Raw genomic sequence first — 57671 nt, 5'->3', positions numbered from 1 at the left:
CCCAGTTGGCTTTGAATACGTTTTATCACCTGGGTGCACCTGTCGGCAATATTTCTTACGAGATTTATGAACAGATTCAACAAAGTGAATGGGTTGATAAGGCATATCCCGTTACCAAAGGAGACAATTATCAAGGATTTCAGATAGTAGGCACAGAGACGGGCTATCTAAGTACACGTTACCCGGATGCATCCTTGCTAGAAGGGACTCTTTATCAGAAACCCGGTGAAGTTTTGATTGGATCACATGTGGCAAAGACTCTTGGCTTACGAGTGGGGGATGAGTTTTACGGCGGGCACGGAGCAGTTTGGTCCAAAACAGAGGAACACGACAATCTCACCTATAAAGTGGTCGGGATTCTTCCTCCATTGTTTACGCCAGATGATAAGGCGATCTTTACAACAGTCGATACCGCTTGGTTGATTCACGGAGGGGAAGGACACGAAGCTGAACAACAAGGCACGCAAGGGAACGAAGAGCATGCAGGTGAAGGGGATATCACAGCCATCGTGGTGAAACCCAAAGGACTCGCTGAACTGCAAATGCTCAAGAGTCAAATGAATCAGCAAGAAAAGGTTCAGGCGGTTTATAGCAGTAAAACGATCGCTGATGTCATCAATATGCTTGATGTGGGTGGGAAACTGGTAAAGCTGATGGCGTTTGCGAGTGTATTGCTCGCTTCAATAGCAGTTCTCCTGTCCTTGTCAGCCAGTGCTGCTGAACGAAAAAAAGATATTGGCTTACTGCGCCTACTCGGTAAATCAAAAATGTATATCATGTCTGGGATGCTGATCGAGGGCAGTATTTTGACCAGTATCGGGATGATTGTAGGTATTGTGACCGGGCATGTGGGCAGTTGGATGGTGAGTGGCAAGATTTTTGATTACGCCGGAATTCAGATTCAGCCATGGACGTTCTTCTACTCGGAGGTTTATATCATGCTGGGAGCATTGATTCTGGGAGTTGTTGCTTCGATCTGGCCAGCACTTAGAGCCTACAAGGTGCAGCCATTAGAGCTATTCCACTCATAAGGCAGGTGAAGTGAGGATGAAAATGAAAATGGTTTGGATGGCCGTCATTTGCGGCTTGCTAACATCAGCGTGTGGAACGGCTCCGCAATCACAAATCAAGTCAACGGGTGGTGCTACCTTAGCGGAACTGGAAAAGGGGAAGGCATCTCAGGCGTCACAAGCCCATGAAATTCCGAAGGTGCAGGAGCAGCAGCCAGAACAGCAGCAGCCACAACAGTCGCAGCAACCGCCACAACAACAGCCTGCTCCCAATCCAACTAGCACACCACCACCAACAACAATAATAACAAACCAAAGCTCGCCACCAATACCGAACAAGCCGGTTCCAGCAAAGAGTCCCGCTGAATCGGTACCGAAAGCCATGTCCAACCCGAAGCCGGTATCCCAAACAGTGGCCGAATCAGTGCCCCAATCTGTAACCCAACCAGTGCCTGTTCAACAGCCAACCTCTCCAGCAAAGGTGTCCGAGAAGAGAAGCAACCAATTATCGTGGAATGAGTTTTTTGATAACGAGCTACAAAATACACCCTCGCAAAAATTCTGGGATCTGCAAGGACGACAGGTCGTGATTGACGGGTTTATGGGGGAGGTACTATCGTTTGATGGAGGTTGGTTTTTGTTAATACCGGCACCAGGAGCAGAATGTCCGTTTGACAACGGGGACGAGACGTATTGGAACAAGATCATGATTGTTTTTGTCAAAGAAAAAGAAGGGCTGCGTTTTACAGGAGGGCCCCTTCGTATCACGGGTCGTTTAGATGTGGGGATCAAAGTGGATGAATCCAATTACAAAACCATGTTCCGCCTGTATGATGCAACTTTTGAAGAAATCAAATAAACGGTCATGACCGTTTATTTGCTGACCGCGAGCAGTCACATCAACCTTCATGAAAAACGTCGAGACGTTTTTCACAGAAAAAAATAAAGCCAACCATTTCAGCTTTTATCAGCTAGAAGATGGTTGGCTTTGCTATTAAGTGAACAGCTTCTTACTACCTCTTATCCATGGTATGTGGCGAATGCGATGATTCCTTCGTTTTCATCAAGTACAAGCTCCACTGCGGCAGCATACGGATTGCGATGCAGTTGTGTTTCGAGCCAAAAACGGATGGCTTCGATGAGATTTGCCTCGATAAAAACCTGTTTTCGCTCCAAAACATATACCTCAGCGGAGAATCCATAGTCTTCATCCCACATGAGCTCTACAGATACAGCGTTCGGTTGGATCTGCTTTTTGGATGCGACTTGCAGACAGATCGCATTTACCAATTCTTGCTCGGAGATTTTTATCTTTTCCATGACTCAAGTTCCTGCTGCTTTCTTTTTTGTTCTTTGTAATAACGGTACCCTTTGCGAACAAGGGAGAATAAGAACACGATCGCCAATACATTGATCATAAAGCCAAGGATGGATCCGAGAATACCCAGGTTACCAAGCAAGGCACCAAACAACAACCCTGCAATTCCCCCATATAATAGGCCTTTCATTAAACCTTTGCTTGTGGATTTACCTACGGAAGTTGACTTCGATGGTGAATCAGGACTTTTATTTGTTGTCGCATTCACGTTCTGATTTGTTTGATTCTGTTTAGGTGTTACGTTAGAATCATACGTTTTCGTACCAGATTTGTAACCTTTCTTCGCTGCATCAGCGTGATCATAATTGAGACCGACTGGCGCAAACACGAAAGCAACTGCAATCAGTAGCATGATTAGTTTTTTCATGGTGTGTAGGTTCCTCTCTCTTCTATTAATTGATTTATACATATAATTCTAAAGTAATATCCTCAATTAATCAAACTGAACTAGTTGGATGATTTGGTTAAGAAGAGTAGGAAGACACCTTTGCCCGAACTTTTTTAGTGACGATGCCAAGATAGAGAAGGAAGAACAAGAAGAGAACGCCTTGAGCGATAATCGCACCAGAAATCGATAATCCAAGGTAGATGAACAAGTAGTAGCAACCGGATCCGATCAGCATCAGCAAGTTCTCCACAAAGTTCTGTACGGCGATTGTTTTGCCAGACCCAACTGTTTTTTTTCCTTCTTCCTGTAATACGGTATTCATCGGTACAATGAAAACTCCACCCATAAAGCCAACGGTTAACAGGAACAGAATAGCGATTGCAGTTACATGGAACCAGGGGAAGAGGAAAATAAGAACCATCATGCCGAACCCATAAAAAGTGGAGCGATAAAACTTCTGGAGCGGGATTAGCTTGGTCGATGTGATAGCCCCGATAATAATACCGATGGATGTAGTTGCAAGGATTAGAGAGACGGCAATATCATTTGCTTTAAAACCAAGTGAGATCGGAATCCAGGCAAGAACGGCAATTCGCATTACGGCAGAAGTCATCCAGAAGGAACCAGTTCCAATCAATGATAGGTTGGTCTCAGGCTTCCCAAACAAGAGTCTGGTATTAGCAAAAAAGTTCCGGGCTTCACGTCCGTAGCGGATGCTGTTGTTTCCTCTCATACGTGGGATAAAAGCGGTCATCCCGGCAGACAAGAGATACAAAACCAGGCAAATGAGTGATGATTGCAGTGTGCTTACCATGGAAGCAATCGCTCCGCCGCCACCAATCCCCGTCAAAATCGCGATGATTGTGTAGGCTTCAATGCGTGCGTTCGCATGAAATAACTCGGTTTCATTTTGCGTAAGCTCTGGCAAAATCCCGTATTTGGCGGGAGAGTACACGACTGCTCCCACCCCAACGGTAAAGTAACTGAGCATCAGCATCAAAATATTGGAATGATCTGTAATGAGTAGAAGGATGACACCAAGTACCTTGATGATATTTCCGATCACGAGAACAACCGATTTTGGCTGTTTGTCGGCGAATGCCCCGACAAAAGGAGCCAATACGATATAAGGAATAAAGAATGCCATTGATACAAGTGCAAGTGATACGGGAGAAAAGCCGTTTTCCGTGAGTAAGTTTGCGATGACAAACAAGATCATATTATCAGCAAAAGCAGATAGGAACTGAGTAAAATAGAGCGCCTGCAACGGTTGTATCCGAGGCTTCATAGGCTTTATTCCCCTTTTTCAGCAATTTGTTTGATCGTTACATAATCAGTTTTTCCGCTACCCAATAAAGGAAGAGCATCTAGTACTCGCAAGGAGGAAGGGACAAGTAAAGGTGAATATCCTTTCTCAACCAGGAATGTCCGGAACTGATCGATACGAGCAGCAGCGTCGGTAGTGAACAATATGATTCTTTCACCTTTTCGTTGATCACTTACGGAAACGGTTGCTACTTCAGAATGACCAAAGCATTGGGAAGCAAGTTCTTCCACGAGATTAAGTGATACCATTTCTCCACCAATTTTTGCAAAACGTTTGAGGCGGGACTTAATCGTTACATACCCTGCTTGATCCAATTCAACCAAATCACCTGTACGATACCATTCCTCTGCAGGTGTGAAGCCTTCTCCGTGGATCAAATATCCTTTCATCACATTGGGCCCTTGAACCAGCAGGTGTCCACCATTTGCGATGCCATCAACTGATTCCAGTTTGTATTGAACCCCCGGCAAAAGTCTGCCGACTGTGCCTCTTTTGTTGGATAGTGGAGTATTGAGCGAAAGAATCGGTGCTGTTTCAGTTGCACCATAGCCTTCGAAAATCCGTACACCGAATTTATCCTGCCACAATTGTCTTACGTCGTCTTTTAACTTCTCAGCACCAGCAAAAATATAGCGCAGGGCATAATAATCGTATGGGTGGGCATATCTTCCGTAGCCAGCCAAGAATGTTGAGGTACCGAAAAGAATACTTACATTTTGATCGTAGCAAAGCTCAGCAATGACTTTGTAATGAAGCGGACTTGGGTAAAGGTAGACTGGGACACCTGCTACTACAGGAAGAATCGTGCCTGCCGTAAGTCCAAAGCTGTGAAACATCGGGAGTGCATTCAAAATTTTGTCCTTCGCAGTGAAGTCGATAACACTTCGAACCTGCTGGATATTGGCAAAGAGGTTGTCATGAGAAAGTACTACGCCTTTTGGTTTGCTTTCACTACCCGATGTGAAGAGAATCAGTTCGTTGGTTGAAGCCTGAGCCTTCGTTTTAGATAGATAGGAAACAAATGCAGAAGCTTTATCCAAACCTGTAATAAGCCCTCTGATGTCCTCCAAATATAGGATAGACACTTTCTCCTGTAAGCCAGCAATCAGGTGATCCAGTTTTCCTTTCTCAATGAATTGGCGAGATGTAATCACAGTATTCACTTCGGCTGTTTCACAACAATCGAGCAGCGTGCGTACTCCAAGTGAAAAGTTAAGGATTGCTGGTGTTTTACCGATGCGAAACAGTGAAAACAACGTAGCTACATGGCCTATTGAGTTAGGGAGAAGCACACCCACTGTTTGATTGCCTGTTAACAGGGATCGGAATTTATTGCCGAGCATGTAGCTGGCGATAAGAAGTTTACGATAATTGACTGAGCCCGTGATATCTTTGGCGATCTCTGTGCCATGACCGTGTACGCTTGCTGCTTCGATCAATTCGTTGAACAAGTTGATGTTGGCTTTATGACGGGCTTGGAAAAGTGCGTTTTGCATGGTGCGCATAATGAAGTCGCTGGCATTCGCTTTTTGTTCTCTCATGGAGACGTTTGGCTGTCTTTGAAGCGTGAATGGTTCCGATACGGTAACAGTTACTTTTGGAAACCAGACAAGTCGCATTTTTCCTTTCAAGTAAGAGAAGGTGGAGCGTTCTAAACCGTTAATAATGATTGGATACACATTGACACCGGTTTTCATGGCGATGTAGCCGACACCGCTGTAGATTTTCATCAGGCCGCCTGTTCTCGTAATACGGCCTTCCGGGAAGATGACGAGAGATTCGCCGTTGTTGATGGCCCGAATCATGTGACGCATGGAGTATGGGTTCATTGGATCAACCGTGATGTGTTTACGAAACTTCAAGAAGAAGGAAAACTTTTTGGCGATCTCGGTATTTGCTACGAATGTGACTTGATGCGGGAGGAATAAGAACAATACAACTGCGTCGAGTAACGATACATGGTTGGGTGTTAAGAGAACAGGACGGGAAAAATCGATTGTATGAATGCCTTTGAATTGAATGCGATAAAGAAGTGATAGGAAGAACTTTACGATCGAAAGAAGGATAACCATATGAATCCTCACCTTTACAAAATAAAGTAATTGCTTATGTCTTAATTCTATCGATCGAGGGTTTTTACATAAGTACCAACTTTTATTGGTACCTAGTCGTTAGTACCAGATACTAACGATCTTAGTCATTAAGACTAGGTATAAAAAACAACCTCCGATGAAGAAGGTTGTTAAAACAGCTTTTTACGCTTTGCTTTGGCTGCGGCCTCTTTGCTCGTTTTGGTGCCCAATTTTTTGAGGATCCGATTGATGTGGTTTTTGATGGTTCGTTGCGTGATATGCAAGGTTTTTTCGATTTGTGACTGGGTCTGTCCCTGGTGTACCAGATGCAGAATTTCCTTTTCGGAAGGGGACAACAGCTTCTGGTCTTCTTCCTGCTTCAGGCGCAATAGTTCGTTTCGTAAAGCAGCCGCAGCGGTTGGGTGAATAGCCGATTGCTGATGGTATGCTGAACGGATCGCATCCGGGATTTCCCGAAAGTTGAGCTTGCTGATATAGTTCACGGCTCCCGCAGAAAATGAATCGACGATGACCTCGTCGGCTGTCAGTGAGGTTAGCATGATGATTTTATAGTCTGGTTTGATGGAGGTTAGCTCCAGAGCGATTTCAATGCCATCCAGATTGTTTTCTGTCAGGTTAATGTCCAGTAAAACAACATCTGCCTCGATTTGGCCAAATAGCTCCAATGCTCCCGCTTTTGTGTCCGCCGTTCCAGCTACAGTTAAATCTGCTTCCTTGTTTACGTAATCAACTAATCCATTACGCCATTCCTGATCATCTTCAATAACCAGTACCCGTATTTGGTCCATGGTGACTCTCCTTTAAGATTAAGAATTAACTGGTATGTACCCGTTTTAAGGGGAAGTAAAGGTAAATTGTTGTTCCTTCGTCCTTCACACTTTGAATCTCAAGGTCTCCTTGGTGTTTTTGCATGACATTGTAGCAATACGATAAACCCAGTCCGAAGTTCTGTCCGGTTTTCTTTGTGGAGAAGAACGGGTCTAGTACATATGGCAGATTTTCCTTTGCAATACCTGTTCCCGTATCTCCGACAATGACGACCAAATGTTTTCTCGACAAGTGGGTCTGGATGGTAAGGGTACCTCCTTGTTTCATTGCCTCGATACTGTTCATCGAGAGATTGGTCAGTACCTCACGAATATGGATCGGGTCACAAGTTACTTCTACTTGTTCATCTACGTCAAGGGCGACCTCTACCCGAGACTTCTCCAGATAAGGTCTAATATCTTGAAGAACACGATCAACGATGGAGCGAAGCGACAGCGTTTCTTCTTTTAACGCGATATCTTGAATTTGACCTTGTATCCTGTTTACCATGTTGAGAATATTCTGGGTCGATTGCATGACAATCTTCATATCCCGCTGCATTTCCTGCTGTTTTTCATCGGAAGCATAGGACTGAATTCGGTCGGCGTATAAATTGATTTTCCCTAATTCATTCTTGATCGTGTGATTGACGATGGCAGTACCTGATGTCATGGCTCTCAGCGCGCTGTCGAGGCGGCGTTTTTCCAGCCGGAGCTTCACGCCGAGCAAGCCATATTTGACGCTGATGTATAAGAAAAGAACGAATTGAATGCCGACGATAAGTGCATTGTAACGCCAAACATCATAATTGTTAAACGTGCGCATGACGTAGAGCAATGTAAAGACGAAAAGCAGCGGCACAATCACAAGGATATTATTGAATAGCCGGTTTCTTTTTACGATCGGATCTTTTTCGATTCGATACATATAAACGAGCAGAGCACAAGAGCTGACGAAATACGGAATCACCCAACTGACCATAATCCCGTAGTGAAATTGAAGTATCGGGTAAATGGGTGTGATGATCAGCATGATGAGTGGAGGAATGAGTGCTGTGTATTGAATGATCTTTTTTGTTTTGGCTGTCAAAAAATCACTGGAATGTACGGCAAACATGAGAAAGGCATAGGGTAATCCTGTCTGACACAGAAAAGAGGATCCCCGAGACGAACCCCAGATGATGTGAAACAAAAGCGGATTTTGTGCCGCAAGTTCACTAAAGAGCGGGTAGACATTCTCTTCCAGGACGGCCGCAAAAAAACCGAAGCCGCCAATAAAAGCCGTTGCACTGGCCCAACGGATAGAGGTTCTCCCCGGATCGGTAAAAAGGACAAGAACCGCAAAAGCCCATAAGGCGATCAGTATTGTGATCATACTCGTACTCCTACAATTGGTATGTGTATACAGGTACGCAAGAATTAGGTTGTTATTTCCATCTTATCAAATTATAAATACGCTTGCTTGTGAATCTATCCAAACACCAGCAGTGAAAAAAGAACAGCAGGCCATTGCCTGCCGTCCGTGTAGCTCTATGAAATTCGCTCCATCTGATAGTTACCACTTTGACTCATGAATTCGATGAACAGTTGGGCAAACTCAGGGTCCCACTGTGTTCCTTTTCCATCGTGTAGAATTTTCAGTGCCTTTTCAACGGGCATCCCTTTTCGATAAGGTCGATCAGAGGTCATGGCATCAAACGCATCTGCCACTGCAATTATGCGTCCAAACAGCGGGATCGAGACTCCTGCTAAACCGTCAGGATAGCCTTTGCCATCAAACCGTTCATGGTGAGAGCGAACACCGGGTAAGAGGGGGGCCATTGCATCTGGCGGTTCAATGCGTAGCAAGATTTTTTCCCCTAAAACAGGATGATATTTAATCAGGGCAAATTCTTCATCTGATAGTTTTCCGTCTTTTAACAGAACGTCATCAGGGACACCAATTTTACCAATGTCGTGAAGTAGAGCGGATTTCTTTAACAGGTTTAGCTCTTGTGTGGAAAGGCCAGCAGCCTGTCCGATACACACAGAAAAATTGGCTACCCGAAAGGAATGACCCGCAGTATAGGTATCTCGGGCATCAAGTGCAGCCGCTAATGTGGCGAAGTAACTTTCCATTAACTGATTATTCATGATCTCTCTTTCTTGTAAACCTTGCACCATGTGATTGAACCCGGTTATCAATCGAGAGAATTCATCGGAATAAATATCGGGTGCGTGTACGTCTAGTGATCCTTCCTGCACTTTGCCCATGTCATCATAAAGCTGGCGAATGGGCTGTTCGATGTTACGAGAGAGCAGCCATGCACCAAGGGAAGAAAAGCCTAGTCCAATCAGTAAAATAACACCAGCCCAACTCCAGTAATTGGCACTAATTTCTTGAGAAACTTCCAGCAACCGAATTTGAGTTGCCAGGCTAAACAGGAAAAGAGGAACCGTTCCAATCAAAAAAGCACTTAATAGAAACTTGTGTTGAATGGTCACGATCACTTTTCCGTCAAGTGAAATGTCAGATCCATGCAGGTTGCGAGCCATGCTTTGAATGTAGGCAAGTATGGGCTTGATGGCTTCTGTCGTTAAAAAGAACTCAATCAAGGCGTGCATGCTAGCAATTAAGAATGCTCCTACTGTTGCCAGACCTACATAGTAGTACGGAAGACTCAGCAAGCCTTGATTGATGTTCCAAATCGTCATTGATATTGCCGGAATCGATAGTCCAAGAAAGTGTGGGCCGAATATCCGTTGAATAGAGAGATTCGGTAATTTATGTGTCTGATAAAAGGCCATTCGAATATGATCCATGCTGGGACTAGTGCTACAAAGAGCTGTTTTAATTGGCTTCAGGTGTTTGGAGAACATGGCATATTCCAGGATAAACATGATAAGTAGTGAAATTACGATTGTGAGCAGGATATGGAATAGCTCAGAGTTCTTTATCTGCAATGTAGTAAAAATCAGTGCTCCACCTACACATAAGACTGCTATTGCCGAGCCAATGATATAGTTTCTTATCAGTATCAATAGTAAGGATCGATAAATAGGCAAGATAGACCCTTCTTTCAACAAATCTTGGTTAATAGGAAGATTGAATAGCAGAATTAACTAGTTTAACAGTAACACATTTTGTTGGAGAGTCATATGAAAATATTTCAATTAAGGGAATAGTCAGTAAAATTAATTAAGCAAAAGAAGTAAAGTATCCGCCACTTTGAAAAGTGCCCATAAAAAGTACTCCCCCTTCGAAATCAACAGAAAAAGAAATCGAAGGAGGAGTATTCTTGTAATTGTCGGAAAATCCCTTCTTTTTGGGGGTGTTGAACCAGGCTGAATGTTTATAAAGTGATATAGGTCAGAACAGAGAGAAAGAGAGATGTGATACTGACAGCAACCAATGGGCGAAGTGCTTTGCTGCGTAATTCCTTGATGTTTACCTGTAACCCTAAGCCGACCATCGCCATTGCTAAAATAAATGTGGTGGCTTTGTTGATAAAGGAAAGCTGCTGGTCTGATACAGGTACATGGCTCCCCAGCAAATAGGTGCCGACGAAGCTCATGCAGACGAATCCTGCCAGGAACCACGGATATTCGATTTTTGCCTGGTTGTTTGCGGATGGTTGCTTTTTATTGACCCAGTATAAGAAGAGGAAGCTTAAAGGAATCAGGAGAAATACTCGACCTAGTTTTGCTAGAAATGCGAGTGTGAGCGCATCCTCGCCGCCTGCTGCCCCGGCAAGTGCGACGTGGGCAACTTCATGCAGGCTGATTCCCACCCAGATTCCGAATTGCTCGGCGGTAATGGGAAGGAACGGAAGAATAAGGGTATATCCGATGGCAAAAATCGTTCCGATAAAGGCGATAATACCGACGCTAACTGCTGTGTCGCCTTCTTCTGATTTGATGATGGGAGAAATGACGGCTATTGCAGCAGCGCCGCATACACCCGTTCCGACGCCAAGCAGCAATGAAGTTGTGCGATCGGCTTTTAGTAATTTGGCCAGCAGAAGCATCAATAGAATGGAAAAAGCGACGGTGCCGATATCTCTCAGGATGAGGCCGGTTCCTTGATGGAGGATGGTATCTACGTTCAGCTTTAATCCGTATAAAATGATAGCTATGCGCAAAAGCCTTTTGGAGGAAAACTGGATGCCTGAGCGTAAGGCTTGGGGGTATCCGAAGAGTTGACGGTAAATGACAGCAAGCAGGATGGAAAATGCCAAGGGTCCAAGCTGACCGACGATCGGCAGTTGAGTCATTCCGAAGCCGATAAGAGCAATCAAGAATGTAAAGAGAACTCCCCCTGCGAATGCAGCCCCAGGAGCGAGTTTACTGGGAAGTTTCTTGTCTGAAATGGGGGGTTGGGGTAGTGACTTGCTGTATGGCAAAGATGCTTTCATGACGGTTTCACTCTCTTTCTTGAATGGGAGACACTTTCAGATTAATACGTTCTTTATCATAAGGAAAATAAATCATTATAATCGTTACGATAAGTAATCATGTATAATAGAAATATTACTTCAAGCTGGCAGGTGGTCACGTTCAATGGATCAACAATTATTGGTGTTTGTCACTGTCGTAGAAAAAAAGAACTTCTCTCGAGCGGCAGAAGAACTACTAATGACACAACCTGCAGTAAGCCAGTATGTTCAGGCATTAGAGCGTTCTTTTGGCACTCGACTGTTAGAGAGAAACAACAAATTTGTCCGACTGACCAAAGCAGGAGAAATCGTCTACCATCATGCAAAGGAAATCATCAGCTCTTACAACCGAATGAAGTATCTGGTAGATGACATGCTGCATGTGGCGAGTGGAACAATTGCCATTGGTGCGAGCTACACCTATGGAGAGTACATTCTTCCTCATGTCATTGCCAGCTTGCAAAAGAGATATCCGCTCATCCAACCGTCTATTAAGATTGGAAATACGCGTGAGATAGCTGAATCCGTGCTGAATCATGAAATTGATGTAGGGGTAATAGAAGGAAAATACCATCACGATAATCTGTACATCGAGCCAATTGCAGATGATGAAATGGTGGTAGTGGCAAGCTCCGAACATCCGTTAGCAACAAAAGATACAGTAACAGTTGCTGACTTGGCAGAAGAGAGATGGATTGTGCGGGAAATGGGCTCCGGTACCCGTGATACAACAGATCGAATGTTCGCTGTAAACAACCTGCAGCCTGCAAATCTTATGGAGTTCGGGAGTACACAACTCATTAAGGAGTCAGTGGAAGCGGGGTTAGGCATTTCACTGCTTTCCGAGGATGCGATCAGAAAAGAAGTAACACTGGGGACATTACAGATACTGCCGGCCACTATTGAACCCGTCATTCGGCAATTTACCATGATCACCCTGGCGTCCCATTTCCAAACGAAAGCAGTAGAAATGTTTGTAGATTTATTGCGGAGTTCATCTGAGGATATTGCATTCAAAAAAGGTTCAAGGTAATCTTTTAATAAGAGAATTGAATAGTCTTCGGGTGCCTGTGGAATCAGGCTGAGATTACAGCTAAGCTGCTGTTGACCGTTTGAACCTGTTGGGTAATGCCAGCGTAGGGAGTGTTGCTAGTGACCAATCGTGCACTTTTGCTTACGCAAGAGTGCTTTTTTATTTTTTCTCCCGGGCTTGCCAACGGAGTTCAAATCAAAAAACGAGTAGAGGGGAATGTCTATCCATGAAAAATCAAGAAATCTGCGCATTGTTAGAGAAGGTTCGTACGCAAAATCCTTTGGTACATAATATTACCAACGTTGTGGTAACCAATTTTACTGCCAATGGATTATTGGCGTTGGGAGCTTCACCTGTCATGGCTTATTCTAAGCATGAAGTTGCAGATATGGCGAAGCTTGCGGGGGCATTGGTTTTAAATATAGGGACACTGAACGATGCAGAAATCGAGTCGATGATCATTGCTGGCAAGTCGGCTAATCAGCATGGAGTGCCAGTCATTTTGGACCCGGTCGGAGCAGGAGCGACTGCCTATCGTACACAGACTGCACAACGAATTGTAAAAGAGGTACGGGTTTCAATCGTGAGAGGGAATGCGGCTGAAATTGCTAACGTAGTTGGGGAAGCATGGGCAATCAAGGGTGTCGATGCAGGGGAAGGTTCAGGAGACGTAGTTGCCCTTGCGCAAAAAGCGGCGAAAGCACTCCAAGCAATGGTGGTTATTACAGGAAAAGATGATGTGATTACAGATGGGGAAACAACATACCTCGTACACAATGGCCATCCTATCCTTACCAAAGTGACAGGAACAGGCTGCCTGCTCACCTCTGTAATCGGCGCATTCGCTGCTGTGTCCGAGGATAAGCTTCGTGGAGCAGTGGCAGCACTTGCCTGCTATGGAGTGGCTGCACAAATTGCATGGAGCAACCAGGGAGAGAACGGCCCGGGAAGCTTCCAAATTGAGTTTTTGAATCAACTTTCAAAGATAAATGCTGACAATATCATTGAAATGTCTTCCGTATCGAAAGTGGGTTAAATTTCAAAGGAGAAATGAGGTTGGAAAAGATGGTGAAACCATATAAGGCATTAACAATTGCCGGATCGGACAGTGGTGGAGGTGCTGGCATTCAAGCGGATCTCAAAACCTTTCAAGAGCTCGGAGTATTCGGAATGTCAGCATTAACGGCGATTACTGCACAGAATACGTTGGGTGTGCACGGAGTCTATCCGTTACCAGTCGAAGCCGTGGAGAAGCAAATCATCGCCATCGGTGAAGATATGGGTACCGATGCAGTCAAGACAGGGATGTTGTTCAGTGGAGAGATTATCCGTTCTGTTGCCGACCAAGTGAAAACATACGGATGGAACAAGCTTGTTGTTGACCCTGTCATGGTTGCCAAAGGAGGATCTCCGCTGTTGCAGCAGGAGGCAATTCAATCATTGAGAGAACACTTGCTGCCGTTGGCTATGGTCGTTACCCCGAATATCCCGGAAGCTGAATTGTTGACAGCTATAACGATTGACTCGCTGGAAAAAAGAAAGCAAGCAGCCCGTTCCTTATTCGAGATGGGAGCAAGACACGTGGTTATGAAAGGTGGTCATGCCGATGATGAGGAAACGGTCATTGACCTTTTGTTCGACGGGAAGGAATTCATTTCTTTCGAGAGCAAGCGTGTATCGACTAGACATACCCATGGAACAGGGTGTACGTTCGCCGCAGCAATCACAGCAGAGTTGGCGAAAGGCAGAAGTGTATCAGAAGCGGTCATGACAGCCAAGCAGTTTATTTCAGCAGCGATTGAAGATGAATTGGGTATTGGATTGGGTCATGGACCCACCAATCATTGGGCATATAACAGAAGACGGGTAAATGGGGTAAACCATCATGCAAATGAATAATGCAGCTTTGCGGAAACAACTGTCTCTTTACTTCATTATGGGCAGTAACAATTGTGAAAAAGACCCGGTATTCGTCCTTCAAGAGGCGATTCGAGGCGGAATCACGCTGTTTCAATTTCGTGAAAAAGGCCATACAGCACTAGCTGGAGCAGCAAAATTCGATCTTGCGAAGAAGCTTCAGGAGGTGTGCAAGCAACATAACATTCCGTTTATTGTGAATGATGATGTGGATTTGGCGATTGCCCTTGATGCTGATGGGGTGCATGTCGGTCAGGAAGACGAATCAGCCAAGGAAGTGAGGCAGAGAATTGGCGACAAAATTCTTGGCGTGTCGGCATATACAGTAGATGAGGCGAGGAAGGCAATTGAACACGGTGCAGACTATCTTGGTGTTGGTCCAATCTTTTCTACCTCGACCAAGGAAGATGCTAAAGCAGCACAGGGGCCCGAGGCAATTCAAGTGATGCGTCAGAAGGGGATTCACATCCCGATCGTAGGAATTGGTGGAATCGACTCGCACAATGCATCGCTTGTCATCGATTCAGGGGCAGATGGGGTCTCCGTCATTTCCGCTATCAGTTTGGCTACGGATACGTATGAAGCAAGCGTGAAGTTGAAACGTGCAGTTAGCAAAGGCGAATAAAAGCTTCGCATAACATACTATTGTTCGGTAATATTATCGAGATGAGTTATTCGGAATTGGCTGTTAGCAAAAATAAACGTTCGTGTTTTTTGGTGTTTTTCATTGATAATAGCAAGCGTAAACAGATTGATTTTGCTTAAAGGCGAATATAACATATAATGCACTATTGACATGTAAGCCTTTCTGCTATACCATACAAATTGTCAAAAAACAAAAAATACATTTGGTCTATTCGTATATCCTCAAGATACGGTTTGAGGGTCTCTACAAGGAACCGTAAATTCCTAACTACGAATGGGGTGAGACTTCTCATACCCATTTGACTGGTTAGGAATTTTTTTTGGGAACAGTAGAAAAATGACAACGAGAATTGGTATAAACGGGAGGATACGATGAACAAATACGATGTGATCATTATTGGCGCCGGGCCTGCTGGTATTTTTACAAGCTATGAAATGACCTTGAAATCTCCGGGATCCAAAGTACTGTTACTGGATAAAGGACACGACATTTACAGCAGACGATGTCCGATTCTTGAAGAAAAAATCAAATTGTGCCCTCCTGCAGCGGGTAAAAAGGAATATGCAGGATGTTTGCCGGCCTGTTCAATCACAGGTGGCTTCGGTGGCGCAGGAGCTTACAGTGATGGGAAGTTTAATATTACTACTGAATTTGGAGGCTGGATGACGGATTACATCAGCCCGTCCAAAGTTCTGGACCTGATTAAATACGTGGATTCCATTAACTTGGAGCACGGCGCAACTCCTAACATTACAGACCCAACAACAGAAGTCGTGAAAGATATCGAGCAACGAGGATTTGCAGCAGGTCTCAAGTTGTTGCGAGCACAAGTAAGACACTTGGGGACAGAGCAGAATCTTGAAATCCTTGCATCGATCTACGAATACCTGAAGACTCGAATTGATATGCAGTTCAAAACAGAAGTGGAAGATATTATTACGGCCAAGGATGAAGACGGTTACCGTGTTCAAGGTGTTACGTTGAAAAACGGAGAGGAATACCTGAGCGATCATGTCGTTATCGTTCCTGGTAGGGACGGTTCTGCTTGGTTAACGGAAATCTTGAAGAAAAGAAGATTAAAAATGATCAACAACCAGGTGGATGTAGGAGTACGAGTAGAGACATCCGATGTTGTGATGAGAGAGATTAACGAGCATTTGTATGAAGGTAAATTCATTTACAATACGTCAGTTGGAACCCGTGTGCGTACCTTCTGTAGCAATCCATCCGGGCACGTAGTTGTTGAGAATCACAGTGGAGTTATGGCGGCAAACGGTCATTCTTACAAAGATCCTGCGCTAGGTTCTACGAATACCAACTTTGCGCTATTGGTATCACACAAATTCACCGATCCATTTGATAAGCCAAACGAATATGCTCGTGAGATTTGCAAGAGAGCAAATGACTTGTCCAACGGTGGAGTCATCGTCCAGAAGTATGGTGATATCCTGAGAGGAAGACGTTCAACCGAATCTCGAATCAAAGAAGGGTTCCTGGAGCCTACGCTGAAAGAGGCAGTTCCTGGTGATCTTGGATTAGTTCTCCCTTACAACACAATGAAGAGCTTGATTGAAATGATCGAAGCGCTTGATAAAGTAACTCCAGGTATTGCTTCCGAACACACATTGTTCTACGGCGTTGAGGCCAAATTCTACTCAGCTCGACCAAAGCTTACAGAGGAATTTGAAACAGAGATTAAAGGGTTGTTCTGTGGCGGAGACGGAGCAGGTGTGACAAGGGGATTGGCTCAAGCGGGAGCTGCCGGGGTTTGGATTGCACGAAATATCATTAACCGTTTAGAAAAAAGAGATTAAGTTGAGAAACCACCCGTTACCGTTCGGGTGGTTTTTATCATGTACAACCACTCACCTAAACCATTGTCAAAGATGGTTGACGTTCAAAACGGAAAAGCTCAGCATCGGGATGCCTGCCTTTAATGATAAGGTCACTTAGGATTTCGGCAGCAATTGTACTATATACTGTGCCGTTCCCTCCATATACGAGTGCAAAATAACAATGAGGGTAATCCTCTTGAGAACCTACCATCGGAAGGCCATCATGCGTTGTACCGAATGTTGCTGACCAATAATAGTTTGCTCGGAGATTTGTAATCTGAGGGAACAACTCTTGAACTTTTTGTAAGAGTATATCTCGTTTATGCAGGAGCATGGAGTCCCTTTTCCCAGATTGATAGGTCGGTTCATCCAAGCCACCTGCTATGATCCGATTATCCGCCGTGGTACGCATAAAGAGATAGGGCCTAGCCGTCTCCCAAATTAAACAACGATTATGCCAGCCAGGGAAATCCTCTAGCTGCTGGGTTGCGATAGCATACGCACTAGCTAGTGCTGCATTCGGATTACGCTTGAACTGCTTTTGCGTTTCATATCCTGTGGCAATAATGGCTTTTTTTGCAGTAATTTTTTTACGGTTTTTCGTGATAAAAGTTATCGAGTCTTTTCCGAAAATATGGCTTACAATATCCGTTTCCTGAAAAACACGCATACCTTTTTTGGCACTTTCATAAACCAAACCATTGGCTAATTTGAAGGGATTGAGTTCAGCATCACCACTCCCATAAATGCCTCCAGCCCTGGAAAAGGAAAAGGTTCCTTCGATCTCTTCTTTAGTCATATATTTGACTGGGAAGCCATGCTTTTTCAGGGTGTGGTACTCTTGTTGCAGAGATGGAACATCTTGAGGGGAACTGGCTATGTACAAGCTGTCTCTTCTTTTATAGTCGGGATTAATCTCCAGAGTGGAAGCGATTTGGCCCAGGTCTTCGACTGCCTTTTCACACAGTTTGTAATAGCGCACTCCTTTTTCTTCCCCGAATGAATGAATACATGAGGTTAATGATTTGTCGTTGGTAAATTGAATGAGACCCGTATTTGCGCTCGTGCTCCCGTGACCGATTTTTCTGCGTTCAATCAATACAGTGTCAACTTGATTCTGTGTCAGGTAGTATGAACAGAGCCCTCCAGCCTCACCGCCACCGATGATAAGAACGTCACAGCGAATATCTTCTTCTAATTGAGGGTATTCGGGAGGGGAAGGAAGTGTGTCCAAGCTGTATAATTGCCCCGTTTTCAGGTTAAAACCGTTAGCAAAGCCCATAGCTGCATGTCTCCCCTTTTTCGGACACTCATACCTCTTCATAATCCCAGATAGTATTTCCTGCGGAGATGAGTTAATTACAAATTGCAGGGAATAAAATGAAAGACCCCTACTCCAATCGATGTGAAGTGGGGTCGATAATTTCAGTACATCTGTTAGATTGCTGCTTGCAACAAATGCTCCCTGCAGAGTTCCGCACCTTTTTCCAGAGCTTGTTTGTTCAAAGGAATCAAGTGATGTCTGCGTTCAGGGAGTACTTTTTTCAGTGACTCCAAAATGGCATCAATGGAGACAGCTTTGGTCAATTCGATAAAAGCTCCCAGCAAAATCATGTTCGCAATTTGCGTATTTCCGAGTTGTGCAGCGATGTCGTTCGCAGGAATCTCAATCACTTGAATATCAGTGCGAGTCGATTTGCGATCAATCAAAGCTGAGTTTACGATCAGGATGCCATCAGGCAAAACTGTCGGTTCAAACTTGTCAAAAGAAGGATTGTTCAGCACAATCGCAGCGGTAGGGTGATTTACGACAGGTGCTCCAACTGGTTCATCAGAAATGATCACCGCACAGTTGGCTGTTCCACCTCTTTGTTCAGGTCCATAAGAAGGTAACCAGGAGACATGATAGTCTTGAAGCATTCCAGCATAAGCCAATAACTGCCCCATCGACATTACACCTTGACCGCCAAAGCCAGCGAGTACAACTTCATGTAACATCTACTTCACCCCTTCTTTGTCTTTGAAAACACCTAATGGATAAACAGGAATCATATTATCGTTAACCCATGTGAGAGATTCTTCCGGGCTGTAGCCCCAGTTGGTTGGACAGGTAGAGAGAATCTCAATGAGTGAGAAGCCAAGTCCTTGACGTTGGGTTTCAAAAGCTTTGCGCAGAGCTTGTTTGGTTTTGCGCAGATTTTTCACGTCATGTGTGGATACCCGTTCGATGTAAGCCACGCTATCTAATGTTGCCAACATTTCAGCTACACGAATCGGAGCACCTTGTGCCTGAGCAGAACGTCCGCCTGGAGTGGTAGTTGTTTTTTGACCGATCAAGCTTGTAGGAGCCATTTGTCCGCCAGTCATTCCGTAGATGGCGTTGTTACAGAAGATTACGGTGATATTTTCGCCTCTCGCAGCAGCATGGACGATTTCACCCATACCGATGGAAGCTAGGTCTCCGTCACCCTGATAGGTGAACACAATTCGATCCGGCAATACACGTTTCACGCCAGTGGCAACGGCTGGTGCACGACCATGAGGCGCTTGCGTCATGTCGACGTTAAAGTATTCATAAGAAAGTACAGAACAGCCAACAGAAGCAACCCCAACGGTTTCCTCCAAAACGCCCATTTCTTCTAACACTTCACCCACCATGCGGTGAACGATTCCGTGTGTACAGCCTGGGCAGTAATGGGTTTCCTTTTCTTTCAGTCCAGTTGTTCTGGTGAAAACAGGCTGCATGGTAGTTGTAGATGTGCTCATGCCATTACCCCCTCAAGAATTTGCTCTACCGATTTCAAGATGCTGTCTTGTGTAGGTACCATACCACCGGCACGACCGTTGAAGTAAACAGGTTTTTTGCCGTTTACTGCGAGTCTGACATCTTCAATCATTTGACCTGTGCTCATCTCAACGGTGAGGTATGCTTTTACATGGCCTACTGTATCTGTAAATGGTTGTTGAGGAAACGGCCACAAGCTGATCGGACGAATAAGTCCTGCTTTCAGACCATTTTGACGAGCTTTATTTACGACATTCTTCACGATACGAGCCATGGTTCCGTAAGCAACCAGGATCACATCAGCGTCTTCCGTGAGATAAGACTCGAAACGGACTTCGTTTGCCTCAATTTGCTTGAACTTTGCATCCAAGTGTTCATTATGTCTTTCTAAATCTTCCGGATCAAGGAACAGAGAGGTTACCGATTTAGCAGGTCCGTCTCCTTTTACACCATTGGTTGCCCATGTTTTTTCAGGGAGCTCTTTTTTCGGACGCTCTTTGAATTCAACAGGCTCCATCATTTGACCCATCATTCCATCACCTAATAGCATGACAGGTGTACGATATTGATCGGCTATGTCAAAAGCATCTGCCATCAGATCAACCATCTCTTGGAGACTTGCCGGAGCAAGAACAGGGAGACGGTAATCACCATGCCCACCGCCTTTTACCGCTTGGAAGTAGTCGGATTGAGCTGGTTGGATCGTACCCAAGCCAGGGCCCCCACGCATCATATTACAGATAACGGCTGGAAGCTCGGCCCCTGCCAAATAGGAAATTCCCTCTTGCATCAAGCTGACTCCCGGACTTGAAGAGGAAGTCATTACACGAACGCCTGCACTTGCAGCACCGTACACCATATTGATCGCTGCAACTTCACTTTCAGCTTGTACGAAAGCTCCGCCTACTTCTGGCAGACGCTCCGCCATATAGGAAACCAGTTCATTCTGGGGAGTAATCGGGTAACCGAAAAAATATTTACAGCCTGCTTGAACGGCTGCTTCACCTAATACTTCATTGCCTTTCATTAATACCTTTGCCATGTGTGGAGTCCCCCCTCTTTGCTACGCTGTAATTTTGGATTGTTTGACAGGTCGGAATACAGTTATGACCGAGTCAGGGCATACGATTGCACAGAAGGTACAGGAGATGCATTTCTCTTGATCAGCTACTTGTGCAGGATGATAGCCTTTTCCGTTAATGGAATCAGCTAACGAAATAATTGATACGGGACAGACAGAAACGCACAGTCCGCAACCCTTGCATATTTCTTCTTTAAATAACACCTTGGATTCTTGCATGAATAACCCTCCCTGCGGATTCTACTCCCACGGCAACTTCATATAACGTTCAATCTCGAACCAATCGTGGTTTGGATAAGTTTCTTTTGCTTGATTAGCTAAAGATGAGACAACACAACTGAAGAGAAATGGTATCTTGAGTTGTTCGGATGCAGCCTCAGTAACTTGTAAGCCCCTTTCAATATCATCCCAAGTCGTCTCCGACCCCAAGTTCGTCGTATTCACGAATCCAGTAATGGGAAGGCGAAGTGACTTTTGAATTTTGGAAACGTTTTCAACAATACCTTCTACGTGACTGATTACAGGTCGGTTTGCATTAACAGTAAACAAAACGTCTGGCTGATGTGATTGCAGTTGTGGTGCATACTGTCCAGTTGCTAATGCTCCGTCCCGATCGCCACCTACGTCAATAATCAGATGAAAGGATGGATCGTCGATGTATCGATATATTTCCCCGGAAACGACTGGCAGGTCAGAAGTGGCCAGCTCACCTTTGGGAGCAATAACGATTATCCCCTCGTTTTCGAACACATGGTTCATTTCCCTTGAACGAAAATAGGGGTTAATCACATCCAAATCAGCAATTGCAACCTGATTGCCGGCTGCACGAGAAGTTCTCGCCAAGTTAATCGCTAATTCTGTCTTGCCACACCCATAATGACCGGTGATGATTGTAATTCTGGATAACGATTGATTGGTTTGTCTGTCAAGCATGTGCATAACCCCTTTGTTCTTCCACCATCGAATTACTAATGCAACTCTTTTGCCAATCAACCAATCGTGAAAAAAATGAGGAAAAGAAAGGGTCATAAACTAAAATACTATGCAAAATGTTGCGTTATGCGCAAAAAATTGCACGCAGTCATATTCATATCGATAATATTGATTTTAATTAAGGTAAATAACTTGAAAATATTGAAATCGTTCGACTTTTCTTCGGTGTTGTTTGTGTACTATTCTGTAACTAACCAATCGGGTGTTTTGTCATATTAATGATGAACCACTAGAAAAGAGGCATCGGAATGGAAGAACAGAAGAAACAGTTCATATACGTTTTAAAGCTGGTCCCACACTTGTTCGAGCAATCCAATTGGACGAATGAAGACGAACGAATCGTAGGGGACCATTTTGCTGTCCTGAAGGGATTAACAGAGGAAGGAAAAGTTGTGCTGGCGGGGAGAACTCTTACAATGGATGAAAACACATTTGGTATCGTAATTTTAGAGGTAGATTCGGAGGAAGAGGCAAGAAATATCATGGAAAATGACCCGGCAGTCAAGCACAAAGTCATGACAGCTACCTTGTTTCCTTACCGTATTGCCCTGCAGAGACAGACGACAGGTTGAAACCTTGCTAGGTAATCAGTATTATTGAATACAAGATAATCAGACTGTTAGAGAGGGCATCTGCGTTGAGATTGACGCGTGGATGCCAGTTTTCAGTTGAGAAAGGTTGATATCAGTGGAAAACAAATCGGCTTCATCCAATTTTATAAAAAATATCATTGCAGAAGACCTGAAGTCCGGGAAGGTAGATACGATCGTTACTCGCTTCCCGCCGGAGCCTAACGGATACCTACATATCGGACATGCCAAATCCATTTGCCTGAATTTTGAAGTGGCGGATGAGTTCAAAGGGAAAACAAATTTGCGTTTTGATGATACGAACCCGCTGAAAGAAGATGTGGAGTACGTTGAATCAATCAAAGAAGATGTGAAATGGTTGGGGTTTGATTGGGACGGTTTGTTCTTTGCCTCCGATTATTTCGAAGAGATGTACGATAAAGCCGTTCTTCTTATTAAAAAAGGCAAAGCCTACGTAGATGATTTATCTGCGGACGAAATCAGAGAAACTCGTGGTACATTGACCGAGCCGGGTAAAGATAGCCCACACCGCAATCGCTCAGTAGAAGAAAATCTGGATTTGTTCGCACGTATGCGCAAGGGCGAATTTAAAGACGGTGAAAAAGTGCTTCGTGCCAAAATCGACATGGCTTCCCCGAATATCAATTTACGGGACCCGGTCATTTACCGTATTGCCCATGCCACTCACCATAATACTGGTGACAAATGGTGCATTTATCCGATGTACGCCTTTGCTCATCCGTTGGAAGATGCGATCGAAGGGGTTACGCATTCGATCTGTACCCTGGAATTCGAGGATCAACGCCCGTTTTATGATTGGGTGATTCGTGAGTGTGAGACAGTGAGTGTACCGCATCAATACGAGTTTGCTCGTCTGAATATCACCAATACCGTTATGAGCAAGCGTAAATTGAAACAATTGGTCGATGAGAACTATGTGGATGGATGGGATGACCCTCGTATGCCTACCATCTCCGGATTGCGTCGCAAAGGATACACTCCAGAAGCGATTCGCAACTTCTGCCGTGAAATCGGAGTAGCTCGCGCCTATAGCGTAGTAGACGAGAGAATGTTGGAACACTTCATTCGTGAGGATCTCAAATTGAAAGCACCTCGTACGATGGCTGTACTTCGACCACTGAAAGTCGTCATTACGAATTATCCAGAAGGCCAAGTAGAGATGCTGGATGCAGAAATTAACCCGGAGAACCCAGAGATGGGAACAAGACAAATTCCGTTCTCCCGGGAGATATATGTAGAGCAAGACGATTTCATGGAAAATCCGCCTGCGAAGTATTTCCGCCTTTTCCCTGGTAATGAAGTTCGTCTCAAGCATGCGTATTTCATCAAATGCAATGAGGTCATCAAAGATGCGGAAGGCAATGTGGTTGAGCTTCACTGCACATACGACCCTGAAACGAAGAGCGGCTCAGGCTTCACGGGTCGCAAAGTAAAAGGAACGCTTCACTGGGTGGAAGCAAGCCAAGCAGTAGCGGCTGAATTCCGTCTATACGAACCGTTAATCCTCGATGCGAAGGAAGAAGAGGGAGAAACCTTCCTGGACCATGTCAATCCGAATTCACTGGAGATCCAACATGGATTTGTAGAGCCAAACATGAAGGATTCCAAGGCTCATGACAAGTTCCAATTCTTCCGTCACGGATACTTCAATGTAGATCCGAAGGTTACTACGGCAGACAAGTTAGTGTTTAACCGAATTGTGTCGTTAAAAAGTTCATTTGAAATTTAAGAGGTTTGCATATGATAAGCTGTTGATCTTTTTGGTCAACAGCTTTCACTTTTTTAAATTGATTTACTTTCTTTCAACTAGAAGTGTGGTAAAATGAGGAAGTGTAAGTAACTAACAAATCTATCGTTTAAGGAGGATTGTATTGTGACTACCAAAATTTCAGATACTACTACTTTACATAATGGAGTTAAAATGCCGTGGCTCGGCCTCGGCGTTTGGAGAGTAAGCGAAGGAAATGATGTAGAGAATTCGGTAAAGGCAGCAATAAAAGCCGGCTATCGCAGTATTGATACGGCTGCCATCTATAAAAATGAAGAAGGTGTCGGGAAAGCCATCAAGGAATCAGGCGTTCCTCGTGAGGAATTGTTTATTACCACCAAGGTATGGAACTCTGACCAAGGCTACGAAAGCACTCTGGCAGCATTTGAAGAAAGCCGTTGCAAAGTGGGCGTGGAGTATTTCGATCTGTATCTGATTCACTGGCCAGTAGTAGGAAAATACACAGAAACATGGAAAGCATTGGAGAAGCTTTATAGCGATGGTTTGGTTCGTGCGATTGGGGTTAGTAACTTCAAGATTCATCACCTCGAGGATATCCTTGCCGATTGCCAAGTAAAGCCGATGTTAAATCAGGTAGAATACCATCCATTACTTACTCAGGATGAGCTTCTGACATTCTGCAAGAAAAATGAGATTCAACTGGAAGCATGGAGCCCTCTCATGCAAGGAAATCTCGACATTCCACTATTGCATGAGCTAGGCAAAAAATACGGCAAATCTCCTGCACAAATTGTCCTTCGCTGGGATTTACAAAATGGCGTAGTCACGATCCCTAAGTCCATTACCGAGAGCCGTATCATTGAGAATTCGAATGTTTTTGATTTCGAGCTTAGTGCAGATGACATGGAGAGAATTTCTGGTTTAAACCAAAATAAACGTTTTGGCCCAGACCCGGATCATATTGATTTTTAATTCTTGATTCCTGCAAAAAAGAAAGCCACAGAGACGGTAATTCCGTTCCTGTGGCTTTATAAGTTTTGGTTTACTTATGTGATGACGAGCAGTTCTCGCCGAATACATTCTTTTACTTCATCTAACAAGGCACTGCGTTCAGCATCCGTAATCCCATGAATATGAGAGAGATACGTATGGGTTAGATGGCGTACTCCGCAGAAGCGAAATACTCCCTCATCGACAACCTGACTCATACTGGCAAGCATTCCTGAGCTTCGGTAGTCTTCTTCTCGGTTGTTCGTAGTAGTAAATAAAAATATCTGTTTGTCTGCAAACTGTCCAACCAGCTTGTTGTCTACAAACTGATAGGCAAATCCATAGGTAAAGACACGATCAATGTATCCTTTGAGAATCGCAGGCATGTTCGTCCACCAGGTTGGGTAGATGAAAATCATTTTTTCTGCCCAGCGGATATGCTCTTGTTCTATAGCAATATCAGTTGGCACCGTGCCTGGAATGGGTATGTGATTCGGGTTGAAGTTCATTTGATATAAATCTCGCACTCTTACTTGATGTCCAGATGCGGTCAACTCGTCTTTGACTGTTTGAAGGATGGCATGGTTATAGCTGGCAGGGTTATGATGCGCTATCACAATTAGACAGTTCATGTGAACTCTCCTTTTTCTTGTAAAATTTTCACAACAGAAAGAAACCTCTCCAATTCGTGAATGCTGGTATCAATTTGTACACGGAGTTTTTTCAATTCTTCCAGTTTTGTAAGGGCCAAGCCTTCTTTTAACTCATTAAGCTGAACATCTTTGCAGCCTAGTCCGTTTTTTTCCAATGCGGCAATTGTTTTTACTTGCTCCAGGGTAAATCCTAGTTCTTTCCACTCTAAAATGGCACGGAGCAGCTTCACGTCCTGCTCTGTGAATACTCTAATGCTGTTTTGGCGATTTACCTGAATCATCCCCAGTTTTTCGTAGTAGCGGATGGTATGGATGGAAATGTTCAGCATTTCTGCAACTTCGCTAATTTTGAGAAGCATATGTGCGCACATCCTCTCTTAAGTTCATCATAAAAGCTAGAGTATACTCGAGGTCAAGGGGGGGATTTGCTAAAGGTCTGTTTTGCCTTATGATGAAATAGTAAATGGATATTAGAAAAGCTAATTCGGGAAGTGTTATGATGAAAATTCTCAAAAATGATTGGGCTCAATATTTGAACCAAGAATTTGAACAGCCATACTATTTGCGGATTCGGGAAGTTTTGGTGAACGAATACAATTCGGGTCCGATCTATCCGGATCGCTACGATATATTTAACGCCTTGAACTACACTTCGTATGAAGAAACGAAGGTTGTCATTCTCGGACAAGATCCCTATCATGGTCCAGGACAAGCCCATGGCTTAAGTTTTTCTGTGAAGCCTGGGGTTCCCGCTCCGCCATCTTTACAAAATATCTTCAAGGAACTGCAAGCTGACTTGGGGTGTACGATTCCGAATCACGGACACTTGGTCTCGTGGGCGAAGCAAGGAGTTCTTTTGCTGAATACTGTCTTGACCGTTCGTGAGAGTCAGCCGAACTCACATAAAGGAGTTGGTTGGGAGACCTTTACAGACAAGGTGATTACCACATTGAATGACCGTGAACAACCAGTCGTATTTATTCTCTGGGGGAAGCATGCCCAAGACAAGCAGCAGTTGATTACGAAAAATCATCACTACATTATTCGATCACCGCATCCAAGTCCGCTTTCATCGCATCGAGGATTTTTTGGCAGCCGTCCTTTTTCCAAAGCTAATCAGTTCCTTGAGAAGACGGGTATCGCACCAATCAATTGGCAGATTCCTGATTTATAGAGGAAAGAAAAACTAACGAGTCTCTCTCCCGGTAAAAGGAAAGAGGCTTTTCGTGTTGAAAGGTATTTTCAGGAATTGATAGGTAAGCGGAGGGAAGGAAAAGGATGTCCATTCATATTCGCAAGGCAAAGATGCAAGACAGTAAAAGACTCAGTGAGTTGATGGCGCAACTAAGCAGGCATGAAGTATCGGAGCAGGAGATGATGAATCGAATCGAATTTGTGGAGAGTAGCCCTTTCGATTCACTGTATGTTTGGGAGGAAAATGAGCGGATTTATGGTGTGATGTCGTACCGTATTCGTGAAAACATTGAGGATGTCACGAAATATGGGGAAATATCATCTATTGTTGTTGATCAAGAAGCACGTAGAAAAGGAGTTGGCCGCCAACTGATGGAATATGCCGATCATTTGGCAAAAGAACAAGGCTGCATCGGTACGTGGTTGGTTAGTGGATTTGGCCGGGAAGAAGAGGCGCATCAATTTTACAAAGACTTAGGCTTCAACATCACAGGTTATCGGTTTGTAAAAAAGTTCAGATAACAGATAGAAGGGACATGAATGAGCACCTATCGTAAAGTCGTACTGATTATTATCGGTCTCGTCCTGATCGTTCTGACAGGAGCTGTCGGGTTCAGTTACATTGATAACATTCCTTTTTTTGATGCGTTTTGGATGACAACGATCTCCCTTCTTACGGTTGGCTATGGAGATGTAATTCCGAAATCATTCGCCTCGAAAATATTTGCACTTATTATCATTCCTATCGGGGTAGGACTTGTAACTTATGCACTTGGAGCAGTTGTGGCCAGTATTGTGGAAGGGAAATTATCCAAGACGATGTGGAGGAAAAAGATGAATCGCTCCATTACCCAATCAGAGAATCATATCATTATTTGCGGGCTAGGAAGGGTAGGGCATCAAGTGGTTGCTGCCTTGCTAGAGGAAGCCGTGCCTGTGGTCGTCATTGACCGGGACACCACACACCTCGAGGGATTGCCCAAAGACGTACTGTTTATTGAAGGTGATGCCACAGAAGACCGTGTGTTGCTGGAAGCGGGAATTGAACGAGCGGCTGGATTGGTTGCAACTTTGCCGCAAGACGCTGATAATGTATTTATTTCTCTTACAGCTAAAGGGATCAATCCAAAAATTCAGGTCGTTGCTCGTGCAGAGAGGCCAGAAACAGAGGAGAAGCTGCATCGGGCAGGTGCTGACAAAGTCATTAGTCCTTCCAACATTGGCGGCAAGCGAATGGCCATGTCGATTCTGAAGCCAATCAGTGTGGATTTCGTAGATACCATCTTTCAAGCCAATCGGGAAGAGTATAATGTGGAAGAAATCATCGTGCAGTCTCGCTCTCAGTTGGTGGGCCAAACCATCAAGGAAAACCGGATAAGAGAGCAATTCGGAGTAACCATCGTTGCGATCAGAAGGGACGAGCGTATTATCAGTAACCCGCATGCAGATGAACCCTTGAAAGTAGATGATCTGTTAATTGTTTTTGGAGCCAAGCACCAATTATCAAAATTTGAAAAAGCAACCAAAGGATAAAGAAATGGACTCTGCTCGCATGCCAGGCGAAACAGAGTCCTCTTTTTATTCTTTTTTGTCGCAAGAGCTGGAGCCCATTTAGGATGGATTTTAGATTACATTCAAAGATTTATATACCTCGGAAATGCAATTCCTACTTATATATGCAACCTCTCTGGCACCATTAAAAGTAGCAATAAACGTCTGTCCAGATTGGTATACTTTACAAACATTGTTTAAGTTAATAATAAAACTTCTATGAGTACGGATAAATATATCGGGGTTTAATCTAGATTCTAATGATATTAAACTTTCCTTGATACTAATCACTTTTATTTTAGAACCGTTATTTATATAGACCTTTGTTTCCCTATTTTCAGATGAAATAAATAAAATATGATTTTGGTCGACTGATTGCACTTCACCCATGAGTCGAAAACCAATTTTATTATTTTTCATAAACAAAGAATCATTAACTCCTTTTTGATATAAAGCAATTTTTTTTAGACAGCAAAATAACCGTTCCTGAGTAATTGGTTTTACTAGGTAATCAATAGCTTCCATATCAAAGGCAAATGAAGCAAATTCTGTGGACCTTCCAATCAAGACCATCCCCATCTGAGGAAATCTAATATGTAGTTGTTTTACTAAATTAATACCATCTATTTTAGAGGAATCAATTTCTAAAAATATGATATCAGGGTTCAAATGCACGACATAATCTTTTATTTGTTTTCCCTCTCCTGTTTCTCCGATAACGTCAAGCTGATTTTCTCTTAGAAAGGAGACCAGATTATTACGAAATTTTTGTTGACTATCAGCAACGACTGTTCTACAAAGCATAACTTCTCCTCGCTTGGAATTTCTCATTTACTAATTTTGATTATTTATCTTCGTAAATAAAAAGCTTATCCAATTACCAATAATAACCATAAGTTTAATGTAAGTCAAAGAGTCAATTTCTAATTTTTTACATTCGTCTGTCGAAATTTACATTTAGTAGTCGAATACAAGCTTTTTGTAGCAAACTCAATTACAAAATTAGTAAATTATTATAAAATTTTCCCTGTTAGGAAAAGGAGGTGAAGACATAATGTTTGAAAAGTTAACAAGTGCTTTTGGGGTTACGCCGGCATATGTTTCATGCGCTGATAGTGCATACAAAAAATGGACTACTAAATGCCATACTACTTACTCAGCATGCGCTTCAGGGAGAATTAAACAAGATGCCCAAATCGACACAAGAAGCGGAGAAGTATGCCAATGGGGCTCAAATACGTATGGTTGCTGCTCCTAAAAGGTTCATAGTTTCTCGAAATCAAGCAAAGTTAAAAGGGAGAGCCCATGATGGCCTCCTTTTTAACTAGTAATTTAAGGATGATGGTGAACAAGTGGTTTATGCACATTATGGTTTTGCTTTTTTATGGGGAATCGTATTAGTTGGAATTCTACTTCAATTCAAAAGAATGAAGACTGAACTTTCTTTTTTACCTGAAACACATCAACAAAATAGATTTAGATCTAGTTTTACAGGGATAAACCTTTCCTCCATTATTGATATTTCAGCCTATCTAAATTATGAGCGTAGTTTAGTAATTGTTGCTTCACCCACTTGCTATTCTTGTCACCATTCGGTTGAAGAAGTGCTACATTTGAATATTAACAAACAAGTTAATTTTCTTTGTCTTCTTGAAAATTCACCTTCGGAGGAAGTCGCAGAGTTCAACGAGGCTTATAAAGATCAAGTGAATATTATTCCGGTTGACCCTTTCATTCTTTCGCAATGTAAGATCATAAGTTTTCCAACTATTTGGGTGATAGATGAAAATGGAGTAATTTTAAAGGAGTTTGAGCTACCGGAAAAGGCAATTGATTACATAAACAAACATAAAAATAATGTATTGGTGTAAATAATTATGAATTCATACTTGGCAAAAGCAATTTTATTTGTATGGCAAAGTTCAAAATTATGGGTTGTTTTTTCCATCATATTAACCCTGATAATTGGTTGCATTCCTTTTGTTTCGTTATGGGTTACCAAGGAAGTTATCAATCAAATATCAAATGTATTCCAAAACAATTCAAGAGAATACGACGTACTATTCTGGTTATTATTATTTCAATTCATGTTAACCATACTGATAGCTATTTCCTCTAACTTTAAGCAATACCTTGACTTGTCAACTGAATACAAGATAGAGCATGAAATGAAAAGGAGAATTTATAAAAAAATTACATCAATAAGCATAATTCATTTTGAAAATCCCGAATTCTATAATCATGTTGACAGGATAACTGAGGGTGGTGTTCGATTTCTTTCTCCAATACGGAGCTTTTTTAATGTTATTGAGTCGGCGATAAGTTTCGTTTCGTTTTGTGCATTTTTAGTGACCGTTCATTGGAGTCTAGTTGTTGTTTGTATTTTGACAGTTTTTCCGATTTTTATGGTTCACTTACGATTTGGAAAAAAAAGATATAACCTTCATGTAACTCAAACTCCGTTACAACGGGAGATCTCATATTATTCATATTTGCTAAAAGATAGACAAGTTGCAAAGGAAATTAGGTTGTTTGGGCTATCTACTTTTTTAATAAACAGGTGGTCTTCAAAATTTATTAAGAATGCAGAAGAATCTCAAAAACTGACATTCAAAACACATGTAGCCAGTGTTGGAATAGAAGGATTTCAAGCAGTTTTCTACTTAGGAATAATAATTTGTATGGTCTGGTTAGCTCAGATTATTAAAATGAGTATTGGTGACTTTATAGCTATTGGACAAGCTATCCAAGGAACTCAAAGTTCATTAAATCGACTTTCTGAATCGTTTGCAAAAATATTTGAGGAAAAGCTATATATAGAAGAATTTTTCAAATTTGAGGAATATCATAATACATTAATCCTTAGAAATATTAGGGAAAAGGTGTTTCCGCAAATTACCGTAGATGGTATCCGATTTGAAAATGTTTCTTTCACATATACTGACAACAGTGAAAATATTTTAGATAATATTAATTTACATATAAAACCAAATGAGAAAATTGCTATTGTGGGAGCGAACGGTTCTGGTAAGACTACATTAATCAAATGCTTATTAGGATTATTCCCTGTAACGAAAGGTAAAATATTGATTGATGGAGTTGATATTTCTGAGATTGACCCAGAATCATTGAATAGAAATATGACTGTAATTTTCCAAGATTTTATTCGATACAGTTTATCCATTCGAGAAAACATCGGAATATCAAATGTTGATTTTATCAATGATTTTGAACGTTTGTCCAAAGTAGCAGGGCTCAGTGGCGTAGAGACCTTTGTACAGAGCTATTCTAAAGGTTATGAGACAATCCTAGGTAAGTGGCTAGCCGACGGAGAGGAACTATCGGGAGGACAATGGCAAAAGATAGCTCTAGCAAGAGCGCTATTTCGTGATAGTCAAATTATTATTCTAGACGAACCTACAGCGGCACTTGATCCAATAGCTGAAGTTGAAATATTCAACAAATTCAAGCTCCTTACACAAGATAAGTTAGCAATCTTTATCTCTCATCGAATGGCAGCATCTAGATTAGCTGACCGAATAATCGTTATGAAAGAGGGTAAAGTTGTTGAACAGGGCACCCATAAAGAATTAATGGAGCTTAAACTTGAATACTATCATATGTACCGAGAGCAAGCTCAGTGGTTTTCTGAGAATGAATTTACCGAGGGGAGGGAACCTGTCGAGTGGAAGAGTTAGCTTTATACTTTCGTTTTTTATTAGGGGTCATGTTTCTAAGTTCAACTTATTCAAAAATGAAGTATTTTCAGGAACATATTGCAACGGTAAGAGAGTATAAAATAATTCCCACCTCCTTAGTAAGGCCATTTGTAAATCTTAATATGATCGCAGAGGCCATAACGGGTTCATTGTTGTTATTGGGGCTATTTCAGAAATCCACAGTACTAGCTGCCATTTCTCTTATCACTCTCTATACCACTGCAATCATAGTTAATTTAATGCGCGGAAGAACGGAGATATCATGTGGTTGTGGGGGGATTGTTGGTAACCATAAAATTTCTTGGCTACTAGTAGTTAGGAATTGCATTCTAGTATTTATTTGTATTTGGCTTACGAAACATCCTACCGTGGTTATAAGCATTGATTCAATCTGGAACGGCGATCCTTCTAATTTTTTTAATCTACGTATTCTTCAAAGTTTACTCGTTTGTTGTACAACTCTAGTATTTTTCAATACAATTCAACAATTAATAAAACTCTCTAAAGGTATTCACACCATGTTTAAAAATTAACTTTTTAATAAGGATGATTTAAAAATGCAAGATGGTTATTTAATTTCCCATATTCTCCTATGGATTTTACTGTTGCTGCAAACACTAATTATCTATTTTTTATTAAAATTGGTTGTACAATTTCTCAATCGTTTTCGATTAGAGGATAAAAAAGTTGAAATACCCAGTTTGGTCTTGGGGCAAAGAGCACCTCTTTTTCGTGAAAAAGATCAACATGGCAGAACAATAGCTCTCGCTGAAAGTAATGGATATCTTACACTACTATTTTTTGTTCAAGATACATGCGGTACATGTAAATCTATCATTCCTCATATAAATAAGCTCTTACAATTTGATCATAATCTTAAAATAATTATGATAGCAGGAAGAATTAGTCTGCAAGATACGATGGAGGTTCCAGAAGGTATTCCGTTAATACGTTCCAATGATCTTTTTTCTTCTTACTATGTTACGAAAGCACCCACGGCAGTACTAGTTGGTCCTGCTGGAGAAGTCATCGAAATTCATGAGATTACAGAATTTGAACAGCTGCTTGCTATGTTGGATAGACAATCTGCACAGGTAAGTTAAGGAGGATTCATTTGGTTACAAGTATCCGACTGAATAATATCAAGAAAGTATATACTGGGGATGGCGTAGTAACAAACGCATTATATGGTATCAACATCCATTTCCATCAAGGAGAGTTCACAGCGATTGTCGGTCCCTCAGGCTCTGGTAAATCGTCACTGCTTAACCTAATTGGTACTCTTGATAATCCTACAGAGGGCAACATTTTATATGGACAGGAAGATTTATCGAGACTGCACGGCAGTCAGTTAGCCGATTTCCGGTTTCAACATATAGGATTTGTTTTTCAACAATTCCATTTGTTGCCCACACTTACATCTCTAGAGAATATAATGGCGCCTTTACTACCTAGACGAGTCCCTTATAACAAACGGGTTCGAGCGGAGGAACTGCTCAAGTGGGTAGGACTCGAACATAAGAAAAATGCGTTACCCTCACAGCTTTCCGGAGGTGAACAACAGAGAGTTGCTATTGCCCGTGCTCTTGTGAATGAACCTAAGTGGTTATTGGCCGACGAACCTACAGGAAATCTAGATACTAATAATTCAGAATTGATATGTAAATTATTGCGAAGATTTCAGCAAGAAAAAGGTGCAGGCATTATTCTGATTACACATGACCTCAGAATTGCAGAACAAGCTGACAGGATCGTACGTATGAGGGATGGGGAGATTGTCGAAGATTCTCGAGGGGGTAATTACCATTGATTCGTTATATTTGGAAAAGCTGGTGGCGGCAGCCAGAACGCTTTGTACTGTTATTGGCGGGAATTGTAATCATCAGCTTATCCCTTAGCTCTTTTGTTGGGCTGACAGAATCTAAACAAGGTAAGGTACAGGAAATACTACAAAATCGATGGAATCTCCCCTATGAAATAATGGTAGTCCCGCATGAATCCTCGAACAATCCACAATTAAACCAATTGATAAATCTGAACGATCTTCAGGGAATGATCGGTGGAATAAGTTTTGATCAATATGAAAAGATAAAGAAAATTGATGAAGTTGAAATTGCTGCCCCTCTATCAGTTTTGGGCTTTATGAATATTGACATCACCTTACTTGAACAAAATCTAGCCAACGTTAAGCAGCCTGGCATCTATCGGATATCTGTTGATGAGTTTGATCCAACGAAAAGAGATGGAAAACCAGTTAGAGCGTACAAGACATATGAAGTTGTAGGAAACTTCTGGCGTCCCCCGGCTGATTATAGCAAGAATGTTTATGAAATATATTCCTTTAAGCCTCAGAGACCACTTGGCACGAAAGTTTACCAGTTATTAATGGGTATTGATCCACAAGCAGAAGCAAAGCTAGTCGGTTTGAATGAGGCAACAATGACTCTTGGAAGCAGCAGATACTTCCGGCGCACTGATTTTGCAAGAAATAATATTATTGACGCACCACAGAATCCGTACTCCGAAACCTATATGCCAATCTTGATGAGTAGTGAACTTGGAACAGATCTTACTTACTCATATAAAGTGGAGCGGCTTTCTCTTGCTTTCTCCAATAAAGAAGAGGCACATCAAACAATTGAAACCGTCAAACAAAATGGAGGATCTCATTACCTGGATACTGTTCAGCCTGAAGGAGACCCCCTATTTTCCAAGGAATTTAATAGCAAGGATGTTAACCGTATTCTTCTTTCCGTGCTATCCGGTATTGATCCCCAGACTCATGTAGATTTTGCATCGACAAAGGGGGAGCAGATCAGTTTGACTGACAGTTACGTTAAGCCTGGTCAAGTCAAACTGTTACCAATTAGTAGCCCTTATCTAGATAGATGGGAACATGCTTATTATGCAACACCTGTTGCAGTAAATGTTCCAGACCAATTTAAACTATTGTCATTCTTTGACTATACTCATGCTTTCCGTAATGTTCGTTTTGATTACCCAATTAAAAATAGTATGAATCCGCAATGGATTGGATTCTATGATCCTCAGAAGTTACATTCGTCAACTGACCCAATAAGCGAATCTAAATTATGGATTTATGGGATCAACTCGTCCAGATGGGTATTGGATAAAGATAATCAACCGATTAACCCACCAACCATAGTCAACGCTAGTGGTGATCCGTATCATTTCACATCTGCTCCTTCAGTTTCTTTCACAACTTTGGAAGCAGCCAAACTTTACCTTGGCGATAAGGCGATATCTTCCATTCGTATCAAATTAAAGAATATACATGAGGTTAATCAAGAGAGCTTGGAAAAAGTAAATACAATTGCCAAAAAAATCGAGAGAGAAACTGGACTGGTTGCAGTTGTAACCTTTGGTGCAGCACCTCAGCCATCCCTTATTCATGTTCCTCAAAATGGGGGTCAATCCAGTATAGGATGGTTTGAGCAGTTCTGGGTGAAAATTGGTGGTGCTGTTCCACTTATTAAAGAGACAACAATGGGCCATACAGGTATTATGACGATAGTTCTTGTATTAGCATTAGCCTATGTTTTAGCAACCAATTCGATTACGTTGCTAACCCGATCGAGAGAATTTGGAATTCTACTCTCATTAGGTTGGAGACAAGCATATTTGGTACGAATGTTGCTCCTTGAAGCATTTATGTTAGGAAGTTTGGTAGCTATTAGTTCTTGGGCCGCTGCCGGTGTCATATTATTATCCAATGATATGCTAATCACACCATATCGTTTCTTCTCGATTGGTTTAATCGGATGGATATTATATTTATTTGGGGCGATTCCTCCCATTTGGATTAGCCGCAAAATTCCCCTGCAGCAAATGATGAACCAGGGAGAAATCCGGTTTACTGCTCAACGATATCTTGCAATTACCTCCTTGTTCCGGATGGCTGTTGGACAAATTCTTAACCGGTTATATCGCAGTATTCTCTCTATTCTGGCAATGTCAGTCCCGACTAGCCTGCTTGTTTTCTTTGCCTTCGTTTCCTTTCGTCTTCAGGGAATCCTTTATACCAGTTGGTTAGGGCAATATACTGCTGTCGAAATCGGAAAAACTTACTATGTGATCATGTCACTTTGTTTTTTTATTGCCCTTTTAATTACAACTGAGATGGTATGGCAAAATGTTACTGAACGAAAACCGGAGCTTTTACTTCTCATTTCATTTGGTTGGCCGCAGAGTGCCGTCCGGGGATTAATTCTTCGGGAAGGGTTTTTATTAGGGACAGTTGCAGCCGTGTGTGGATTGTTCCTTGGCTTTTCAATGATTTCATTTACCTATCGTGATATCCCTTGGAGAGATTTTGGTATATTGTCTGTTGCTGGTGCTGTCCCAATTATGATTGGTGCACTCAGTGGTATTATACCTGGGCAAATGGCTATTCACTTAAACTATGTACAAGGGAGACGTCAGGTCTATTCAACATCCAAAAAAACGGAGGCAAAACTACGAGTAGGGATTGCAATCGTGCTAGTACTTTGCATTTCTGTCACTGCTGGGAATGTTTATCAAGTAATGCAAAGGAATGTTAGCAATGTCGATGTAAGAGAGCCCAGTTCAACGGAAGTAGAGCAAAAAAAGATGTCAAAATTTACTCCGCACGCAGTCACTGACGGGAGCTCTGCAAAGTATGACTTAACCTTTATGCTGAATAAAGCGGGGCTTTTTTCTGCAAAAGCTGTTGTGGAAGTAGAGAATCGATCTCAAGACGAGTGGGATGACATCGTTTTTTATTTAATTCCTAACGTTTTTACTAAGAAGAATAAACCAGAATTTTTAAAAGACGCAGGCGAGGTTAAGATCGAGCAAATAGAAGTAAATCATCATACTGCTAATTACCAACTTGCGTATGACAAGTTGACCGTCTCGCTGCCTCAAAGATTACAACCAGGGGAGAAGACGTTTGTTACTATCACTTATCAATTCTCCCTCCCCAAAAATGGTTTGCGATTTACTCAGGAAAATAATTGTTATTATCTTGCACAAGCGTATCCTATGCTTGCCACATACGATAAAGGATGGAACAAAAAAGGTTATCTTTTTTTTAGTGAATCTTATCATACCAGTCATTCAGAATTCAAAGTCTCTTATCAGGTACCTCCAGGTTATTTATTTGTAAGCTCTGCTGATAATGATCCATCCGCCATGAGACAAATCGGAGATGTAACTGTCCATAAATCCAAAGAAGTATTCATAGGAATTCTAAAGGATATGGAGATGGTATCGCAAAGGGTAGGGGATGTTGAAATAAGAGTTTTTGGTAGTAAAGATAATCAAAAGGCCATAAAACTAGCGATGGAAACCTCGAGTAAAGCACTTCAAGCATTTTTAAATAAAATTGGTCCATATCCTCACAAACAACTTGATATTATTATTGATGGGATTGCAATGGAATACCCTGGAATTGTCACCGTAGGTTCAGGTACTATTACAAATTCGAAAGAGAGCATCCAATCTTTTAAAGAAACTGTTGTTCATGAAATTGCACACCAGTGGTTTTATGGAGTTGTCTCTAATGATCCATATCATGATGGTTGGTTAGATGAAGGAATTGTTTCATTGGCTACTGCAATGTACTTTTACGATGATGAAATGATGTATGAGAGCAGTTTTGACAATCTTAGAAAACAAGTAGCTCTGGTGAAGGGGAAACCTTCAAATCTACCACTAGATAATTATAAAGAAACCAAAGTAATCGGTGTTTTCTATGCCCAGCCAGCTTTAAAACTATGGGAACTAATTTCGTTATATGGGGATATTGACGAAGGATGGGTTTTTCTGCACACATATTATGAAAAATATGCTTATAAGCAGGTAAGCACTGAAGAATTTATTCGTTTTGTCACAACATATTTTCCTGTAGAGAAACACTATTTTTCTAACTGGTTACAGTTTTGAACTTGAAAAAGGATTCTATTATGGAATTTGAGAAGGTAACCAAAGGGTAAAGAAAGGACTCTGCTCGCATGTCAGGCGAGACAGAGTCCTCTTTTGCTTTCATTACTGACGCAACAGACGAAGCCCGTTGAGAATGACAAGAATTGTACTTCCTTCGTGCCCTAGTACCCCTAATGGCAAGGAGATCGACTGCAAGAAGTTGGACAAGATCAAGAGGGCAATTACTGTGATAGAGAAAACAATGTTTTGTTTGACCACACGTTTCGTCCGTCGGCTCAACTTGATGGCGGCAGGGATTTTCTCAATGGCATCATTCATTAAGACAAGGTCTGCTGTTTCCAGAGAAACATCACTGCCTGTAACCCCCATCGAGATACCGACTGTAGCAGTAGCTAGTGCAGGTGCATCATTGACCCCATCGCCAACCATGGCAATTTTGCCATATTGTTTGCCGAGCTCGCTTACTTTTTCTACCTTGTGTTGAGGGAGAAGGTCTGCGTATACGATATCAATTCCGGCCTGATCAGCAATGGCTTGGGCTGTTGATTGACGGTCACCAGTCAACATCGCTACTTTGATTCCTAACCGTTTCAGATCGGCAATCGTTTTTTGGGTTTGTGGTCGAATGGTATCACGCAGAGCAAGAATACCGACTATCCCTTGGGCATTTTCCATCAGAATCACGGATTTTCCTTCGCCAGCAAGCTGATCGATGATTGACTGTGCTTCCTGTGTGTACGCTTGATTGCCTACATAGGAAGGCTTTCCGATTCGCCATTCCTCATTTTTCAAAATGGCCTCTACACCTTTACCGGTAACTGCCTGCAGGGAACTCGGTTGTTCTAAGGTCAATTGTAATGCTTTGGCACGACTGACGATTGCTTTAGCGATAGGGTGTTCTGACAAGCTTTCGATGGAAGCGGCGATTTGCAGCATCTCCTGTTCAGAATAACCTTGGAATGCATACATATCCGTTACTTCCGGGTGACCTACTGTAAGAGTTCCTGTTTTGTCGAAAGCAATTACTTTTACATCGGCCAAATTCTCTAAATGAGTACCGCCTTTGACCAACAATCCCTTGCGTGCACTGTTCGAAATCGCTGAAAGCATGGCCGGAACGATAGAGGCGACCAGAGCACAAGGCGAAGCGACAACCAGGAATACCATGGATCGATAAAACGTTTCACTCCAGCTCCAGCCGAACAGGAAGTGTGGAGCGATCATTAATACCAATGTGGAAACAACAATGACATTCGCATAGATGCGTTCAAATCGCTCGATGAATTGCTGGCTTGCGGGCATCTCGGTCTTGGCTTCTTCAACGAGTTTTACAATCCGAGCCAACAAGCTGTTCTCATTGGATTGAGTCACTTCGATGATCAATGCGCCTTGACCGTTCAAGGTACCTGTAAATACTTCATGACCAGCTTCTTTGTCTACGGGAATTGGTTCTCCGGAGATAGAAGCTTCATTGATGCTCGAGCTTCCTTGCTTGATAATACCGTCAGCAGGGATTCGCTCACCTGGCTTTACAATGATTGTGTCTCCCACACGCAGTTTCTCGATGGCAACTGAGAATTCAGCTCCATTGGCGTAAAGAGTTGCTGTATCTGGTTTCATTCCTATTAAAGCTGTCAGGTCTTTTTGGCTACGAGCGATCGAATAGGATTCCAGTGCGCCGCTTAACGAGAAGATAAAAATCAGGAGACCGCCTTCCATCCAATAGCCGATACTTGCAGCACCCATGGCTGCAACCAGCATCAACAGATTCACGTCCAGTGCCCGCTCTTCGAGTAAAGTGGTGATTCCTTCCTTTGCTTTGACAAAACCACCAACAACATAAGCAATGAAGAAGAGTGCAACTGCAAAGTACTCGAAATTTGCTTTTTCAAAAGCCCATCCAGCAGCAATCAGTACACCACTTGAGAGGGCAGCAATGGTTTCTGCGTGCTTACGGAAGAACTGTCCACGTTGTTTGGGTTGTTTTGGACAAGAAGAGGAGGAATTGCACATAGAAGGCTGACACATCATCGGATTTTGGCAAAATTGAACCGCAGTTTCCATAAAAGACTCACCATCCTTTTTTGGTTTTTCTCAATTGATAATTGATAATAAGAATCAATATTTACACCCTTAAAATGGTACATGCTACTATCCCGAGGGACAGTAGCATGCTAACTGAGAATGATTATTGTTTTTCGTACGTACAATTTTTTTGAACTAAGGAAACATTACTATAATTATTATAATCTAGAGGGTGAAATATGTAAATCACTGGAGATGATTTTTTGGCTTTTTTTATTTAAACAGGGGTATACAGATCGTAAAAGTGCTTCCAGAGCCGGGTGTGCTTACTACCTCGATTTTTCCCTGATGCACGGTAACGATTGATTTACAGATAGCGAGACCAAGTCCGGTTCCACCTTCTTGTCTGTTTCTTGCCTCATCTACTCGGTAAAAGCGATCAAATAAATGGGGGATGGCATCAGCGGGAATTCCTTTTCCGTTATCAGTAATAGCAATTTGGGCCCAATTGTTTTCAGATTGACAGGTAATTTCTACGGTGCCTCCAGCGTCCATGGCGTGGATGGCATTTTGCAGGAGATTGACGATGACGATTTCAAGTGCAAGTGAGTCGCCCCATACCTGGATTGTGGTAGGAATATAGCGAATATGAATTTGTTTCTCCTTCTGTCGAGCCTCTATTTTACGGATCGAGTCATTGATTACCTTATCAAGTTCAACACAAGTACGATCAAGCCGCTGACGATGATCAAAACGAGCCAGTGTAAGGAGCTGGGTACTTACGTTGGACATGTGCTCAATTTCGTACAAGCATCTTTCCAGGATCTCTTTGTATTCCGTTTCACTCCTGGATTTTCGAAGGGCAATTTCCATTTCGGAACGAAGCACTGCTAATGGCGTCCGAAGCTCGTGAGAGGCATCCTGTACAAATGTACTTTGGGCAATAAACGAGCGATTCAATCTTTCTAACATTTCATTTAATCCTTTCACGAGCCGTTGCAGCGTATGGTCAATCACAGGAACCACGATTCGATGCGATAATGATTTCTCGTTAATGGATTGTATTCTTTCAGCAAGCGTTGTGATTGGGCGGAAAGCATTAAAGGTGGAGTATCCGACCACAGCCGTAATCAGCAGTACACCACCTGCCGAAATACCCAAAAAAATCAGAAGAATGTTGTGGAGGAATTCATTCGTATCCTCAAGATCAATAGCAAGTTCGAGCGTGTAAGCGGATGATCCGATGGTGAAAGGCAGACTAACCTCTCTGAATTTTGACTGTTCTCTATTGAAAAGCGGAAAGAAGGAAGGGTTTTCCTTTTGAAAATGAGCATGTTCATCTTTATAAATATTTTTAAAAAAATAGCGTCCCTCGAAATCTTTTCGAGGGAAAAATGGCGGGCGCCCCTCATGGTTATCATCGATGTCGATATGCTTTCCTTTTGATAAAACAATGCGTCCCTCTCTGTCTCTTACCTGATAGTACCCTTGTTCCCATTCAAGCTGTTTGGAAAGTCCGTTTTGATTCCATTCTGTTATCAGAGCGTTCGCCTCTGAGATCACAGTTGCATTTATATTTTGATTGATGAGCCAAGCCACACTTGCATACATGCTGACGAACATCACAGACAACACAAAAATAAGCAGAAATCCTGTTTTTACCGCAATACGGAGTGGGAAACTACGGTTCCAATATTGTTTCATCTGCATTCACCAGCCTGTAACCTGCACCACGAACAGTATGTATGACTCTTTTGTTCATCACAGATTCTAATTTTTTACGGAGGTTTTTGACATGGGCTTCGATGGTATTGGGCTGTACGTCCCATGGCTCATCCCATACTTGTTCAGCCAGTCTCTCCCGTGGAATAATTTGCTCCGGCTTTCGCAAAAACACTTCCAGGATGCGCAGTTCCCGTGTTGTTAAATCAACCGTGCTTCCCTTATAGAGGACTTGGTGTGTGGATGTATCCAGTTGCAGTTCGTCCCATTCAAGAATGCTGGAATAGTAGGCTGTATTTTTTCTGCGACGAAGTGTTTGAATTCTGGCGAGAAGTTCTTCGAATGCAAATGGTTTACAGACGTAATCATCGGCACCCTTCGTTAACCCCGCTACTCGATCATCGATGGAATCAAGAGCAGTTAATAAAAGAATAGGTACCGAACAACCATTTGATCGAATGGTTGCAAGCACTTTATCACCCGATACCCGTGGGAGTTTACGGTCCAGGATGATCACCTCATATTCTCGATCTTTTGTGAAAAGAAGGGCTTCCTCACCGTCTTGGGCCACATCGACTTGATACCCTTCTTCTCTTAATCCTTTGGAAAGGACAGTTGCCAGTCGAACGTCATCCTCGACCACTAGTAACCGCACGGAAATTCACCTCTTATCTACTGAAATGGAAGGCAATGTAAAGGAATATCGATAGATCAGTAAGGAACAGGAGATAACAGCGGATAAGATGTACATTGCTTGGATTGGTAAGTATCCTGTATCCGAACCTAGAAAAATACCGTGAAAGGTTGATACGACATAAATGATAGGAGAGAGCAAATGAACCGTCCTTCGAAAAGCGGCTCCAAAGAAAGAGCGAAAATCAGTTGTCAGAAATAAAAGGACGAAGCCATATAGCCCCATGATACCAAGACCTAGTGAAACTGTATGGTAATTTGAAAGAAACGGCACAAATATTTCATACCAGGCCAGATCCACGTATGTATCCAACAGAAGAATAACGGTATGAAAAATGGTCAGATACATCGCCCAATGAGCTGTCGTTTCATGGATGAACGGGGTGATTCCCAAGGGGGATCCTTTTTGCTTGCCAATTTGCATGTACAGCCCTGCAATGATCGCTACTGTTAACAGGACGTATGCGACCAGCCCGCTAGCTCTTGTAACATGCCATATTTGAATAGCTTGAATCGCTTCCATATGCTAACCAATCCTCCTGAATTCTCCGTCTAGTAATATCATGAAACCTTGGTACGAGTGTTTCCTGGCCCAGGCAGCCCCTTCATTTTCTCCGAGTATGAGAACGACCTTGGCGGCAACATCAGCAGCTACCGTGTCATGAGCCATGATGGTTGCAGAAACAATGGTACTGTCGGATGGTTTCCCCGTTCGTGGATCAATTAAATGATGGTTGGACACATTGCCCACACGCCATTTTCGTTTCCAGGTGGATGAGGTCGCCACAGCTCCTTTGGTGAGATGGACGACTGCTTTGTCTCGATTCGGTTGAAAGGGATCTTCGACACCAATTTTCCAGCTTTCTTTCCTCTGACCAAACACTCTCAAATCACCACCTGCGTTGATGTACCCACATCCATGTAAGGAAAGAAATTCGGAAACGTGGTCAACACACCAGCCCTTTGCGATACCTCCCAAATCAATGCCCACCTGATCGATCACCTCAACCAGTCGTTTTTCTGGATCAATGATTTGGTAGGGTAATTTGTCTACTGGATTACAAACCTCTCTCCTCTGGGAGGAGGGCCCAGATTGCTGGATTTCATCAAAGGAGGTGTTATAACCGGCCATCTGCAACTGTCGAAGAATGCCCGGATTATAAATACCTTCTGATTGGAAGTAGGCTTTTTCTGCTGCTTGCAGTATTTGCAATAAAGCAGGGGAGACTTGGACTACCTTTCCTTGACTTGAATTCAATGCGGACAGCTCGCTTTGCTGGTTAAACCGACTGCATTGAGATTCTATAATAGAAAATAGTTGGTTCACCTCAGTGATCACAAATGACTCTCTACCATCTGCAACTGACTCCAGATACATCTCAACCGTTGTATTCATCGATGAAAAGGAATGTTTAATTGTACTCATGATGCTTTTGTCCTCGTATCTGTTTGAGAGTCATGTCCAGGGACGATCTCCCACAGCCAATCATCTCCATCCTCGTCATGGTCTTTTTCATGCTGATCCCAGTCGTCGTCGTGGTTATCGTCATCATCATAGTCATCGTTGTCATCATCGAAGACGCCGTGGTCATTGCGTTTAAAGTCCCCGCGCCACCTATGCCCCCGCTCCTGTGGCGGTAATGCTTTTACATGGGGAAGAAGACTTTTTTGAGATGCAGCAGGCGACATATCGGCTGACAAACTTATCTGAGCGGGATCAGTCTGTTTTTTGGCTGAATCCAGCACGGAAATTCCTCCAATGACGGCGGCCACAAACGTTACACTGCCAATACGTACGAGCCATTTTACCATTGCTTTATTGTTCATTCGGATTACCTCCCATGATTTTGTAAACCCAGAATATAGGAGAAACCTGAATTCTACATGAAGAAACCTCTTGCTTATAAAATTGGGGCCCCGCCAGACGACACTCAGGACGTGCGAGTGTCGACGATGCAACACGGATGTTGCGTTTAGTCAACCGCCAGCGATAGCTTGTGTCGGGTAGGTTAAATGTAGTTAGTTGAATTTGCCAGATGAAGAGGTAGAATAGGGTATGATAAGAAAAGGGAGCTCTTTCCCTATTTTCGTGTGAAGACAGGAGATTCTGGAATGGGAAAAGTTGAGTTAATTGCAACATCAACATTTGGATTAGAATCAGTAGTTGCAGAAGAAGTAAAAAAGCTAGGCTATACAGATGCACAAACAGAAAACGGCAAGGTAACCTTTAAAGCCGATCTTTCTGCAATTCCACGTTTGAATTTGTGGCTCCGAACCTCTGACCGGATTCGCCTCAAGATCGGTGAATTCAAAGCAACTACCTTTGACGAGTTGTTTGAAAAAACCAAAGCACTGCCATGGGCAGATTGGATTCCAGCAGACGGAACCTTCCCGGTAGAAGGAAAATCAGTGAAATCTACCTTGTATAGTATTTCGGACTGTCAGGCGATCGTCAAAAAAGCTATTGTAGAAAGTTTGAAGAAAACTTATAAAACAGAATGGTTTGAGGAAAAAGGGCCAGTCTACAAGGTTGAGGTAGCCCTGCTCAAGGACATTGCTACATTGACCATTGATACAACGGGACCGGGTCTGCATAAACGGGGCTATCGGGACTGGATCGGGACGGCACCACTCAAGGAAACCATGGCAGCGGCACTGGTTCTCTTGTCCCGTTGGAACCCGGACCGTGTGCTTGTCGATCCTTTCTGTGGTTCAGGGACCATCCCGATTGAAGCTGCGTTAATCGGTCAAAATATCGCTCCCGGGATGAATCGGGAGTTTGTCTCGGAAAACTGGCCTACGATTCCAAAAACGCTGTGGAGAGAAGCTCGGGCTGAGACGCATGATCTGGCACAATATGACCGGAAACTGGAGATTATCGGGACTGATATCGATGGGGAAGTACTCAAGGTAGCGCGTCGCAATGCGATGGAAGCTGGAGTAGATGAACATATTCACTTCCAGCAAATGCCGATGAATCAGCTACGCTCCAAGAAGAAATATGGCTACCTGATATCCAATCCACCTTATGGTGAACGGTTAAGCGACCATCGGGAAGTCGCCAAAATGTACAAGGAGTTAGGACAAGTATGTTCCGCATTGGATACGTGGTCCTTTTATGTCATCACCTCTGATGAACAGTTTGAACAATATTTTGGCAAAAGGGCCAGCAAAAAACGAAAGCTTTACAACGGTAACCTGAAAGTGGATTACTATCAGTTTTTTGGGCCAAGACCTCCCAGACCGAAAGCACCGCTTGATTTGACTGAAACGAACCACGATCAGTAAACGTCATGGATATAGAGATAGTAGAAAAGTGGCAGTAGAGGAGGAAACATGAAACAAAGCTGTTATCAACATAAAGTCAGAACATGGATTGCCAAAGGGCTGACCGTTGCCATGCTGCTTACCCCGTCATGGGTGCAGGCAGACGATCCATCCGTCCCCGTACCGAATCCAGTAAAGCAGGCAGACGAGCAGATTGAAATCACTGCTTTTACCGATATAAAAGGACACTATGCTGAGAAAGCCGTCACTCATCTCCAGGAACTGCACCTGATCAACGGTGGGGGAGATCAGCAATTTCGTCCAGGTGAACTGATTACCCGTCAAGACTTCGCCGTTCTGTTAGCAAAGGTAATTGGCTTGCAGACGAATAACAAAGGAGATCTCCAATTCTCAGATGTCCCAGCAAATAGTCCATACGCGCCTTTTCTCCAAAGTCTGGTGGAAGCAGGGATGATCAAAGGAAAAGGGGATCGATTTGATGCGGCAGCTCCTTTGACAAGAGAAGACCTTGCCGTGATTTTAGCGAGAGTTATGGAGATCACCGGTAATACAGTGAAAGCAGACGAAAAGACGAAAGTCAGTTACACAGACGCACAATCTGTGGCTGAGTACGCTCGTGAAGCAGTCAGTACCATTGCCGAGAAAGGCTGGCTGGTCGGCAGCAAAGGGATGTTTTATCCCAAGAACAAAGTGACTCGTGCAGAAGCGGCTGTAGTGGGAGAACGAATCCTTCAGGCGAGAAGAGACCAGGCTGAACGAGGAGAGTATGAGGCAAGTGTCGACAGCTTGACCGCTGTTTCCGGGACGAGTCAGCAAATTGAGGTGAAACGAAAAGACGGAGAGAAGCTCCCTTTTACTCCGATCTATTCAATTGACCATCCAGAGTTGGGACGAATTCTCCCAGACGGAACCTTCATTGCAGGACTCGTACCGGGAAAAGGCCAGATTTCCGTCACGGTGGGCTATCAGACGCTGTCTGTTCCTGTTGAAGTAACAGCAAATGGTACCGCAACGGAGCAAACCTCAGTCGATACAACTCCATCCGACTCTCTTGCTGCTTCTGGTGATCAGATGAACTACGCACCAAACAGCTTTACGTCGGTTGGCTACACAGGGCCGCAGGATCGCTTTTTTGGTGAATTGGAAAAGAAATACCCAGGTCCAACAGGGGGAATTGTTACTCCGACAGAAACATGGACAGGCTATAATCGTCAATTTGGCCGAGAAATAACCGTGCAATTACCTGAGAAGAAGAATGTTGAACGGGTGGCACTCAGCTTTAAGCAAGACCAAAAAGCGGGAATTGTCTTGCCGAAAATGATGGAGGTAGAAGTTTCTCCAGACGGCAAGCGCTGGTCATATGTGGGGAAAGTAACTCATGCCGTATCACCGTCAGATACTACCCCGACCGTTCGTGCATTGACGGTTTCCCTTCCTGATACGGAGATTCAGGCTGTTCGTGTTCGCTTTCCTGTTAAAGTGTGGGTATTTGCCCGTGAGCTGCAGGTCTGGGGAAGTAACAGTGAGCAAGCTTCTCTGATCACGCTGCTTCCTCCGGTAAGAGAGACGGCACAGCGCATGGAAGACCGCAAAGCAGAAGATCGCATGGAAAATGTGTTGCTCGCTTATTCGGGAGCGAATGGGGAGCGGGGCTCCTGGAAATCAGAAGACTTCCTTCCGCTGGTCGGGTACATCAATCCAGAGGGAAAAGTAGTCGATCGGATGTTTGATACGGTCTTATTCCTTCCTTATCCTACGATGCCAACGACAAAAGGCGGATGGGAGTATTACCTGAGGGATGTGTTCAGGCCCGGCAGGCAGCTTGATGCATTAAATGATGCGATGAGAGAGTATAACAAGCGCCGAGGCACACTGGTCAATAACCCGACAGTTGAGAAGGTAATCCTCACTCTCCCTTACCCGAATGCGAATCAACGCAATTTCGGAAAGATTAATGAGGATCAGGACCCACTAACCTTCCAGGCTGCGGTGGTAGGGGAAGAGAAAGCATACCAGTATCGGAAACAGGCGATGGAATGGTACTTTAATCAACTGATGGATCGCTGGAATCACTCAGAGTTCGCTTATTTGAAGCTGGAGGGTGTTTATTGGTTCCATGAGTTGGTGGAAGAAGCTGCTCCTAAAGAACGGGAACTGATTTGGGATGCTGCCGAAATGGTTCATGAGAAAGCATTGCGATTCTATTGGATTCCTTATTATGAAGCGCCTGGCTTTATGGAATGGAAGCAGCTTGGATTCGATTATGCTTTCGTCCAGCCAAACTTTTATAACACGTACGATATCGCCGTCGAACGGATTGAGTCGACTCTGACAGTGACCGACAAGTATGGCATGGGCATTGAAGTAGAGGGCGATGAGCGCATGGTGCGAGACCTGAAATTCTATCAATTGTACTACAACCAGCTTATCGCTGGACATAAACTGGGAATTGATAAAAACAAGGTTCACGCATACTACTATGGTTCGAAAAGCTTGCTGGAAGCCTATTACAACAAGGAACCTCATTTCCGAGCGTTGTACGATGACACGTATAAGTGGATGCGTGGGAAATTTACGATTACCGATTACATGAAACCAGTTCAGGTTACAACGCCATAAATAGCAAACCCGTCAGCGGCTTCAAAAGCTCTGACGGGTTTCTTTATTGGATGCTCCACCGGATGGCGTGGTTTTTTAAACGATATCTGGATTGGTTTCACGTATCGGTTGTGTTTTTTTGTTTTGATTGAGCGAATTCTCTCTTCTTTCGATCAAGCGGAACAGATAGACATAGATGAGTGCGCTGATTAAAGCACAGATCAACACGATCCCGAATACGCCGACAGGGGCGAGCCATTGAGAAACCCCGATGGTCAGCGGTGCGAGGAAGCGACCCACAGAAAATTGCAAGGTAGATGCCCCCATGTACTGACCGCGCCGATCCTCTGGCGCATATTTACTGATAAAGCTTTGCGCAACTGGAGTGCGGATCAGTTCACCAAGGGTAAAAATAACCATACAGCCAAATAACATCCACACATCCGTTGTAAACGACATGGCAAACATTCCTAAACCTGTGATGACAGATGAAGCAATGAGTGAATTTCGATCAGACCATTGAGAGAACAGACGGGTGATTAGTAAAGTAAAAAGTACGACGAGTAACCCGTTAATCGCAACCATCCAGCCAAAAATCTCCGTGCTGCCAAGAGTAAATGTCCAATTGTTGAGCGAAAGCAAAGGCTGGGCAGGTACGAATTCTTTGATGTAGACACCCATGTACAAATCCATTTGCATAAAGGTAACACAGATCAAAATTCCGGCAATGATATAGAGGGAAAATGCTTTGTCACTAAAGATGACCTTGTAGCTGTTCCACTGTTCTTTCAAACTGTTCTTCGGCTCGTTTTGTTGAGCTTCTCTTGCTGATTTAGGCAATGATTCCTTCAGCACGAAAAACAGGATCACACCAAAAGTGAAATTGATGGCAAGACAGATCAACAGCAACTCCGTGCGATAGTTTTCAAAGAAAAATGCTCCAATGGCAGGACCAAGAACAACCCCGACGTTCATCGCAGTGTAAAAGGTAGCAAACACTTCCCTGCGATCTTCTTCTGTCGTTAGGTCGGCAACCATGGCGGCACTGGCAGGCCAATAGATCGAGCCACCGAGTGCCAAGCCAGTGAATGCGATAAAATCAATCCACGGGGAAGTTGAAAAAGCAAATAACGCAAACATACAGCTTTCTATGGCGATTGCGAACAGCATGGTAGGGCGTCGGCCAATTCGATCTGCGATTCTTCCCCCGATCAGACTGGCGAAAACGCCGATTAGCGGAGGTATGGTGAGGAGAAGTCCAGATACGTTTTTTCCGAAGACAAGCGTGAAATGTAGTGCCATGAAAGGAAAGAACATCCAGTAAAACACGTGGAAAATCGTCTCTCCGACAAGGCGTACTTTTAGATTCAAATCCCATTTTAGCCAGTTCAAGTCAAATACCTCCAATCTATTAATAAAAGAGTTCCCAATAAAATCAAAAAAGCAAAACTCGGGTGAGGAAAGAAAGGAGTCCTTCCGCTCGAGTTTTGCTGATGGTCGACAAACCAGCATGCGAACAAACTTCTGTTCGATGAATCATGCTGGCAAAAAAGCGAAGGCGAAAGCATCACTTTGATGTACGGATACACCAAAAGAAAGCTGTCGCCTCCATATGTCGAAACATATGAAAACGGGTGCGGATTACCAATCATCCTGCAGCTTCTTACGATATGATGAGATTTGAGGGGACGATGAAGCCCCCAAAAAGAGGCTCATCAGATCTTGGAAACTACAAAATGATTCATGAATCCAACACTCCGTTTCGTCATTATTGGTAAAAAATACTTGTTAACATCTTACGCTACACAATCAAACAAATGCAAGAAATTTTTTATTGTTTAATATTTTTTTGTATAATTGAGGTGGTACCTGTTAGGGAGAATTTCGATAAAAAAATTTTTAACTATCACTTTTTCTTTAACGTTGGGTATGATACAATTATTGTCAGAAATATCTGTATAAATTTGTGCTAGGGGGACTTGTCTAATGAAGGATCCACGTATTGTTACATTGGCAGAGAATTTACTTAATCACTCTGTGCGCATACAGCCAGGTGAGAATGTAATGATTGAAGTTCGGGGTGAAGGCGACGTACTTGCCAAAGAACTCGTAAAACAGGCATATGCTAAAGGCGCTCATCCGTATGTTCGATTTATCCACCCTTCCATTCAACGAGAGCTGATGATGGGAACGACAGAAGAACGAGCTTCTTACATCAAGAAGTGGGAAGAGCCGATGTGGCACGATATTCAGGCGATGATCGTAATTGCCGGAACAAGTAATGACAGCGAGATGGCAGATGTACCCGTTGAGCGACGCAAGCTTCAACAAAAAGTGCTGAAGCCGATGAACGATTACATAACTGCCAAAGTAAAATGGGTGCTGCTGAATTATCCAACACCTGGCATGGCACAAAGTGCGAACATGTCCACAGAGGCATTTGAAGATTTTTATTTCGACGTATGCGCTACTGACTACAAAAAAATGCATGATGCATTTTTGCCACTCCAACAATTGATGAATCAAACAGATCAGGTAAGACTTGTTGGGCCGGGAACTGATCTTACCTTCTCAATCAAGGATATTCCAAACATCATTTGTGCGGGTGCTAACAATATTCCAGATGGAGAAATCTTCACTGCTCCTGTCCGTGATTCTGTAAATGGCACAATTTCATTCAACACACCAACCCAGTACTTGGGTACCAAGTTCGAAAATGTGAAGCTTACATTCCGGGACGGCAAGATTGTTGAGGCAACTGCCAACAACACAGAGAGACTCAATGAGATTCTGGACAGCGATGAAGGAGCTCGTTATATCGGTGAATTCGCAATCGGCGTGAACCCGTATGTATTGAAGCCAATGAACGATATTTTGTTCGATGAGAAAATTGCGGGAAGCTTCCACTTCACGCCGGGTCAAGCTTATGAAGACGCTGATAACGGCAACCGCAGTACTGTTCATTGGGATATGGTAAATATCCAACGTCCTGAATATGGCGGGGGAGAAATCTGGTTTGACGGCAAGCTGATTCGTAAAGATGGCTTGTTCGTGTTGCCGGAACTTGAAGGACTGAACCCGGAAAATCTTAAGTAATTTATACGTGGAAAGATAAGGCCTGGACTCTTGTGAGTTTGGGCCTTTTTTTTGCGGTAACTGGCTGAAAGATCAGCGTTTGGGCTACAATGGGTGAGATGTGGTTATTGAGGAGGTTCGAAATGAGCAGCAGAGCGTGGTTGGAGTATGTAGTAACAGAAGCAGATGCAGGAATGACTGTTGAACAAATTGTCAGGGAAAAGCTGTCTGTTTCAGGGAGAATGCTGCAGCGTTTGACGAGAAGCAAGGGCATCCAGTTGAATCGGAAAGCCCCGTTTCTAAAGCGACAGGTGAAAGTTGGTGATCGTGTCGCCGTTAGGGTAGCTGACCAAACAGGCACTAGACAAGATACACCTTCCATACCATTTGATGAAAAACCACCTGTTCCGATTTTGTACGAGGATGATTTATTCGTCATTGTTGATAAACCAAGCGGAATGCCAGTCCATCCGACAAATCAAGGTCAAACGGGAACGTTGACCCAGCAATTGGAAGGGTATTTCCTGGCCAAGAGAGCTACTCCCCATGCAGTCCATCGTTTGGATAAAGAGACCTCGGGGACGGTTCTCATTGCCAAGAGCAGTTACGCTCACCAGCTTGCCGATAAAATATTGCGAGACAATCAGGTTGACCGTGAATACATTGCAATCGTAACTGGACAAGTCACCGGGCAGCAGGGGACGTTGAATCAACCGATTGCCAGAGATCCTCATCATGCGACCAAACGTCGTGTACATGCAAGCGGGGACTCGGCAATCACCCATTATGAGGTGATAACAACCACAGACAATTACTCTCTTGTGAAAATAAAGCTGGAAACAGGGAGGACGCATCAGATTCGTGTTCATTTACAAGCCTTTGGACACCCACTCGCAGGAGACACCTTGTATGGAGCGAAAAAGGCGGGAATTCACCGGGTCGCTTTACATGCCAATCGATTGACTTTTGCGCATCCTGTAACAAATGAACGGGTAGATGCTCATGCCCCATTGCCATTGGATATGGCTTCCTTTGTACAAGAAGCTTTTCCTTCGTTGCCGAGTGAAAATTTGAAGTAAGTTCTCATTGATTATTTACCTAAAAGTGCTAAAATGACTATGGTGCAACTTTGAACCGTAGTCATTTTTGTTTTTTATGCTGAAAGGAGGCTCTTCATGACAAAGATTAGTAGGGTAGAAAGACGTAAAGCAGAAACAAGAGAGCGAATCTACCAGATTGCTATCTCACTCTTTCTTGAAAAGGGGTACGATGAGACAACGGTAGATGAGATTGTTTCGAAAGCAGATATCGCGAAGGGAACGTTCTTCAATTACTTTCCCGCAAAAGAGCAGATTCTCGACCATCTCGGGCAACAAAGAATTGTGATGATGGAGCAGTTACTCACAACGGAATTACGAGATTGTCAAAATGCAGTTGAGAAAATAAACAGATTGTATCTCGTCCTAGCGAAAGAAAATGAGAAGGAAAAAGAAGAGACGGAATTGATTGTAACTCAATTGATTAAAGTCATTTCTAGAACAAAAGAAGAAATGATAAGCACGATTAATTTCCGGAAAATGCTGCAATTGATTGTAGAGGAAGGTCAGCGGAACGGAGAATTCGATCCAACAGTTAACCCAAAATATGTAGCAGAAATGCTAACCGGTATTTATTTTACTGTGCTATTCATGTGGTTATATCAAGACCCTACCTTGTCGATGAGTGAGGAATTCATGGGGAGGGTGGCACTTGTACTGAAGGGGATATCAATTAAAGCACAATAATATGGTGTCAAGATTGGAAAGATTTACAAATAATTTACAATCGCAACTGCATGCAAGTGTTTACACACATCCATACATGAGTTTATAATGAGCCGTGTAATTGATTGTAAGCAAGCACTTGCATTACGGAGGACTATATGGATAAAAAGAGAGTGAATCCTGCTGAGGGGAAGACAGAAGAGCAGGAAACGAGGAAGAAGATATTGGCAGCAGCAAGTCTTCTAATGGCAGAGCGAGGACTTAAGGGAGCGACTACACGACGGATTGCCGAAGAAGCTGGTGTTAATGAAGTGACCATCTTCCGCCATTTCGGGAAAAAGGACGGACTGGTCAGTGCCTTATTGGAAGAAGTCTCTGTGATTCGTCCCCAATTAGAAGCACTACAACATCAGGATTATGACAGCGTGAAGGACTTTTTGACTCACTATGGGGATGTTTTTTATCAAACGCTTGTAGAGAGAAAAGAAATTTTGATTATCGCCATGAAGGAAGCCCAAAACCTTGTCGAAGAATCTCACTGTATTCTTTCCGCCATTCCGAAAGAAGCGGTTCTTGTTCTCATCGAAAAGCTGAATGCCCTTCACAAGGAAGGGAAAGTTGCCCGTTGTGATTTCGGCGTAGCGTCTCACATGTACATCTCATCTTTTTTTGCTGCCTTTCTCATGCGTTATCAGGTAGGGAACGGTATTTTCGAAATCAGTGAAGAGCAGTTGAAGAAAAGTTCCGCTGAAATTATTTTGAAAGCTTTACAAATTTGATGAAATTGTTACAACACTTGGAACGTAGTTGTAATGGGAAGAAAAAGTACTCTCAACAAATAATGAACGAAATGACAGATTGGAGAGAGATAGATATGAAGAAAACATGGCTTACGGTCGTGATGGTTGCCAGTGTATTTGCTACCACAGCCTGCAATAGCCAGCAACCAGCCGCAACAGCCCAGTCTCAGGTGGAGGCAAAGCAAGTCGAAGTGACCACTGTCAAAACCGGAAAGGCTTCACGTATTTCTGAGTTGTCAGGAACCTTGCAACCGTTAGAAGAGGCGACAGTCTCCTTTGAAGTAGGCGGACGTATCACACAATTACAATTCAACGAGGGAGATCAGGTGGCTGCAGGCAGTATTCTTGCTCGAATTGATGGAAGTGATTACTCACTACGATTGGCGTCAGCAAACTCCACTGTGGCTCAAACAGGAGCTGTATTGCAAAAAACGAACAACGGTGCAAGACAAGAAGAAATTATTCAATCCAAGGCAATTCTGGATAAAGCAACAGTCGCTTATCAGAAGGCACAGGATAACTACAAACGGATGGAGCAGTTGTTTAAAGAAAATGCGATCTCTTTAAATGATTTTGAGAATGCCCAAAATGCTTTAACCATTGCAGAGAAAGACCTGTTAACTGCGAAGCAAGGCTATTCCCTGACGGTAGAAGGTGCACGTGCAGAAGATAAACAGGCACAGCGTTCTACATACGATCAAGCGGTAATTGGCCGAGAAATGGCTGCTCAAACTTTGGAGAAAACACAATTAAAAGCCCCAATCAGTGGAACAGTCATTTCGAAACATTCTTCCGTTGGAGAGCTTACCAACCCAGGGGCACCAATCTATCGTATTGGTCAAGTAGATACCTTGAAAGTCGTACTTCCAGTGCCTGACCGTGAAATTGGCTCCTGGAAAGAAGGCGACATTGTAACGCTTTCCGTCTATGGCAAAACACGTGAAGCAAAGGTAAGCAAGGTATATCCGTCAACAAATCAAAGCACAGGGACAATTGGTGTAGAAGTTATCGTAGCCAATCCAGGGCGTGATTGGTTTGCCGGTCAAGTGGTGAAAGCAACTCGTCAGCTTGACTCCAAAGAGGGGATCTTCCTTCCAATCGAAGCAGTAATCAGCCGCGGAGAAGATAAGCCTTATGTGTATATCGTAACGGACAACAAGGCAGTGAAAACTTCGGTTACCACAGGTGAGTTGATTAATAACCAAATCGAGATCACTTCTGGACTTCAAGCGGGACAGCAAGTCGTTGTCAAAGGAGTAGACCGTTTATTTGACGGGGACCCAATCGAAGCAACAGGGGGTAAATAATCGTGATCGAATACATCGTCAGGAAACGTAAAATCACCCTGCTGTTTTTCGTCATGGTGATGATGGTCGGGTTCCTCAGTTTTTTTCAATTACCTCGTCAGGAAGCGCCAGATATTATCGTAAGCATAGCAACCGTGACGACGATTCTGCCTGGAGCTTCACCTGAAAAAGTAGAGCAAACGGTAACGAAAAAAATTGAAGAAAAAATTAATGAACTGCAAGGTCTTAATTATGTATCTTCTTCTTCGAGCCTCGGGGTATCCGTCATTGTTGTCGAGGCCAAACCGGAAGTGGACGCAAAACAGAAGTGGGATGAACTTCGAAAAAAAGTAAAGGATGCTGAGAAGGATCTTCCTGCTGATGCGAAACAACCAATTATCAACGACGATTTGAACCGTACATTTGTGCAAACCTTCAACATTACGGCAGACACACGTGAGCAGTTGTACAGCATGCGTGACATGATGAAGTCTTGGAAGGACCAGTTGCGTACCATTCCAGGAGTTGCCGATGTGACCATTGATGGATTGCCGGAGCAAGAAGTACGAATTGATGTCGATACACAAAAACTCCAACAATTTGGCATCTCTTGGGGCCAAGTATTGAATGCCATCAAGTCAGAGAATGAACGAATTCCTTTAGGTGACTATGATGTAAACAACAGAACTTATCAATTAAAAATTCAGGATGTCAAAGACCCGAAATCGCTTGAGAATGTCATTATTAGCCGTTCACAAGAAGGATTTCCTATCTATCTCCGGGACATTGGCAAAGCTAGTTTAACGACAGAAAAAGTTACGTTCTTTGCTTACCATAACGGGAAACCTGCTGTTTCTATGAGTATCAACGCAGAGACAGGCAGCGACGTCCCAGCGCTTCAGGAACGTGTCGATGAGATGATGAAGACCCTGGAGAAGGGCTTGCCAGCATGGGCAAAGAAAGAAACGATCTTTTCTCAAACCGAGCGGGTTTCGATCTTATTCGGTGATTTGGCCCGTGAGATGGGAATTGCGGTTATCGCCGTGTTGCTTGTTTGTACGTTGGGTCTTAACCTGACTACTTCTTTTGTAGTTGCCTTGGCTATTCCGATCTCGGTTGCCATTGGTCTGATTTTCTTGCCGCCGATGGGAATCACTTTGAACCAAATGACCATTGTTGGCTTGATTATCGTATTGGGAATCCTTGTGGATGACGCCGTTGTAGTCAATGACAACATCGAACGTCGATTGACGGTGCTGCGGGAAAAACCGTTCCGAGCGTCAGTAAATGGTGCCAAAGAAGTTTCAATTTCGATTTTGACTGCAACGCTGGCTACGATTGCGTCGTTTGCACCTTTGTTATTCTTGCAGGGCGATGTAGGTCAATTTATCAAGCCGATTCCAACCATTATTTCATTAACCATGATTGCGTCGATGATCATGTCCCTTTCCATTATTCCGATTTTCCGTCAATGGAATGAGCAACGCTCAAAAAAAGGGGTTGAAAGCTATCGCAAGCCAGCCGGACTCCTTGGCAAGCAGTTCGTTCAGTTAATTAACTGGTATTCCAAGAATCTGATGCCACGTATGCTGAAACGTCCGCTAATGACGGGGCTGGTCGGTGTAATGATTGGTACATCTGCCTATTTCTTGATTCCGATGACACCGATACAGTTATTCCCGGTTGATGACCGACCAGAAATGCTGGTAAATATCCGTGTTCCTGTGGGAAGCTCGATTCAGGAGACGGACCGCATTGTCCGTGAAGTTTCTGACTATATCCGCAAGCAAGAGCATGTGACCATGGTTTCCAGCTATGTTGGCGGAAGTGCTCCGAAAATGTTCGGCGGAGACGTTGGTGCAGGAGATGGTGCCACAGTAGGTCAGTTGGTTGTCAAAGTGGACAATAAAAAAGTAAAAACAGTTGATTTGGTCGACGTCTGGGGAGATGAGTTCAAGAAGCAATTCCCGGAAGCAAGTGTCATTCCAAAAGAGCTGGAAGCAGGTCCTCCTGTAGGGATGCCGGTGGTTATCCGCATTTACGGGGAAGATATCAACACCCTTCGCAGCCTTTCTCAGCAGGTGCAGGATAAGGTTTCAAAGGTTCCTGGAACCTTCGATGTAAAAGATGATTTCGGTATTGAACGCTACTCCTTAGAGTTTGTTGTGAACAAGGAATTAATGGATCAGAAGCTTGTAAACTATACGGATTTGACCCGGACCATTCGACTGGTTGGTGAAGGTTTGCCGTTCAGCGAATACGATACCGGGAACGATTTGATCGACATCAAGCTGTACTCTACTTCTGCACAAGAAGATCCACAAGTTGTGTTCCAACGT

At 43.3% G+C, this 57671-nt stretch carries 51 protein-coding genes and 2 riboswitches (2 of these 53 cut by a window edge); of the genes, 27 read left to right on the top strand and 24 right to left on the bottom strand.

Annotation, left to right across the window (positions count from 1 at the left end; all coding sequences use genetic code 11):
• Both ACPW7N_RS09840 and ACPW7N_RS09835 read left to right on the top strand, forming a co-directional pair.
• Nucleotides 1-1031: the 3' portion of an ABC transporter permease gene (locus ACPW7N_RS09840; protein ID WP_425650888.1), read on the top strand. 190 nt of this gene lie to the left of the window's left edge; 1031 of the gene's 1221 nt are visible here — the last part of the coding sequence; its start codon lies beyond the left edge, outside the window; it ends in the stop codon at nt 1029-1031.
• Nucleotides 1032-1047: 16 nt separating this feature from the next.
• Nucleotides 1048-1869: a hypothetical protein gene (locus tag ACPW7N_RS09835; protein ID WP_425650887.1), complete on the top strand. Its 822-nt coding sequence runs from the start codon at nt 1048-1050 to the stop codon at nt 1867-1869.
• A gap of 161 nt (nt 1870-2030) precedes the next feature.
• Here ACPW7N_RS09835 and ACPW7N_RS09830 read toward each other — a convergent pair whose 3' ends face one another.
• From ACPW7N_RS09830 to ACPW7N_RS09795, 8 genes are all read right to left on the bottom strand, one after another.
• A complete protein-coding gene (locus ACPW7N_RS09830; RefSeq protein WP_425650886.1) occupies nt 2031-2330 on the bottom strand; it encodes a YxcD family protein in 300 nt (99 codons plus the stop codon).
• A complete protein-coding gene (locus tag ACPW7N_RS09825) occupies nt 2318-2755 on the bottom strand; it encodes a hypothetical protein (protein ID WP_425650885.1) in 438 nt (145 codons plus the stop codon). Before ACPW7N_RS09825 ends, ACPW7N_RS09830 begins: the two co-directional genes overlap by 13 nt.
• A 97-nt stretch (nt 2756-2852) precedes the next feature.
• A complete protein-coding gene (gene lplT / locus ACPW7N_RS09820; RefSeq protein WP_425650884.1) occupies nt 2853-4064 on the bottom strand; it encodes a lysophospholipid transporter LplT in 1212 nt (403 codons plus the stop codon).
• Between the two features lie 5 nt (nt 4065-4069).
• Nucleotides 4070-6175 (bottom strand): AMP-binding protein, encoded by a 2106-nt coding sequence (locus ACPW7N_RS09815; RefSeq protein ID WP_425650883.1) that lies wholly within the window; start codon nt 6173-6175, stop codon nt 4070-4072.
• Nucleotides 6176-6345: 170 nt separating this feature from the next.
• Nucleotides 6346-6984: a response regulator transcription factor gene (locus tag ACPW7N_RS09810; RefSeq protein ID WP_425650882.1), complete on the bottom strand. Its 639-nt coding sequence runs from the start codon at nt 6982-6984 to the stop codon at nt 6346-6348.
• 25 nt (nt 6985-7009) lie between these two features.
• Nucleotides 7010-8377 (bottom strand): ATP-binding protein, encoded by a 1368-nt coding sequence (locus ACPW7N_RS09805; protein WP_425650881.1) that lies wholly within the window; start codon nt 8375-8377, stop codon nt 7010-7012.
• A 155-nt stretch (nt 8378-8532) separates the two neighbouring features.
• A complete protein-coding gene (locus ACPW7N_RS09800; RefSeq protein ID WP_425650880.1) occupies nt 8533-10047 on the bottom strand; it encodes an HD domain-containing phosphohydrolase in 1515 nt (504 codons plus the stop codon).
• 287 nt (nt 10048-10334) lie between these two features.
• Nucleotides 10335-11396, bottom strand: coding sequence for a YeiH family protein (locus ACPW7N_RS09795; RefSeq protein WP_425650879.1), 1062 nt, complete (start codon nt 11394-11396; stop codon nt 10335-10337).
• A gap of 145 nt (nt 11397-11541) precedes the next feature.
• On the opposite strand from ACPW7N_RS09795, the gene ACPW7N_RS09790 reads away from it, so the two are divergent.
• The 5 genes from ACPW7N_RS09790 to ACPW7N_RS09770 all read left to right on the top strand — a co-directional run bounded on the left by ACPW7N_RS09790 (nt 11542) and on the right by ACPW7N_RS09770 (nt 16827).
• A complete protein-coding gene (locus ACPW7N_RS09790; protein WP_425650878.1) occupies nt 11542-12450 on the top strand; it encodes a LysR family transcriptional regulator in 909 nt (302 codons plus the stop codon).
• Nucleotides 12451-12467: 17 nt separating this feature from the next.
• Nucleotides 12468-12577: riboswitch (TPP riboswitch) on the top strand.
• A gap of 99 nt (nt 12578-12676) precedes the next feature.
• The gene (gene thiM, locus ACPW7N_RS09785; protein ID WP_425650877.1) at nt 12677-13486 is read left to right on the top strand and encodes a hydroxyethylthiazole kinase; all 810 of its coding nucleotides are present in this window, start codon (nt 12677-12679) and stop codon (nt 13484-13486) included.
• Between the two features lie 29 nt (nt 13487-13515).
• On the top strand, nt 13516-14349 hold the full coding sequence (gene thiD / locus ACPW7N_RS09780) for a bifunctional hydroxymethylpyrimidine kinase/phosphomethylpyrimidine kinase (protein ID WP_425650922.1): 834 nt from the start codon (nt 13516-13518) through the stop codon (nt 14347-14349).
• Complete coding sequence (gene thiE, locus ACPW7N_RS09775; protein ID WP_425650921.1) at nt 14333-14992, top strand: thiamine phosphate synthase; 660 nt, start codon at nt 14333-14335, stop codon at nt 14990-14992. The genes thiD and thiE overlap by 17 nt, the downstream gene beginning before the upstream one ends.
• Nucleotides 14993-15204: 212 nt before the next feature.
• Nucleotides 15205-15303, top strand: a riboswitch (purine riboswitch).
• 81 nt (nt 15304-15384) lie between these two features.
• A complete protein-coding gene (locus ACPW7N_RS09770) occupies nt 15385-16827 on the top strand; it encodes an NAD(P)/FAD-dependent oxidoreductase (RefSeq protein ID WP_425650876.1) in 1443 nt (480 codons plus the stop codon).
• 55 nt (nt 16828-16882) lie between these two features.
• Here the strand turns inward: ACPW7N_RS09770 and ACPW7N_RS09765 are convergent, their stop codons facing one another.
• The 6 genes from ACPW7N_RS09765 to ACPW7N_RS09740 form a co-directional block, all read right to left on the bottom strand.
• The gene (locus tag ACPW7N_RS09765) at nt 16883-18130 is read right to left on the bottom strand and encodes an NAD(P)/FAD-dependent oxidoreductase (RefSeq protein WP_425650875.1); all 1248 of its coding nucleotides are present in this window, start codon (nt 18128-18130) and stop codon (nt 16883-16885) included.
• A gap of 155 nt (nt 18131-18285) precedes the next feature.
• Entirely contained in the window at nt 18286-18846 is a 561-nt protein-coding gene (locus tag ACPW7N_RS09760) for a 2-oxoacid:acceptor oxidoreductase family protein (RefSeq protein WP_425650874.1), read from the bottom strand.
• A complete protein-coding gene (locus tag ACPW7N_RS09755) occupies nt 18847-19614 on the bottom strand; it encodes a thiamine pyrophosphate-dependent enzyme (protein WP_425650873.1) in 768 nt (255 codons plus the stop codon). It abuts the gene before it with no gap.
• Nucleotides 19611-20675 carry a 3-methyl-2-oxobutanoate dehydrogenase subunit VorB gene (locus ACPW7N_RS09750; protein ID WP_425650872.1) on the bottom strand — a complete coding sequence of 355 codons (1065 nt, stop codon included), beginning with the start codon at nt 20673-20675 and terminating at the stop codon, nt 19611-19613. Before ACPW7N_RS09750 ends, ACPW7N_RS09755 begins: the two co-directional genes overlap by 4 nt.
• A gap of 21 nt (nt 20676-20696) precedes the next feature.
• A complete protein-coding gene (locus ACPW7N_RS09745; protein ID WP_425650871.1) occupies nt 20697-20933 on the bottom strand; it encodes a 4Fe-4S dicluster domain-containing protein in 237 nt (78 codons plus the stop codon).
• 21 nt (nt 20934-20954) lie between these two features.
• On the bottom strand, nt 20955-21647 hold the full coding sequence (locus ACPW7N_RS09740; RefSeq protein ID WP_425650870.1) for an ATP-binding protein: 693 nt from the start codon (nt 21645-21647) through the stop codon (nt 20955-20957).
• A gap of 308 nt (nt 21648-21955) precedes the next feature.
• On the opposite strand from ACPW7N_RS09740, the gene ACPW7N_RS09735 reads away from it, so the two are divergent.
• The 3 genes from ACPW7N_RS09735 to ACPW7N_RS09725 all read left to right on the top strand — a co-directional run bounded on the left by ACPW7N_RS09735 (nt 21956) and on the right by ACPW7N_RS09725 (nt 25019).
• A complete protein-coding gene (locus ACPW7N_RS09735) occupies nt 21956-22279 on the top strand; it encodes a YciI family protein (protein WP_425650869.1) in 324 nt (107 codons plus the stop codon).
• Between the two features lie 106 nt (nt 22280-22385).
• Nucleotides 22386-24047 (top strand): glutamine--tRNA ligase/YqeY domain fusion protein, encoded by a 1662-nt coding sequence (locus ACPW7N_RS09730; RefSeq protein WP_425650868.1) that lies wholly within the window; start codon nt 22386-22388, stop codon nt 24045-24047.
• Nucleotides 24048-24239: 192 nt separating this feature from the next.
• Complete coding sequence (locus ACPW7N_RS09725; RefSeq protein ID WP_425650920.1) at nt 24240-25019, top strand: aldo/keto reductase; 780 nt, start codon at nt 24240-24242, stop codon at nt 25017-25019.
• Between the two features lie 74 nt (nt 25020-25093).
• On the opposite strand, the gene ACPW7N_RS09720 is transcribed toward ACPW7N_RS09725, so the two are convergent.
• Together ACPW7N_RS09720 and ACPW7N_RS09715 are read right to left on the bottom strand one after the other, a co-directional pair.
• Complete coding sequence (locus tag ACPW7N_RS09720; protein WP_425650867.1) at nt 25094-25669, bottom strand: NAD(P)H-dependent oxidoreductase; 576 nt, start codon at nt 25667-25669, stop codon at nt 25094-25096.
• Complete coding sequence (locus ACPW7N_RS09715; RefSeq protein WP_425650866.1) at nt 25666-26049, bottom strand: helix-turn-helix domain-containing protein; 384 nt, start codon at nt 26047-26049, stop codon at nt 25666-25668. The genes ACPW7N_RS09720 and ACPW7N_RS09715 overlap by 4 nt, the downstream gene beginning before the upstream one ends.
• A 140-nt stretch (nt 26050-26189) precedes the next feature.
• Between ACPW7N_RS09715 and ACPW7N_RS09710 the strand changes: the two genes are divergently transcribed.
• The 3 genes from ACPW7N_RS09710 (at nt 26190) to ACPW7N_RS09700 (ending at nt 28417) form a co-directional block, all read left to right on the top strand.
• Nucleotides 26190-26864: a uracil-DNA glycosylase gene (locus ACPW7N_RS09710; RefSeq protein ID WP_425650865.1), complete on the top strand. Its 675-nt coding sequence runs from the start codon at nt 26190-26192 to the stop codon at nt 26862-26864.
• Between the two features lie 104 nt (nt 26865-26968).
• Nucleotides 26969-27406: a GNAT family N-acetyltransferase gene (locus ACPW7N_RS09705; RefSeq protein ID WP_425650864.1), complete on the top strand. Its 438-nt coding sequence runs from the start codon at nt 26969-26971 to the stop codon at nt 27404-27406.
• 18 nt (nt 27407-27424) lie between these two features.
• A complete protein-coding gene (locus ACPW7N_RS09700) occupies nt 27425-28417 on the top strand; it encodes a potassium channel family protein (RefSeq protein WP_425650863.1) in 993 nt (330 codons plus the stop codon).
• A 90-nt stretch (nt 28418-28507) separates the two neighbouring features.
• On the opposite strand, the gene ACPW7N_RS09695 is transcribed toward ACPW7N_RS09700, so the two are convergent.
• A complete protein-coding gene (locus ACPW7N_RS09695; RefSeq protein WP_425650862.1) occupies nt 28508-29239 on the bottom strand; it encodes a LytR/AlgR family response regulator transcription factor in 732 nt (243 codons plus the stop codon).
• Nucleotides 29240-29787: 548 nt separating this feature from the next.
• Here ACPW7N_RS09695 and ACPW7N_RS09690 point away from each other — a divergent pair.
• From ACPW7N_RS09690 to ACPW7N_RS09665, 6 genes are read left to right on the top strand one after another with little or no spacing between them, the layout of a single operon-like run.
• On the top strand, nt 29788-30306 hold the full coding sequence (locus tag ACPW7N_RS09690; protein ID WP_425650861.1) for a hypothetical protein: 519 nt from the start codon (nt 29788-29790) through the stop codon (nt 30304-30306).
• Nucleotides 30307-30312: 6 nt separating this feature from the next.
• A complete protein-coding gene (locus ACPW7N_RS09685; RefSeq protein WP_425650860.1) occupies nt 30313-32133 on the top strand; it encodes an ABC transporter ATP-binding protein in 1821 nt (606 codons plus the stop codon).
• A complete protein-coding gene (locus tag ACPW7N_RS09680) occupies nt 32121-32687 on the top strand; it encodes a MauE/DoxX family redox-associated membrane protein (protein WP_425650859.1) in 567 nt (188 codons plus the stop codon). The genes ACPW7N_RS09685 and ACPW7N_RS09680 overlap by 13 nt, the downstream gene beginning before the upstream one ends.
• 24 nt (nt 32688-32711) lie before the next feature.
• A complete protein-coding gene (locus ACPW7N_RS09675; protein ID WP_425650858.1) occupies nt 32712-33257 on the top strand; it encodes a TlpA family protein disulfide reductase in 546 nt (181 codons plus the stop codon).
• Nucleotides 33258-33268: 11 nt separating this feature from the next.
• Nucleotides 33269-33964 carry an ABC transporter ATP-binding protein gene (locus ACPW7N_RS09670; protein ID WP_425650857.1) on the top strand — a complete coding sequence of 232 codons (696 nt, stop codon included), beginning with the start codon at nt 33269-33271 and terminating at the stop codon, nt 33962-33964.
• Nucleotides 33961-38082 carry an FtsX-like permease family protein gene (locus ACPW7N_RS09665; RefSeq protein WP_425650856.1) on the top strand — a complete coding sequence of 1374 codons (4122 nt, stop codon included), beginning with the start codon at nt 33961-33963 and terminating at the stop codon, nt 38080-38082. Before ACPW7N_RS09670 ends, ACPW7N_RS09665 begins: the two co-directional genes overlap by 4 nt.
• 102 nt (nt 38083-38184) lie before the next feature.
• Here the strand turns inward: ACPW7N_RS09665 and ACPW7N_RS09660 are convergent, their stop codons facing one another.
• From ACPW7N_RS09660 to ACPW7N_RS09635, 6 genes are all read right to left on the bottom strand, one after another.
• The gene (locus tag ACPW7N_RS09660) at nt 38185-40146 is read right to left on the bottom strand and encodes a heavy metal translocating P-type ATPase (RefSeq protein ID WP_425650855.1); all 1962 of its coding nucleotides are present in this window, start codon (nt 40144-40146) and stop codon (nt 38185-38187) included.
• A 234-nt stretch (nt 40147-40380) separates the two neighbouring features.
• A complete protein-coding gene (locus tag ACPW7N_RS09655; RefSeq protein WP_425650854.1) occupies nt 40381-41811 on the bottom strand; it encodes a sensor histidine kinase in 1431 nt (476 codons plus the stop codon).
• Entirely contained in the window at nt 41789-42484 is a 696-nt protein-coding gene (locus tag ACPW7N_RS09650) for a response regulator transcription factor (RefSeq protein ID WP_425650853.1), read from the bottom strand. The genes ACPW7N_RS09655 and ACPW7N_RS09650 overlap by 23 nt, the downstream gene beginning before the upstream one ends.
• Nucleotides 42485-42490: 6 nt before the next feature.
• A complete protein-coding gene (locus ACPW7N_RS09645; protein WP_425650852.1) occupies nt 42491-43045 on the bottom strand; it encodes a hypothetical protein in 555 nt (184 codons plus the stop codon).
• Between the two features lie 3 nt (nt 43046-43048).
• Nucleotides 43049-43948, bottom strand: coding sequence for an FAD:protein FMN transferase (locus ACPW7N_RS09640; protein WP_425650851.1), 900 nt, complete (start codon nt 43946-43948; stop codon nt 43049-43051).
• Nucleotides 43945-44349 (bottom strand): hypothetical protein, encoded by a 405-nt coding sequence (locus tag ACPW7N_RS09635; protein ID WP_425650850.1) that lies wholly within the window; start codon nt 44347-44349, stop codon nt 43945-43947. Before ACPW7N_RS09635 ends, ACPW7N_RS09640 begins: the two co-directional genes overlap by 4 nt.
• A gap of 285 nt (nt 44350-44634) precedes the next feature.
• On the opposite strand from ACPW7N_RS09635, the gene ACPW7N_RS09630 reads away from it, so the two are divergent.
• Complete coding sequence (locus ACPW7N_RS09630; RefSeq protein ID WP_425650849.1) at nt 44635-45810, top strand: THUMP domain-containing class I SAM-dependent RNA methyltransferase; 1176 nt, start codon at nt 44635-44637, stop codon at nt 45808-45810.
• 48 nt (nt 45811-45858) lie between these two features.
• Nucleotides 45859-48429 carry a DUF4855 domain-containing protein gene (locus ACPW7N_RS09625; protein WP_425650848.1) on the top strand — a complete coding sequence of 857 codons (2571 nt, stop codon included), beginning with the start codon at nt 45859-45861 and terminating at the stop codon, nt 48427-48429.
• A 75-nt stretch (nt 48430-48504) separates the two neighbouring features.
• Here ACPW7N_RS09625 and ACPW7N_RS09620 read toward each other — a convergent pair whose 3' ends face one another.
• The gene (locus ACPW7N_RS09620) at nt 48505-49800 is read right to left on the bottom strand and encodes an MDR family MFS transporter (RefSeq protein ID WP_425650847.1); all 1296 of its coding nucleotides are present in this window, start codon (nt 49798-49800) and stop codon (nt 48505-48507) included.
• Nucleotides 49801-50394: 594 nt separating this feature from the next.
• Between ACPW7N_RS09620 and ACPW7N_RS09615 the strand changes: the two genes are divergently transcribed.
• From ACPW7N_RS09615 to ACPW7N_RS09590, 6 genes are all read left to right on the top strand, one after another.
• Nucleotides 50395-51504 (top strand): aminopeptidase, encoded by a 1110-nt coding sequence (locus ACPW7N_RS09615; RefSeq protein WP_425650846.1) that lies wholly within the window; start codon nt 50395-50397, stop codon nt 51502-51504.
• Between the two features lie 122 nt (nt 51505-51626).
• The gene (locus ACPW7N_RS09610) at nt 51627-52562 is read left to right on the top strand and encodes an RluA family pseudouridine synthase (RefSeq protein ID WP_425650845.1); all 936 of its coding nucleotides are present in this window, start codon (nt 51627-51629) and stop codon (nt 52560-52562) included.
• Nucleotides 52563-52658: 96 nt separating this feature from the next.
• The gene (locus ACPW7N_RS09605) at nt 52659-53267 is read left to right on the top strand and encodes a TetR/AcrR family transcriptional regulator (RefSeq protein WP_425650844.1); all 609 of its coding nucleotides are present in this window, start codon (nt 52659-52661) and stop codon (nt 53265-53267) included.
• A 137-nt stretch (nt 53268-53404) separates the two neighbouring features.
• A complete protein-coding gene (locus tag ACPW7N_RS09600) occupies nt 53405-54025 on the top strand; it encodes a TetR/AcrR family transcriptional regulator (protein WP_425650843.1) in 621 nt (206 codons plus the stop codon).
• A 95-nt stretch (nt 54026-54120) separates the two neighbouring features.
• Nucleotides 54121-55353, top strand: a complete 1233-nt coding sequence (locus tag ACPW7N_RS09595) for an efflux RND transporter periplasmic adaptor subunit (RefSeq protein WP_425650842.1) — start codon at nt 54121-54123, stop codon at nt 55351-55353.
• Between the two features lie 2 nt (nt 55354-55355).
• Nucleotides 55356-57671 carry the 5' portion of an efflux RND transporter permease subunit gene (locus tag ACPW7N_RS09590; protein ID WP_425650841.1) on the top strand. The gene runs 798 nt beyond the window's last position, so 2316 of the gene's 3114 nt are visible here — the first part of the coding sequence; it begins with the start codon at nt 55356-55358; the stop codon falls past the right edge of the window.

It is taken from the genome of Brevibacillus nigriterrae (genome assembly GCF_049846925.1).
Classification (GTDB): domain Bacteria; phylum Bacillota; class Bacilli; order Brevibacillales; family Brevibacillaceae; genus Brevibacillus_H.
This window is presented reverse-complemented; position numbering and strand designations above follow the sequence as displayed.

What these genes read in the sequence shown, in the direction of transcription:
- ACPW7N_RS09825 (WP_425650885.1), bottom strand. Translation starts at nt 2,755, where the DNA reads ATGAAAAAACTAATCATGCTACTGATTGCAGTTGCTTTCGTGTTTGCG.
- ACPW7N_RS09600 (WP_425650843.1), top strand. Translation starts at nt 53,405, where the DNA reads ATGGATAAAAAGAGAGTGAATCCTGCTGAGGGGAAGACAGAAGAGCAG.
- ACPW7N_RS09610 (WP_425650845.1), top strand. Translation starts at nt 51,627, where the DNA reads ATGAGCAGCAGAGCGTGGTTGGAGTATGTAGTAACAGAAGCAGATGCA.
- ACPW7N_RS09725 (WP_425650920.1), top strand. Translation starts at nt 24,240, where the DNA reads ATGCCGTGGCTCGGCCTCGGCGTTTGGAGAGTAAGCGAAGGAAATGAT.
- ACPW7N_RS09835 (WP_425650887.1), top strand. Translation starts at nt 1,048, where the DNA reads ATGAAAATGAAAATGGTTTGGATGGCCGTCATTTGCGGCTTGCTAACA.
- ACPW7N_RS09810 (WP_425650882.1), bottom strand. Translation starts at nt 6,984, where the DNA reads ATGGACCAAATACGGGTACTGGTTATTGAAGATGATCAGGAATGGCGT.
- ACPW7N_RS09790 (WP_425650878.1), top strand. Translation starts at nt 11,542, where the DNA reads ATGGATCAACAATTATTGGTGTTTGTCACTGTCGTAGAAAAAAAGAAC.
- ACPW7N_RS09675 (WP_425650858.1), top strand. Translation starts at nt 32,712, where the DNA reads ATGCAAGATGGTTATTTAATTTCCCATATTCTCCTATGGATTTTACTG.
- ACPW7N_RS09755 (WP_425650873.1), bottom strand. Translation starts at nt 19,614, where the DNA reads ATGAGCACATCTACAACTACCATGCAGCCTGTTTTCACCAGAACAACT.
- ACPW7N_RS09765 (WP_425650875.1), bottom strand. Translation starts at nt 18,130, where the DNA reads ATGGGCTTTGCTAACGGTTTTAACCTGAAAACGGGGCAATTATACAGC.
- ACPW7N_RS09640 (WP_425650851.1), bottom strand. Translation starts at nt 43,948, where the DNA reads ATGAGTACAATTAAACATTCCTTTTCATCGATGAATACAACGGTTGAG.
- ACPW7N_RS09645 (WP_425650852.1), bottom strand. Translation starts at nt 43,045, where the DNA reads ATGGAAGCGATTCAAGCTATTCAAATATGGCATGTTACAAGAGCTAGC.
- ACPW7N_RS09795 (WP_425650879.1), bottom strand. Translation starts at nt 11,396, where the DNA reads ATGAAAGCATCTTTGCCATACAGCAAGTCACTACCCCAACCCCCCATT.
- ACPW7N_RS09815 (WP_425650883.1), bottom strand. Translation starts at nt 6,175, where the DNA reads ATGGTTATCCTTCTTTCGATCGTAAAGTTCTTCCTATCACTTCTTTAT.
- ACPW7N_RS09805 (WP_425650881.1), bottom strand. Translation starts at nt 8,377, where the DNA reads ATGATCACAATACTGATCGCCTTATGGGCTTTTGCGGTTCTTGTCCTT.
- ACPW7N_RS09830 (WP_425650886.1), bottom strand. Translation starts at nt 2,330, where the DNA reads ATGGAAAAGATAAAAATCTCCGAGCAAGAATTGGTAAATGCGATCTGT.
- ACPW7N_RS09750 (WP_425650872.1), bottom strand. Translation starts at nt 20,675, where the DNA reads ATGGCAAAGGTATTAATGAAAGGCAATGAAGTATTAGGTGAAGCAGCC.
- ACPW7N_RS09595 (WP_425650842.1), top strand. Translation starts at nt 54,121, where the DNA reads ATGAAGAAAACATGGCTTACGGTCGTGATGGTTGCCAGTGTATTTGCT.
- ACPW7N_RS09700 (WP_425650863.1), top strand. Translation starts at nt 27,425, where the DNA reads ATGAGCACCTATCGTAAAGTCGTACTGATTATTATCGGTCTCGTCCTG.
- thiD (WP_425650922.1), top strand. Translation starts at nt 13,516, where the DNA reads ATGGTGAAACCATATAAGGCATTAACAATTGCCGGATCGGACAGTGGT.
- ACPW7N_RS09695 (WP_425650862.1), bottom strand. Translation starts at nt 29,239, where the DNA reads ATGCTTTGTAGAACAGTCGTTGCTGATAGTCAACAAAAATTTCGTAAT.
- ACPW7N_RS09740 (WP_425650870.1), bottom strand. Translation starts at nt 21,647, where the DNA reads ATGCTTGACAGACAAACCAATCAATCGTTATCCAGAATTACAATCATC.
- ACPW7N_RS09710 (WP_425650865.1), top strand. Translation starts at nt 26,190, where the DNA reads ATGAAAATTCTCAAAAATGATTGGGCTCAATATTTGAACCAAGAATTT.
- ACPW7N_RS09630 (WP_425650849.1), top strand. Translation starts at nt 44,635, where the DNA reads ATGGGAAAAGTTGAGTTAATTGCAACATCAACATTTGGATTAGAATCA.
- ACPW7N_RS09760 (WP_425650874.1), bottom strand. Translation starts at nt 18,846, where the DNA reads ATGTTACATGAAGTTGTACTCGCTGGCTTTGGCGGTCAAGGTGTAATG.
- ACPW7N_RS09715 (WP_425650866.1), bottom strand. Translation starts at nt 26,049, where the DNA reads ATGCTTCTCAAAATTAGCGAAGTTGCAGAAATGCTGAACATTTCCATC.
- lplT (WP_425650884.1), bottom strand. Translation starts at nt 4,064, where the DNA reads ATGAAGCCTCGGATACAACCGTTGCAGGCGCTCTATTTTACTCAGTTC.
- thiM (WP_425650877.1), top strand. Translation starts at nt 12,677, where the DNA reads ATGAAAAATCAAGAAATCTGCGCATTGTTAGAGAAGGTTCGTACGCAA.
- ACPW7N_RS09605 (WP_425650844.1), top strand. Translation starts at nt 52,659, where the DNA reads ATGACAAAGATTAGTAGGGTAGAAAGACGTAAAGCAGAAACAAGAGAG.
- ACPW7N_RS09735 (WP_425650869.1), top strand. Translation starts at nt 21,956, where the DNA reads ATGGAAGAACAGAAGAAACAGTTCATATACGTTTTAAAGCTGGTCCCA.
- ACPW7N_RS09685 (WP_425650860.1), top strand. Translation starts at nt 30,313, where the DNA reads ATGAATTCATACTTGGCAAAAGCAATTTTATTTGTATGGCAAAGTTCA.
- ACPW7N_RS09705 (WP_425650864.1), top strand. Translation starts at nt 26,969, where the DNA reads ATGTCCATTCATATTCGCAAGGCAAAGATGCAAGACAGTAAAAGACTC.
- ACPW7N_RS09660 (WP_425650855.1), bottom strand. Translation starts at nt 40,146, where the DNA reads ATGGAAACTGCGGTTCAATTTTGCCAAAATCCGATGATGTGTCAGCCT.
- ACPW7N_RS09635 (WP_425650850.1), bottom strand. Translation starts at nt 44,349, where the DNA reads ATGAACAATAAAGCAATGGTAAAATGGCTCGTACGTATTGGCAGTGTA.
- ACPW7N_RS09720 (WP_425650867.1), bottom strand. Translation starts at nt 25,669, where the DNA reads ATGAACTGTCTAATTGTGATAGCGCATCATAACCCTGCCAGCTATAAC.
- ACPW7N_RS09615 (WP_425650846.1), top strand. Translation starts at nt 50,395, where the DNA reads ATGAAGGATCCACGTATTGTTACATTGGCAGAGAATTTACTTAATCAC.
- ACPW7N_RS09745 (WP_425650871.1), bottom strand. Translation starts at nt 20,933, where the DNA reads ATGCAAGAATCCAAGGTGTTATTTAAAGAAGAAATATGCAAGGGTTGC.
- ACPW7N_RS09770 (WP_425650876.1), top strand. Translation starts at nt 15,385, where the DNA reads ATGAACAAATACGATGTGATCATTATTGGCGCCGGGCCTGCTGGTATT.
- ACPW7N_RS09625 (WP_425650848.1), top strand. Translation starts at nt 45,859, where the DNA reads ATGAAACAAAGCTGTTATCAACATAAAGTCAGAACATGGATTGCCAAA.
- ACPW7N_RS09655 (WP_425650854.1), bottom strand. Translation starts at nt 41,811, where the DNA reads ATGAAACAATATTGGAACCGTAGTTTCCCACTCCGTATTGCGGTAAAA.